General features: G+C 74.5%; 52 protein-coding genes and 1 riboswitch (1 of these 53 running past the window's edge). Of the genes, 39 read left to right on the plus strand and 13 right to left on the minus strand.

The window, feature by feature from the left end:
* Window positions 1-1,570 carry the 3' portion of an NAD-dependent DNA ligase LigA gene (ligA, locus tag AB0N29_RS02890; RefSeq protein WP_364863964.1) on the plus strand. The gene continues 596 nt to the left of window position 1, outside the view, so the window shows 1,570 of its 2,166 coding nt (coding positions 597-2,166); its start codon lies off the left edge, out of view; the stop codon is at window positions 1,568-1,570.
* Between the two features lie 21 nt (window positions 1,571-1,591).
* Here ligA and AB0N29_RS02895 read toward each other — a convergent pair whose 3' ends face one another.
* The 3 genes from AB0N29_RS02895 to wrbA form a co-directional block, all read right to left on the minus strand.
* On the minus strand, window positions 1,592-2,731 hold the full coding sequence (locus AB0N29_RS02895; protein ID WP_364863966.1) for a hypothetical protein: 1,140 nt from the start codon (window positions 2,729-2,731) through the stop codon (window positions 1,592-1,594).
* A complete protein-coding gene (locus AB0N29_RS02900; protein WP_364863968.1) occupies window positions 2,724-3,245 on the minus strand; it encodes a SigE family RNA polymerase sigma factor in 522 nt (173 codons plus the stop codon). Before AB0N29_RS02900 ends, AB0N29_RS02895 begins: the two co-directional genes overlap by 8 nt.
* A gap of 213 nt (window positions 3,246-3,458) precedes the next feature.
* Window positions 3,459-4,052, minus strand: a complete 594-nt coding sequence (gene wrbA, locus AB0N29_RS02905; RefSeq protein WP_302270427.1) for an NAD(P)H:quinone oxidoreductase — start codon at window positions 4,050-4,052, stop codon at window positions 3,459-3,461.
* Window positions 4,053-4,157: 105 nt separating this feature from the next.
* Here wrbA and gatC point away from each other — a divergent pair, with 105 nt between their 5' ends.
* The 10 genes from gatC to AB0N29_RS02955 all read left to right on the plus strand — a co-directional run bounded on the left by gatC (window position 4,158) and on the right by AB0N29_RS02955 (window position 16,541).
* Complete coding sequence (gatC, locus tag AB0N29_RS02910; protein WP_302270429.1) at window positions 4,158-4,457, plus strand: Asp-tRNA(Asn)/Glu-tRNA(Gln) amidotransferase subunit GatC; 300 nt, start codon at window positions 4,158-4,160, stop codon at window positions 4,455-4,457.
* Window positions 4,454-5,983 (plus strand): Asp-tRNA(Asn)/Glu-tRNA(Gln) amidotransferase subunit GatA, encoded by a 1,530-nt coding sequence (gatA, locus tag AB0N29_RS02915; RefSeq protein ID WP_364863971.1) that lies wholly within the window; start codon window positions 4,454-4,456, stop codon window positions 5,981-5,983. The genes gatC and gatA overlap by 4 nt, the downstream gene beginning before the upstream one ends.
* Window positions 5,980-7,488, plus strand: a complete 1,509-nt coding sequence (gatB, locus tag AB0N29_RS02920; RefSeq protein ID WP_364863973.1) for an Asp-tRNA(Asn)/Glu-tRNA(Gln) amidotransferase subunit GatB — start codon at window positions 5,980-5,982, stop codon at window positions 7,486-7,488. The genes gatA and gatB overlap by 4 nt, the downstream gene beginning before the upstream one ends.
* Window positions 7,489-7,721: 233 nt before the next feature.
* A complete protein-coding gene (locus tag AB0N29_RS02925) occupies window positions 7,722-9,107 on the plus strand; it encodes a phospholipase D-like domain-containing protein (RefSeq protein ID WP_364863975.1) in 1,386 nt (461 codons plus the stop codon).
* A 177-nt stretch (window positions 9,108-9,284) separates the two neighbouring features.
* Window positions 9,285-10,628, plus strand: coding sequence for a phospholipase D-like domain-containing protein (locus tag AB0N29_RS02930; protein ID WP_364863977.1), 1,344 nt, complete (start codon window positions 9,285-9,287; stop codon window positions 10,626-10,628).
* 133 nt (window positions 10,629-10,761) lie between these two features.
* Window positions 10,762-10,851: riboswitch (cobalamin riboswitch) on the plus strand.
* Between the two features lie 101 nt (window positions 10,852-10,952).
* Window positions 10,953-12,035 (plus strand): hypothetical protein, encoded by a 1,083-nt coding sequence (locus tag AB0N29_RS02935; protein ID WP_302270435.1) that lies wholly within the window; start codon window positions 10,953-10,955, stop codon window positions 12,033-12,035.
* Complete coding sequence (locus AB0N29_RS02940; protein WP_364863980.1) at window positions 12,035-12,958, plus strand: hypothetical protein; 924 nt, start codon at window positions 12,035-12,037, stop codon at window positions 12,956-12,958. Before AB0N29_RS02935 ends, AB0N29_RS02940 begins: the two co-directional genes overlap by 1 nt.
* Before the next feature lie 30 nt (window positions 12,959-12,988).
* Complete coding sequence (locus tag AB0N29_RS02945) at window positions 12,989-14,110, plus strand: energy-coupling factor transporter transmembrane component T (RefSeq protein WP_302270437.1); 1,122 nt, start codon at window positions 12,989-12,991, stop codon at window positions 14,108-14,110.
* Window positions 14,107-15,696 (plus strand): ABC transporter ATP-binding protein, encoded by a 1,590-nt coding sequence (locus AB0N29_RS02950; RefSeq protein WP_302270438.1) that lies wholly within the window; start codon window positions 14,107-14,109, stop codon window positions 15,694-15,696. Before AB0N29_RS02945 ends, AB0N29_RS02950 begins: the two co-directional genes overlap by 4 nt.
* Window positions 15,693-16,541: an ECF transporter S component gene (locus AB0N29_RS02955; RefSeq protein WP_364863983.1), complete on the plus strand. Its 849-nt coding sequence runs from the start codon at window positions 15,693-15,695 to the stop codon at window positions 16,539-16,541. Before AB0N29_RS02950 ends, AB0N29_RS02955 begins: the two co-directional genes overlap by 4 nt.
* Here the strand turns inward: AB0N29_RS02955 and AB0N29_RS02960 are convergent.
* From AB0N29_RS02960 to AB0N29_RS02975, 4 genes are all read right to left on the minus strand, one after another.
* A complete protein-coding gene (locus tag AB0N29_RS02960) occupies window positions 16,531-17,742 on the minus strand; it encodes a PQQ-dependent sugar dehydrogenase (protein WP_364863985.1) in 1,212 nt (403 codons plus the stop codon). The genes AB0N29_RS02955 and AB0N29_RS02960 overlap by 11 nt on opposite strands.
* A 1-nt stretch (window position 17,743) precedes the next feature.
* The gene (locus AB0N29_RS02965; protein ID WP_364863987.1) at window positions 17,744-18,676 is read right to left on the minus strand and encodes an alpha/beta hydrolase; all 933 of its coding nucleotides are present in this window, start codon (window positions 18,674-18,676) and stop codon (window positions 17,744-17,746) included.
* A gap of 78 nt (window positions 18,677-18,754) precedes the next feature.
* Window positions 18,755-18,973: a hypothetical protein gene (locus AB0N29_RS02970; RefSeq protein ID WP_302270442.1), complete on the minus strand. Its 219-nt coding sequence runs from the start codon at window positions 18,971-18,973 to the stop codon at window positions 18,755-18,757.
* Between the two features lie 93 nt (window positions 18,974-19,066).
* Window positions 19,067-19,966 (minus strand): EamA family transporter, encoded by a 900-nt coding sequence (locus tag AB0N29_RS02975; protein WP_302270443.1) that lies wholly within the window; start codon window positions 19,964-19,966, stop codon window positions 19,067-19,069.
* 42 nt (window positions 19,967-20,008) lie between these two features.
* On the opposite strand from AB0N29_RS02975, the gene AB0N29_RS02980 reads away from it, so the two are divergent.
* The 12 genes from AB0N29_RS02980 (at window position 20,009) to efeB (ending at window position 33,253) form a co-directional block, all read left to right on the plus strand.
* Window positions 20,009-21,097: an exo-alpha-sialidase gene (locus AB0N29_RS02980; RefSeq protein WP_364863990.1), complete on the plus strand. Its 1,089-nt coding sequence runs from the start codon at window positions 20,009-20,011 to the stop codon at window positions 21,095-21,097.
* A 60-nt stretch (window positions 21,098-21,157) separates the two neighbouring features.
* The gene (gene ilvD, locus AB0N29_RS02985) at window positions 21,158-22,852 is read left to right on the plus strand and encodes a dihydroxy-acid dehydratase (RefSeq protein WP_364863992.1); all 1,695 of its coding nucleotides are present in this window, start codon (window positions 21,158-21,160) and stop codon (window positions 22,850-22,852) included.
* 5 nt (window positions 22,853-22,857) lie between these two features.
* Complete coding sequence (locus tag AB0N29_RS02990) at window positions 22,858-23,916, plus strand: FUSC family protein (RefSeq protein ID WP_364863994.1); 1,059 nt, start codon at window positions 22,858-22,860, stop codon at window positions 23,914-23,916.
* A gap of 36 nt (window positions 23,917-23,952) precedes the next feature.
* The gene (locus AB0N29_RS02995; protein ID WP_364863996.1) at window positions 23,953-24,369 is read left to right on the plus strand and encodes a VOC family protein; all 417 of its coding nucleotides are present in this window, start codon (window positions 23,953-23,955) and stop codon (window positions 24,367-24,369) included.
* Between the two features lie 54 nt (window positions 24,370-24,423).
* On the plus strand, window positions 24,424-25,125 hold the full coding sequence (locus AB0N29_RS03000; protein WP_364863998.1) for a VOC family protein: 702 nt from the start codon (window positions 24,424-24,426) through the stop codon (window positions 25,123-25,125).
* Window positions 25,126-25,291: 166 nt separating this feature from the next.
* Window positions 25,292-27,262, plus strand: coding sequence for an acetolactate synthase large subunit (locus AB0N29_RS03005; protein WP_364865428.1), 1,971 nt, complete (start codon window positions 25,292-25,294; stop codon window positions 27,260-27,262).
* 76 nt (window positions 27,263-27,338) lie between these two features.
* A complete protein-coding gene (gene ilvN / locus AB0N29_RS03010) occupies window positions 27,339-27,875 on the plus strand; it encodes an acetolactate synthase small subunit (RefSeq protein WP_364864000.1) in 537 nt (178 codons plus the stop codon).
* 106 nt (window positions 27,876-27,981) lie between these two features.
* On the plus strand, window positions 27,982-29,010 hold the full coding sequence (gene ilvC, locus AB0N29_RS03015) for a ketol-acid reductoisomerase (RefSeq protein ID WP_364864002.1): 1,029 nt from the start codon (window positions 27,982-27,984) through the stop codon (window positions 29,008-29,010).
* A 61-nt stretch (window positions 29,011-29,071) separates the two neighbouring features.
* Window positions 29,072-29,791, plus strand: a complete 720-nt coding sequence (locus AB0N29_RS03020) for a DsbA family oxidoreductase (RefSeq protein WP_364864004.1) — start codon at window positions 29,072-29,074, stop codon at window positions 29,789-29,791.
* A gap of 165 nt (window positions 29,792-29,956) precedes the next feature.
* Window positions 29,957-30,835 carry an iron uptake transporter permease EfeU gene (gene efeU, locus AB0N29_RS03025; protein ID WP_302270464.1) on the plus strand — a complete coding sequence of 293 codons (879 nt, stop codon included), beginning with the start codon at window positions 29,957-29,959 and terminating at the stop codon, window positions 30,833-30,835.
* Entirely contained in the window at window positions 30,828-31,994 is a 1,167-nt protein-coding gene (efeO, locus tag AB0N29_RS03030) for an iron uptake system protein EfeO (protein WP_364864007.1), read from the plus strand. Before efeU ends, efeO begins: the two co-directional genes overlap by 8 nt.
* 2 nt (window positions 31,995-31,996) lie before the next feature.
* The gene (gene efeB, locus AB0N29_RS03035; protein ID WP_364864009.1) at window positions 31,997-33,253 is read left to right on the plus strand and encodes an iron uptake transporter deferrochelatase/peroxidase subunit; all 1,257 of its coding nucleotides are present in this window, start codon (window positions 31,997-31,999) and stop codon (window positions 33,251-33,253) included.
* A gap of 31 nt (window positions 33,254-33,284) precedes the next feature.
* Here the strand turns inward: efeB and AB0N29_RS03040 are convergent, their stop codons facing one another.
* The gene (locus AB0N29_RS03040; protein WP_364864011.1) at window positions 33,285-33,881 is read right to left on the minus strand and encodes a hypothetical protein; all 597 of its coding nucleotides are present in this window, start codon (window positions 33,879-33,881) and stop codon (window positions 33,285-33,287) included.
* 122 nt (window positions 33,882-34,003) lie between these two features.
* Between AB0N29_RS03040 and AB0N29_RS03045 the strand changes: the two genes are divergently transcribed.
* From AB0N29_RS03045 to AB0N29_RS03060, 4 genes are read left to right on the plus strand one after another with little or no spacing between them, the layout of a single operon-like run.
* Entirely contained in the window at window positions 34,004-34,414 is a 411-nt protein-coding gene (locus AB0N29_RS03045; protein ID WP_302270469.1) for a YbaB/EbfC family nucleoid-associated protein, read from the plus strand.
* Complete coding sequence (locus tag AB0N29_RS03050) at window positions 34,411-34,722, plus strand: type VII secretion target (protein WP_302270470.1); 312 nt, start codon at window positions 34,411-34,413, stop codon at window positions 34,720-34,722. Before AB0N29_RS03045 ends, AB0N29_RS03050 begins: the two co-directional genes overlap by 4 nt.
* A 4-nt stretch (window positions 34,723-34,726) precedes the next feature.
* Window positions 34,727-35,635, plus strand: coding sequence for a hypothetical protein (locus AB0N29_RS03055; protein ID WP_302270471.1), 909 nt, complete (start codon window positions 34,727-34,729; stop codon window positions 35,633-35,635).
* 58 nt (window positions 35,636-35,693) lie between these two features.
* The gene (locus tag AB0N29_RS03060) at window positions 35,694-36,164 is read left to right on the plus strand and encodes an MSMEG_6728 family protein (protein ID WP_364864015.1); all 471 of its coding nucleotides are present in this window, start codon (window positions 35,694-35,696) and stop codon (window positions 36,162-36,164) included.
* Here the strand turns inward: AB0N29_RS03060 and AB0N29_RS03065 are convergent.
* Window positions 36,125-37,741, minus strand: a complete 1,617-nt coding sequence (locus AB0N29_RS03065; RefSeq protein ID WP_364864017.1) for an ABC-F family ATP-binding cassette domain-containing protein — start codon at window positions 37,739-37,741, stop codon at window positions 36,125-36,127. The genes AB0N29_RS03060 and AB0N29_RS03065 overlap by 40 nt on opposite strands.
* Window positions 37,742-37,993: 252 nt before the next feature.
* Between AB0N29_RS03065 and serA the strand changes: the two genes are divergently transcribed.
* The gene (serA, locus tag AB0N29_RS03070) at window positions 37,994-39,580 is read left to right on the plus strand and encodes a phosphoglycerate dehydrogenase (RefSeq protein ID WP_364864019.1); all 1,587 of its coding nucleotides are present in this window, start codon (window positions 37,994-37,996) and stop codon (window positions 39,578-39,580) included.
* A 12-nt stretch (window positions 39,581-39,592) separates the two neighbouring features.
* Here the strand turns inward: serA and AB0N29_RS03075 are convergent, their stop codons facing one another.
* Window positions 39,593-41,029 (minus strand): PLP-dependent aminotransferase family protein, encoded by a 1,437-nt coding sequence (locus AB0N29_RS03075; protein WP_364864021.1) that lies wholly within the window; start codon window positions 41,027-41,029, stop codon window positions 39,593-39,595.
* Window positions 41,030-41,091: 62 nt separating this feature from the next.
* Between AB0N29_RS03075 and AB0N29_RS03080 the strand changes: the two genes are divergently transcribed.
* Complete coding sequence (locus AB0N29_RS03080; RefSeq protein WP_302270477.1) at window positions 41,092-41,772, plus strand: hypothetical protein; 681 nt, start codon at window positions 41,092-41,094, stop codon at window positions 41,770-41,772.
* 183 nt (window positions 41,773-41,955) lie between these two features.
* Here AB0N29_RS03080 and AB0N29_RS03085 read toward each other — a convergent pair whose 3' ends face one another.
* On the minus strand, window positions 41,956-42,525 hold the full coding sequence (locus AB0N29_RS03085; RefSeq protein ID WP_302270478.1) for a class I SAM-dependent methyltransferase: 570 nt from the start codon (window positions 42,523-42,525) through the stop codon (window positions 41,956-41,958).
* Between the two features lie 397 nt (window positions 42,526-42,922).
* Here AB0N29_RS03085 and AB0N29_RS03090 point away from each other — a divergent pair, with 397 nt between their 5' ends.
* The 8 genes from AB0N29_RS03090 to AB0N29_RS03125 all read left to right on the plus strand — a co-directional run bounded on the left by AB0N29_RS03090 (window position 42,923) and on the right by AB0N29_RS03125 (window position 51,412).
* Window positions 42,923-43,048 (plus strand): hypothetical protein, encoded by a 126-nt coding sequence (locus tag AB0N29_RS03090; protein ID WP_302270479.1) that lies wholly within the window; start codon window positions 42,923-42,925, stop codon window positions 43,046-43,048.
* Between the two features lie 11 nt (window positions 43,049-43,059).
* On the plus strand, window positions 43,060-44,151 hold the full coding sequence (locus tag AB0N29_RS03095) for a 3-isopropylmalate dehydrogenase (RefSeq protein WP_364864024.1): 1,092 nt from the start codon (window positions 43,060-43,062) through the stop codon (window positions 44,149-44,151).
* 113 nt (window positions 44,152-44,264) lie between these two features.
* A complete protein-coding gene (locus AB0N29_RS03100) occupies window positions 44,265-45,350 on the plus strand; it encodes a branched-chain amino acid aminotransferase (RefSeq protein WP_302270482.1) in 1,086 nt (361 codons plus the stop codon).
* 120 nt (window positions 45,351-45,470) lie between these two features.
* On the plus strand, window positions 45,471-46,559 hold the full coding sequence (locus AB0N29_RS03105) for an iron ABC transporter permease (RefSeq protein WP_364864027.1): 1,089 nt from the start codon (window positions 45,471-45,473) through the stop codon (window positions 46,557-46,559).
* Window positions 46,556-47,641: an iron ABC transporter permease gene (locus AB0N29_RS03110; protein WP_302270485.1), complete on the plus strand. Its 1,086-nt coding sequence runs from the start codon at window positions 46,556-46,558 to the stop codon at window positions 47,639-47,641. Before AB0N29_RS03105 ends, AB0N29_RS03110 begins: the two co-directional genes overlap by 4 nt.
* A gap of 23 nt (window positions 47,642-47,664) precedes the next feature.
* A complete protein-coding gene (locus tag AB0N29_RS03115) occupies window positions 47,665-48,573 on the plus strand; it encodes an ABC transporter ATP-binding protein (RefSeq protein WP_364864029.1) in 909 nt (302 codons plus the stop codon).
* Window positions 48,574-48,645: 72 nt separating this feature from the next.
* Entirely contained in the window at window positions 48,646-49,704 is a 1,059-nt protein-coding gene (locus AB0N29_RS03120; protein ID WP_302270486.1) for an iron-siderophore ABC transporter substrate-binding protein, read from the plus strand.
* Window positions 49,705-49,810: 106 nt separating this feature from the next.
* Window positions 49,811-51,412 (plus strand): serine/threonine-protein kinase, encoded by a 1,602-nt coding sequence (locus AB0N29_RS03125; protein ID WP_302270488.1) that lies wholly within the window; start codon window positions 49,811-49,813, stop codon window positions 51,410-51,412.
* Window positions 51,413-51,423: 11 nt separating this feature from the next.
* Here the strand turns inward: AB0N29_RS03125 and AB0N29_RS03130 are convergent, their stop codons facing one another.
* Complete coding sequence (locus AB0N29_RS03130) at window positions 51,424-53,658, minus strand: GH92 family glycosyl hydrolase (protein ID WP_364864032.1); 2,235 nt, start codon at window positions 53,656-53,658, stop codon at window positions 51,424-51,426.
* A gap of 243 nt (window positions 53,659-53,901) precedes the next feature.
* Between AB0N29_RS03130 and cimA the strand changes: the two genes are divergently transcribed.
* Both cimA and AB0N29_RS03140 read left to right on the plus strand, forming a co-directional pair.
* Window positions 53,902-55,497: a citramalate synthase gene (gene cimA / locus AB0N29_RS03135; RefSeq protein ID WP_364864034.1), complete on the plus strand. Its 1,596-nt coding sequence runs from the start codon at window positions 53,902-53,904 to the stop codon at window positions 55,495-55,497.
* Window positions 55,498-55,540: 43 nt separating this feature from the next.
* A complete protein-coding gene (locus tag AB0N29_RS03140) occupies window positions 55,541-56,197 on the plus strand; it encodes an SDR family oxidoreductase (RefSeq protein WP_364864036.1) in 657 nt (218 codons plus the stop codon).
* Between the two features lie 21 nt (window positions 56,198-56,218).
* On the opposite strand, the gene AB0N29_RS03145 is transcribed toward AB0N29_RS03140, so the two are convergent.
* Window positions 56,219-56,824 (minus strand): TetR/AcrR family transcriptional regulator, encoded by a 606-nt coding sequence (locus AB0N29_RS03145; protein ID WP_364864038.1) that lies wholly within the window; start codon window positions 56,822-56,824, stop codon window positions 56,219-56,221.
* Window positions 56,825-56,849: the final 25 nt, after the last annotated feature.

Genomic DNA, 56,849 nt, shown 5'->3' on the forward strand with positions numbered 1-56,849 from the left:
GGGGAAGCCGGTCTTCGCCAACCCGCGCAACGCCGCCGCCGGCTCGCTGCGGCAGAAGGACCCCCGCGTCACGGCCACGCGCGCGCTCGGCATGGTCTGCCACGGCATCGGCAAGCGCGAGGGCTTCGAGCCGCGCGCCCAGTCCGCGGCGTACGACGCGCTGCGGGCGTGGGGCCTGCCGACCTCCGACCGGGCCCGGGTGGTTGAGTCCCTCGCCGAGGCGCAGGAGTTCATCGAGCACTACGGCGAGCACCGCCACGACGTCGAGCACGAGATCGACGGCGTCGTGCTCAAGGTCGACGACGTCGGCCAGCAGCGGCGGCTCGGGTCGACCAGCCGGGCTCCCCGGTGGGCGATCGCGTTCAAGTACCCGCCGGAGGAGGTCAACACGCTGCTCCACGCCATCGAGGTGCAGGTCGGCCGCACCGGCCGGGTCTCGCCGTTCGGGCGGATGGAGCCGACCCGCGTGGCCGGCTCGACGGTCGAGAAGGCCACCCTGCACAACGCCCACGAGGTGAAGCGCAAGGACGTGCGCCCCGGCGACACCGTCGTCCTGCGCAAGGCTGGTGACGTGATCCCCGAGATCGTCGGGCCGGTCCTGGCACTGCGGCCCGAGGGCCTGCCGGAGTGGGTGATGCCGACCGAGTGCCCCGCCTGCGGGACCCCGCTGTACCAGCAGAAGGAGGGCGACCGGGACCTGCGCTGCCCCAACCACCGGTCCTGCCCCGCGCAGGCCCGCGAGCGGGTCTTCCACGTCGCCGGCCGCGGCGCCTTCGACATCGAGGGGCTCGGCTACGAGGCGGCCACCGCCCTGCTCGACGCCGGGGTGATCGCCAACGAGGGCGACGTCTTCGACATCACCGCCGAGGGGCTGCTGCGGGCGCCGTTGTTCACCCGTGCGCCGAAGAAGGACGAGGGCGACGGGCCGGTGCTCAACGCCAACGGCCAGCGGCTCCTCGCCAACCTCGGCGACCGCAAGCAGGTTCCGCTGTGGCGGGTGCTCGTCGCGCTGTCGATCCGCCACGTGGGGCCGACCGCCGCGCGCGCGCTGGCCCAGGAGTTCGGCTCGATGGAGCGGATCCGGGCGGCCAGCGAGGCCGAGCTGGCCGCCGCCGAGGGCGTCGGCCCGACCATCGCCGAGGCGGTGATCGAGTGGTTCTCGGTCGACTGGCACGCCGACATCGTCGAGAAGTGGACCGCCGCCGGCGTCGCCATGGCCGACGAGCGCGACGAGTCCACGCCACGCACGCTGGAGGGGCTCTCGGTCGTGGTCACCGGCTCCCTCGAGGGCTTCAGCCGCGACGAGGCCAAGGAGGCGATCCTCGCCCGCGGCGGCAAGGCCGCGGGCTCGGTGTCGAAGAAGACCGACTTCGTGGTGGTGGGCGAGAACGCCGGGTCCAAGGCCGACAAGGCCGAGCAGCTCGGCGTGCCGGTCCTCGACGAGGACGGCTTCCGAGCGCTGCTCGAGGGTGGCGCCGACGCCGTGCGCCCGGCGGTCGCCGGGGACGGGGCCGGGGAGGACACCGGGGAGGACGCCGGAAATGGCACCGGGGCGGACGCCGAGGCCTGAGAGCCCCGGCGTCCGCAGTGGTCAGGCCTCGTAGAGGGTGCCGGCCACCCGGATCCCCGCCTCGTCCACCTCCACCGACGTGGGCGTGCAGGCACCGGTCGCGTCGCACACCGCCACCGTCTCCGCGGTGACCACCAGCAGCCGGCCGTCGGTGGTCCAGCCGCTGCCGGAGGCGCCGTCCAGGGCGACGTCGACCCGCCGCCCGGTCTCCAGGTCGACGAGCACGCCGTCCTCGGTGAAGCTGCACCGGTCGTCGTTCTTGCACAGCCGGTAGCCGTGCAGCAGCGCCGTCCGCCCGTCGGGGGACAGGCTGGCCAGCTGCTCGGGGCCGGAGGTCACCAGGAGCTCCTCCCGGCTGCCGACGGCCACGACGGCCTCGGCGTCCTGCGCGCGGGGTCCCTCGAGGACGTCGACGACGTCGCGGCCGCCGCGGACCGCCGGCATGGTGCTGCCCGGCAGCGTGCTGGTGCTGACCTCGCCCGAGCGCCAGTCGACGGCCAGCGTGGCGTCGTCGAGCCCGACGTACACCGTGTCGCCGTCGAGCGCGACCGGCGGCGCCACCCAGCCGGCCCAGGTGTAGGAGCCCCGGACCGGGAAGCTCCGGACCTCCTCGCCGCTGCGCACGTCGCGGAGCACCACCTCCCAGCTGCGGGCGTCGCCGCCGGAGCGGGCGTAGGCCATGAGCGGGAGCGTGGGGTCGGTGCTCGCCACACGGTCGCCGAGGTCGAGGTCGAACGACGTCGGGGCGCCGTCGCCGTCGACCAGCTCGTAGTGGTGGTCGTCCTGGTCGGCCGAGGAGCTCGCGCCGGTGCGGACCAGCACGCCGGCGGAGGTGTAGTAGAGCGAGGTGACCACGCCGTCGACCTCGACCTCGGAGCCGTCGTCGAGGTGCACGGTGGACCCCGACCCGACCGCCCAGTCCACCGCAGGAGCGCTGGCCACCGGCAGGTCGACGCCGCGCCCAGGGGAGTCGTCGCCGCCGGTCGCCGCGAGGGCGCCGCCACCGACGAGGGCGAGGACCGCCAGCGACGTGCCGGCGGCCGCCAGCCTCCCGCGGCGCCGGATCCGCCGACCGCCCGCCAGGACGGTGGCGGGGTCCGGCGGCGGCACCCGCAGCTCGTCGGCCTCGGCGTGGAGGAGGGCGGAGAGACGTTCAGTCACGGTGGGCTCCTGAGGTGTGCGGGACGACGGCGTCGCCGAGCAGCGAGCGCAGCCGGACGAGTGCGTCGGAGGTCTGGCTCTTGACGGTGCCTTCGCTGCAGCCGAGGGCGGCGGCGACCTGGGCGACCGGGAGGTCGGCGTAGTAGCGCAGCACCACCACGGCGCGCTGCCGCGGCGCGAGCTCGGAGAGGGCCGCGACGAGGGTCGGCCGGTCGGCGGGGTCGGTGCCGGGCGCGACGTGCTCGGGCAGCTCGGCGGTCGGGCGCTCGTTGCGCCACCCGCGCTTGCGGAACCAGGAGCCGGCGGTGTTGACCAGGACGGTGCGGGCGTACGCCGGCGCCGCCTCGAGGGTGCGCACCTTCGACCACGACGCGTACGTCTTGGCCAGCGCGGTCTGGACGAGGTCCTCGGCCTCGGCGTGGTCGCCGAGGAGGAGGTACGCCGTGCGGTACAGCGAGGGCCACGTGGCGTGGACCAGCTCGCCGAACTCGGCGTCGGAGGGTGGTCGTGGCACGGGCGGCTCCTGTCGGGTGGTGTCTACCCGTTCAGATGCCGCGACCGCCAGGACCGGTTGGGTCAGGCGGGGTGCCGGCGTACCGGCGTGCCAGCCAGAGGCGCGCGATGGTTACCGGGGAGTCCGGTGCTCACCGGGGCACATCCACCCCGGGAAGCGCAGGAGTCCCCGGTGGACCGGGGACTCCTGCAGGGGCCGTGCGGACGAGCAGCCTCAGCCGGCGAGCCGCTCCGCGACGGTGAGGGCGCGGACGACCAGGTGGTCCAGCGCGGCGTTGTCGTCGTCGTCCAGCTCGGCGGACTGGCCGGTGACCTTGCCGACGCCGTAGGGGTTGCCGTCGTTGAACTTCAGCTGGTCGGTGTAGCCCGGCGGCACGATGATGCCGCCGAAGTGGGCGAAGGTCGTGTGCATCGCCAGCAGCGTCGATTCCTGGCCGCCGTGCCGGGTCTGGGAGGAGGTGAAGGCGGTGTAGACCTTGTCGGCCAGCTTCCCCTGGGCCCACAGCGGGCCGAGGGTGTCGATGAACGACTGCAGCTGGCTGGTCACGTGGCCGTAGCGGGTCGGCGAGCCGAAGACCACGGCGTCGGCCCAGTCCAGGTCGTCGGGCGAGGCGACGGGCTCGCCCTCCACCTCGCGGCGGTGGGCCGCCCAGGCCTCCTGGCCCTCGACGACCTCGGTCGGGGCGGTCTCGGCGACGTGGCGCAGCCGCACCTCGGCACCGTGCTTCTCGGCGGCCTCGGCGACGCGCCGGGCCATCTGGTGGGTGGTGCCGTAGGAGGAGTAGTAGACGATCGCGAGCTTGGTCATGAGGAGCGGTGTCTCCGTCCGGTTGGGGTGTTCGGTTGACCGTTCAACTTCTCCGGTGCCCGACCGGCGACGGGACAAACGGGCCGGGCTCCTAAGATCGACCCCATGCCTGAGATAACGCGTGACGAGGTCGCGCACCTGGCGGACCTCGCCCGGATCGACCTGGACGACGCCGAGCTGGACCACCTCGCCCCGCAGCTGACGGTGATCCTGGAGTCGGTGGCCTCCATCACCGGGGCCGCCGGCGACGACGTGCCGCCGACGTCCCACCCGCTGCCGCTGACCAACGTCTTCCGGGAGGACGTCGTGACCCCGTCCCTGACCCCCGACGAGGCGCTCGCGATGGCGCCCGCCGTCGAGCAGCAGCGCTTCGCCGTGCCGCGGATCCTGGGGGACGAGCAGTGAGCACGCGAGACCACCTCGAGACCCGCACCGCCGCCGAGCTCGGCGACGCCCTGGCCGCCGGCGAGACCACCTCGGTCGCGCTGACCCAGGCCCACCTCGACCGCATCGCCGAGGTCGACGGCGCGGTCCACGCGTTCCTCCACGTCGACGCCGAGGGTGCGCTGGCCCAGGCCGCCGAGTCCGACGCCCGCCGTGCCGCCGGCACCGCGGCCTCGCGCCTGGACGGCGTGCCGATCGCCGTCAAGGACGTGCTGACCACGGTCGGGATGCCCACCACGTGCGGCTCGAAGATCCTGGAGGGCTGGCTGCCGCCGTACGACGCGACCGTCGTGCGCCGCCTCAAGGAGGCCGGCCTGCCGATCCTCGGCAAGACCAACATGGACGAGTTCGCGATGGGCTCCTCGACCGAGCACTCGGCGTACGGACCCACCCGCAACCCCTGGGACCTCGACCGGATCCCGGGCGGCTCGGGCGGCGGCTCGGCCGCGGCCGTGGCGGCCTTCGAGGCGCCGCTGGCCCTCGGCACCGACACCGGCGGCTCGATCCGCCAGCCCGGCGCCGTCACCGGCACCGTCGGCGTCAAGCCGACGTACGGCGGGGTGTCGCGCTACGGCCTCGTGGCGATGGCCAACAGCCTCGACCAGGTCGGGCCGGTGACCCGCACCGTGCTCGACTCCGCGCTGCTGCACGAGCTGGTCGGCGGGCACGACCCGTTCGACTCCACCAGCATCGCCCAGCCGCTCCCGGGCTTGGTCGCCGCCGCGGAGCAGGGCGCCCTCGGCGACCTGACCGGCGTGCGGGTCGGCGTCATCACCGAGCTGCAGGGGGAGGGCTACCAGGCGGGCGTGCAGGCGCGCTTCACCGAGGCCGTCGAGCTGCTGGTCAAGGCCGGCGCGGAGGTCGTCGAGGTCTCCTGCCCGAGCTTCGTCCACGCCCTGGCGACCTACTACCTGGTCATGCCGTGCGAGGCCTCCAGCAACCTGGCGAAGTTCGACGCCATGCGCTACGGCCTGCGCGTGCTCCCCGAGGGGATCGACAACCCGAGCGCCGAGCAGGTCATGCGCGCCACCCGTGACGCCGGCTTCGGCGACGAGGTCAAGCGCCGCATCATCCTGGGCACCTACGCGCTCTCCAGCGGCTACTACGACGCCTACTACGGCCAGGCCCAGAAGGTGCGGACGCTGATCAGCCGCGACTTCGACGCGGCCTTCGAGAAGGCCGACGTCCTGGTCTCCCCGACGGCGCCGACGACCGCGTTCAAGCTCGGCGAGAAGCTCGACGACCCGCTGGCGATGTACCTCAACGACCTCGCCACCATCCCGGCCAACCTCGCCGGCGTCCCCGGCATGTCGCTGCCCAGCGGCCTCGCCGAGGACGGCCTGCCCGCGGGCTTCCAGGTGCTGGCGCCCGCCCTGGCCGACGACCGGCTCTACCGCGTCGGCGCCGCGCTGGAGGCCGCGCTGCACGAGCAGTGGGGCGGCCCGCTGCTGGCGCAGGCACCCGCCCTGGAAGGAGCACCCCGATGACCACCACGAGCACCCGCGAGGCACTCATGCCGTGGGACGACGTGCTCGCGTCGTACGACCCGGCGCTGGGCCTGGAGGTCCACGTCGAGCTCAACACCGCCTCGAAGATGTTCTGCGGCTGCCCCACGGAGTTCGGCGCCGAGCCGAACACCCAGGTCTGCCCGACCTGCCTCGGCCTGCCCGGCGCCATGCCGGTCGTCAACGGCAAGGCGGTGGAGTCGGCCATCCGGATCGGGCTGGCGCTCAACTGCGAGATCGCCGAGTGGTGCCGGTTCGCGCGGAAGAACTACTTCTACCCGGACATGCCGAAGAACTTCCAGACCTCCCAGTACGACGAGCCGATCGCGTTCGAGGGCTACATGGACGTCGACGTCGACGGGGAGACCTTCCGCGTCGAGATCGAGCGCGCGCACATGGAGGAGGACACCGGCAAGTCGCTGCACGTCGGCGGGGCCACCGGCCGCATCCACGGTGCGGAGTACTCCCTCGTCGACTACAACCGCGCCGGCATCCCCCTGATCGAGATCGTCACCAAGCCGATCCGCGGCGCGGGGGAGAAGGCACCGGAGATCGCCAAGGCGTACGTCGCGCAGCTGCGCGAGCTGATCGTCGCCCTCGGCGTCTCCGACGCGCGGATGGACCAGGGCTCGATCCGCGCCGACGTGAACCTCTCGCTGGCGCCGAAGGGCACCGGCGAGCTCGGCACCCGCACGGAGACCAAGAACGTCAACTCGCTGCGCTCGGTGGAGCGGGCGGTCCGCTACGAGATGCAGCGCCACGGCGCGATCCTCTCCGGCGGCAGCCCGATCCTCCAGGAGACCCGCCACTGGCACGAGGACACCGGCATCACCACCAGCGGCCGGGAGAAGTCCGACGCGGAGGACTACCGGTACTTCCCCGAGCCCGACCTCGTCCCGGTGGCGCCCTCGCGCCAGTGGGTCGACGAGCTGCGCGGGACGCTGCCGGAGAACCCGACCGTGAAGCGGGCCCGGCTGCAGGAGGCCTGGGGCTTCTCGGACCTGGAGATGCGCGACACGGTGGGCGCCGGCGCGCTCGGCCTGGTCGAGGAGACGATCGCCGCCGGCGCCAGCCCGCAGGCGGCCCGCAAGTGGTGGCTCTCCGAGCTCGCCCGTCGCGCGAACGAGGCCGGCACCGAGCTCGCCGGCCTCGGCGTCTCGCCGGTCGACGTCGCCCGTGTCCAGGCGCTCGTGGACTCCGGCGCGATCAACGACAAGCTGGCGCGCCAGGTCTTCGACGGCCTGCTCGCAGGCGAGGGCACCCCGGACGAGGTCGTCGAGGGTCGTGGGCTCGCGATCGTCTCCGACGAGGGCGCGCTCTCCGCGGCCGTCGACAACGCCATCGCGGCCAACCCCGACGTCGCCGACAAGATCCGCGACGGCAAGGTCGCCGCGGCCGGTGCGCTCATCGGTGCGGTGATGAAGGAGATGCGCGGCCAGGCCGACGCCAGCCGCGTGCGCGAGCTGATCCTCGAGAAGCTCGGCTGAGCGCGCGCCTCCTGCTCGACCCGGCCAGGGGCCACCCGGCCCGTCCACGTGGACGGTCCCGGGTGGCCCCTGGATCGTCGTGCGCCGGTGTCGAGGGGCGACGAACCGCAACGAGCGCGACCAGCCGTGACGAACGTCGACCGTGCGGCGTGTGACGGCTGTGACTGGTGGGACGGACCCGTACCCTGTGCACGCGGTCTTGGGGGACCGTCTCGTCCGTTGCTAGGAGTGTCGTGTCCGTCGTCCGCCGCACCCTGGGCCTGCTCGTCCTGAGCACGGTCCTCGCCCTCGTCCTCACCCTCGCCGGGTCCGTGCCGCTCGGCGCCGGCCCGGCCACCGCGGCGCCCGCCGCTCCGTCGGCCCGGTCCGTCGCGTCCGTCGGGCCCGCAGCCCTCGCGGCGGCGCCGCCGGCGGCACGCAAGGGGCCGAGGAAGGCGTGGCGCCCCCGCGCCGGCGCGACGTTCAACAACCCGCTCGGCGGGCGGCGCGAGCGGCGCCGGATCGTGCGCCAGGTGATCAAGGCGATCGACCACACCCCCCGCGGCGGCCAGATCCGCGTCGCGAGCTGGAACGTCCGCAACGCCGGCATCACCCGCGCGCTCGCCTCGGCGCACCGCCGGGGCGCGACCGTCCGGATGATCATGTCGCGCGGCAACCTGGGGACCAGCGAGGACCCGAACCCGGGAGTGCGCAGCCTGGTCCACGAGCTGTCCACCAACGGCAACGACGCCCGGCGACCGGCCCGCCGCAGCCACGTGAAGACCTGCGTGAGCTCCTGCCGCGGCACCAGCGGCATCTCGCACTCGAAGTTCTTCCTCTTCAGCCGCACCGGTCGCGCCCGCTGGGTGGTCATGAACGGCTCGTTCAACGCCACCGACCTCGCCTCCAGCAACCAGTGGAACGAGATCTACACCGTGCGCGGCAAGCCGGGGATGTACGACGCGTTCCGCGGCACGTTCGCCCAGATGTGGCGCGACAAGCCGGTGCGCAAGGCCTTCACCCGCGCCAAGGTCGGCCCGGTCACCGCGTTCTTCTACCCCTACGCCGGGCCCCGGGCGCGCCGGCTCGACCCGGCCCTCAGCGAGCTGAAGGCCGTGCGCTGCCGCGGTGCGCGCAACACCGCCAGCGGCCGCACCAAGGTCCGGATCGCGATGACCAGCTGGTTCGGCGAGCGCGGCACCCGCCTGGCGTGGCGGGTGCGCCGGATGCAGAACCACGGCTGCGACGTGAAGATCGTCTACGCCGTCATGGGCAATGAGGTGCTGCGCATCCTGCGCCGCGAGGGCCGACGGCCGGTGCGGATGCGCCAGATCGTCCAGGACTTCGACGGGGACGGGGTCTACGACCGCTACCTGCACATGAAGGTGCTCACCATCCGCGGGCGCTACCGCGGGGACCGCTCGGCCTGGATCACCGTCAACGGCTCGGCCAACTGGTCGCCGGCGGTGCTCAACAGCGACGAGGCGGTGCTGCGGATCAAGCGCCCCTCGGTCCTGCGCGACTACGACCGGTGGATCACCAAGCTCTACCGGCACCCGCCCGAGACCGGTCAGCTCGCGCCGCTGCTCGGCCGCCGGCTCGGCGTGCTGGACCCGTACGCCGAGATCGAGGTCGACTGACCGGCCCTGACGGGCCCTGACGGGCCGTGACCCGCGCTGACCGGGAAGCGGAGGGCCGGCGGCGCCGGACCCGCCGGGCCCTAGGCACCCGGGTCCCGTGTGGCACGGGGGGCTCTTGTTACCGTCGTGGATGCAGTTGTCCCCCCACGACCGAGCCGATTCCGGGGTGCCTCGTCGATGACCAACCGCCCGTCCCTCCCCTCCGCACGGACCTCCCTCCTCACCGCGCTCACGAGCGTCGCCGCCGTCCTCGCCCTCCTGGCCGGCCCCCTCGCGGTGCCGGCCGAGGCCGCCCGCTACACCCCACCGGCGGGGGTGAAGACCAATGACCCGCTCGGTGGGCGCGACGCCCGTCGCGCGGTGATCGGGCACGTCATCAAGTCCATCAACGCCGTGCCGCGCAAGGGCCAGATCCGCATCGCCAGCTGGAACGTCCGCAGCGACGACATCGTCGACGCGCTCATCCGCGCGCACGCCAAGCGCAAGGTCGGCGTCAAGGTCGTCATGGACCGCCTCAACGCCAACCCCGACAACCCCAACCGTGGCGTCAACCGCCTGCAGCGCGCGCTGAAGGAGGGCAACGGCTCGCGCAAGCCCTACCTGCGCAGCGGGCTGCGCAAGTGCGTGAGCGCCTGCCGCGGGCGGGGCGGCATCGCCCACTCGAAGTTCTTCCTCTTCAGCCAGGCCGGCAAGGCCCGCTGGGTGGTCATGAACGGCTCGTTCAACGCCACCGACCTCGCGGCGTACGGCCAGTGGAACGACATGTACACCGTCGTCGGCCGCAAGCCGGTCTACCAGGAGCTGCGCACGGTCTTCGCCCAGATGTGGCAGGACAAGAACGTCAAGCAGGGCTACCGGCACCGGGCATTCGGCAAGAGCCTCACCACGATGGTCTACCCCTGGCGCGGCAAGGGCACCCAGGGCGACCCGGTGCTGCGCGAGCTGTCGAAGATCTCCTGCACCGGCGCCCGCAACACCTCCTCGGGCCGGACGAAGATCCGGATCTCGATGACCTCCTGGCACGGTGAGCGCGGCAAGAAGATCGCCTGGGCGGTGCGCCGCAAGCAGAACTCCGGCTGCAACGTGAAGATCGTGTACGCCGTCGCGGGCAACGAGGTGCTCCGCATCCTTCGCCGCGAGGGCGCGAGGCCGGTGCCGCTGCGGCAGGTCACCCAGGACTTCAACGGCGACGGCGTCTACGACCGCTACCTGCACACCAAGGTGCTGACCGTGCGTGGCCACTACGGCAACGACCGCCGCGCCACCATGACCCTCAACGGCTCGGCCAACTGGTCCCCGGCGGCGCTGCCGAGCGACGAGGTGCTCATCCGGCTGCAGGCTCCGGGCGTGCTGAAGCGCTACAACGGCTTCGTCGAGCGGCTCTACCGCAACCCGCCGCCGCGCTCGCGCCCGGCCGCCGGGCGGACGGCGCGCACCGGCGCCGTGCAGCTGCCCGAGCACCTGCCCCTGGGCACGCTCGTCGACGGCGTCGACCCCTACGCCCTCATCCAGGAGGGCTGACCGGGGAGTCCCGACGCCCCGCCGCGGACGCGGTGGGGGAGGCCCGGCTGAGGCCTTCCTCACCCGTCCGAGGACGGTGGGGGCGAGTGCAGCGTGGAGTACGCTGCCGCAGACATCCACACCGTCCACAGCCAGGGGAAGCCGGTCCGAGTCCGGCGCTGACCCGCAACCGTAGGCCGACGGCCCCAGCACCACCGGGACCGCGCGGCGAGCCGGAGCACCTGCTGCGAGACGCCCGATCACACGCTGTCGAGGAACGCAGCGGGTGGCCACGCCGGGGCTCCCCGGTCGCAGCCGTCCCGCTGGCGCAGCGGGAAGGAACACATGCGCAACCCAGCTCGCCTGCTCGCCGGAGGTCTCACCGCAGCGGTGCTCTCGGCCGGCGTCCTCTCCGCCCCCGCCCACGCGGCCCCCGAGGACCGCGGTGCCCGGTGGCTCACCCAGCAGCTCACCGACGGGCTGGTCCACAACGACCAGTACGACTTCGACGACTACGGCCTGACCGCGGACGTCGCCCTCGCCCTCGACGCCGTGGGCGGCGAGGCCCGGACCGTGCGCACGATCCGCAAGGCGCTGGCCCCTCGCGTCGACAGCTGGACCACGGGTGCCGACTTCGGCTCCAGTGACGTGTACGCCGGCTCGGTCGCCAAGGCCGCCGTGCTGGCCCAGCGCGCGGGCGCCGACGCCCGCGACTTCGGCGGCACCGACCTGGTCAAGCGGCTCAACGGCCGTGTCGTCAAGAAGGGCGCGGCCGCCGGCCGGATCCAGGACCGGGGCGCGACCGACTACGCCAACACCCTCGGGCAGGCCTACGCCGCCGAGGCCCTCTCCGTCGCGCGCTCGCGGCACGCGGCAGCGGCGGTCCGCTTCCTGCTGCGCCAGCAGTGCGACGCCGGCTACTTCCGGGTCACGCTCGACGCCGTGGACGCCGCCAGCCACGGCTGCGACGCCGCGCCGCGCTCGAACGCCAAGCCCAACGTCGACGCGACCGCCGTCGCGGTGATCTCCCTCCGCGCCCTGCCCCAGAAGTCGACGAAGGTCCGCCGCGCGATCAGCTCCGCGCTCGGCTGGCTGGCCAAGCGCCCGCAGCGCGACGGCCTGTACGCCTCCGACGGCCGGCGCACCGGCAGCGACCCGAACGCGAACAGCACCGGGCTCGCCGCCTGGGCGCTGGGCGACGCCGGTCGCTGCTCGGCGGCCCAGAAGGCGGCGCGCGCCGTCGCCGGCCTCCAGCTCACCGGCTCCTACGCCGGGACGCCGCTGGCCGGCGAGAAGGGTGCGATCGCCTTCGACCGCGCCGCCGAGAAGGCCGCGCGCGACGGCATCTCGGTGGAGGAGCGCGACCAGTGGCGCCGCGCGACGGCGCAGGGCGTGCCGGGCCTGGCGTACACGTCGGGCTGCCGCTGATGCTCCGCCGCCTGCTCGCACGCACGGCCGCCGCGACCCTCGTGGTCGCGGCGGCCGGCGTGGTGACCCCCGCGTCCGCCCAGGCCGCGGCCTGCTCGAGCGACACCGGCGTCACCGCGGTCGTCGACCACAACCAGCTCGGCGGCGGCGTGCAGCAGGTGTGCGTCCCGGGCGGCGGCGGTGACACCGCGGCTGCCGTCTTCGGCGCTGCGGGGTTCCCGCTCTCCTACGCCCAGCGCGACCCCGGCTTCGTGTGCCGCGTGGGTGGCGTGCCCGCCAGCGACCCGTGCGTCAACGCCGCGCCGGCCGACGCCTACTGGGCGCTGTACTGGTCCGACGGCACGTCGGGCTCCTGGACCTACGCCTCCCTCGGTGCCGGCAGCCTCACGGTGCCCGACGGCGGCTACGTCGCGTTCTCCTGGCAGGGCTCGAGCACCAAGAGCCCGCCGAGCGCGACCCCCACGCCGCACCGGGCCCCGGCCGCTTCGCCGAGCCCCACCGCGGGCCCGACGAAGCAGCCGTCCACCGGCGGCGGGCGCTCCACCCCCACGGCGGGGCCGACCCGCGGCCCGGCCGCGGCGCCGACGACCAGCGGCTCGGCCGGTGGCGCGGCGTCGCCCTCCGCGGACGCGTCGGCGACGGCCGCCCAGGACGCAGCCGGGGGACGCGAGGACCGCAAGGCCCGCGAGGACGACGAGCGCCGCTCGGGCGACCGGCGCGCCGGTGCGTCCGGCTCGGCCTCGCCCAGCCCGTCGGAGGCCGGCTCGACGACGTACCCGGCGGTCGAGGAGGACACCGCACCCACCGCCGCCGAGCCGGACGACGACGGCCTCCCGGCCTGGGTGCCGCTCGCGTTCGTCGTGCTCCTGCTGGCCGCGGTCGCCGCGGTCGTGGCCCGCCGTCGCACGACCGGGAGGCCGTGAGCACGGCCATGACCAGAGCATGAGCACGGCGTGAGCGGGACCAGGTCGGGCGTGGCCGACGTCCGCGCGCGGGCCCGGGCGGCGCGCCTGCCGCGCGACCTCCACCCGGTCGCGTGGTACGCGTGGGCGATCGGCCTGGCGACGGCCGCCTCGTCGACGACCAACCCGCTCGTCCTGGGCCTCCTGCTCGCCGTGGCGACGCTCGTGGTCGTGAGCCGCCGCTCCGACCAGCCGTGGGCGGCGTCCTTCCGGCTCTACCTCTGGCTGGGGCTCCTCGTGCTGGTGCTGCGGGTGCTGTTCCGGGTCGTCTTCGGCGGCAGCTACCCCGGCACCGTCCTCCTGGACCTGCCGCAGGTGCCGCTCCCGGACTGGGTCCTGGGCGTCACGCTGCTCGGCCCGGTGACGCGGGAGGGCCTGCTGAGCGGGGTGTACGACGGGCTGCGGCTCGCCACGATCATCGTCTGCATCGGCGCGGCCAACGCGCTGGCCAACCCCAAGCGGCTGCTCCGCTCGGTGCCGCCGGCGCTCCACGAGGTCGGCACCGCGCTGGTCGTCGCCGTCACCGTGCTGCCCCAGCTGGCCGACAGCGTCCGGCGGGTCCGCGCCGCCCAGCAGCTGCGCGCGGGGGAGGAGCGCCGCGTCCGGGGGCTGCGGCGCGTGCTCGTGCCGGTGCTGGAGGACGCGCTCGAGCGCTCCCTGGCGCTGGCGGCCGGCATGGACGCCCGCGGGTACGGCCGGGCCCCGGGCCTCGGGAGGACCGAGCGGCGCACCACCGGGGCGTTCCTGCTGCTGGGCCTGTGCGGCATCTGCGTCGGGGTGTACGGCGTCCTCGACCGGACCGCGCCGCGTGCGCTGGCGGCCCCGATGCTGGTCCTCGGCGTGGTCGCGGCGGTGGCCGGCCTGGCCAGCGCCGGGCGGCGGGTGGAGCGCAGCCGCTACCGGCCCGACCGGTGGCGCTGGCCGGAGCTGGTCGTCGTCGCCTCCGGGGTGGCCGTCGGCGCGGTCGGCGTGTGGGCCAGCCGTAGCCAGGTCGCGATCGCCTACCCCGACCTGGCCGGCGCGCCGGAGATCAGCCTGGTCCTGCTCGTCGGCGTGCTCCTCGGAGCGCTCGCGGCGGTCGTGGCGCCGGCGCCGAGGACGGTGGCGGCGTGATCGAGCTGCGGGGCATCACGTTCAGCTACGGCGAGGGGCACCCGCCGGTGCTCGACGGCGTCGACCTGACGATCGAGGAGGGCGAGCTGCTCCTGGTGAGCGGGCCGACCGGCGTCGGGAAGTCGACGCTGCTCGGCGTCGTCACCGGCCTGGTGCCGCGGTTCTCCGGCGGCGTGCTCACCGGCGACGTGCTCCTCGACGGCACCAGCGTGGTCCAGGCGCCGCCGCGCGACCGCGCCCACGTCGTGGGGTACGTCGGCCAGGACCCCGCCGCGGGGTTCGTGACCGACACCGTGGAGGAGGAGCTCGCGTACGGCATGGAGCAGCTCGGCCTGCCGCCCGCGACGATGCGCCGCCGGGTCGAGGAGACCCTCGACCTGCTCGGCATCGCCGCGCTGCGCGACCGGGACCTGCGCACGCTCTCGGGGGGCCAGCAGCAGCGGGTCGCCATCGGGGCGGTGCTGACCATGCACCCCCGACTGCTGGTCCTCGACGAGCCCACCAGCGCCCTCGACCCCACCGCGGCCGAGGAGGTGCTCGCCACGCTGACCCGGCTCGTCCACGACCTCGGCGTGTCCGTGCTCCTGGCCGAGCACCGGCTCGAGCGCGTGGTGCCCTTCGCCGACCGGATGCTGCTGCTCGACGGCAGCGGGTCGGTCCGCGTCGGGGAGACCGCCGAGCTGCTCGAGACCTCGCCCGTCGTCCCGCCGATCGTCGAGCTCGGCCGGCTCGCCGGCTGGCACCCGCTGCCGCTGAGCGTCCGTGACGCGCGCCGACGGGCGCGCTCGCTGGTCCTGACCCCGCCCGGGGCGGAGCCCGGGACCGACCCCGGCCGGGACACCCGGTCCGGCGCCCCCCTCCTCGACGCGCGGTCGCTGACCGTGGTCCACGGCCGCACCACCGCGCTGCGCGAGGTCGACCTGCGCCTGGTCGCCGGGCGGGTGACCGGCCTGATGGGTCGCAACGGCGCCGGGAAGTCCTCGCTGCTGTGGGCGCTGCAGGGCAGCCGCCGCCGGCACGCCGGCACGGTCGACGTCGCGGGGCAGGACCCCGCCCGCCTGGGCCCGGCCGAGCGCCGGGCCGCGGTGGGGCTGCTGCCCCAGGACGCCGCCGACCTGCTGTACCTCGAGACCGTCGCCGAGGAGTGCGCCGCGGGCGGCCCGACCACCCGCGGGATCCTCGACTCCCTCGTGCCCGGTGTCCCCGACGACGCCCATCCCCGTGACCTCTCCGAAGGCCAGCGGCTCGCGCTCGCGCTGTCGCTGGTGCTGGCCGCCCGGCCCCGGGTGCTGCTGCTCGACGAGCCGACGCGCGGGCTGGACTACGCGGCCAAGGAGGTCCTGGCCGCGACGCTGCGCCGCCTCGCCGCCGACGGCCGGGCGGTGCTGGTCGCGACGCACGACGTGGAGTTCGTCGCCCAGGCTGCCGACGACGTGGTGGTGCTGGCCGAGGGAGAGGTGGTCTCGGACGGCCCGGCACGCCGCGTGCTCGCGGAGTCGCCGTCCTTCGCCCCGCAGGTGGCCAAGGTGCTCGGGCCGCCGTGGCTGCGGGTCGACGAGGTCGCCCGGGCCCTGGAGCCGGCGTGAGCGGCGCAGGCTCGACGGCGGCGGTCCGCGTCTCCCGCCGCTCGGCGCTCGTCCTGTCCGTGGCGTCCCTGGCGGGGCTGATGATGCTGTGCTGGCCGCTGCTGCTGCAGTCGCCGGGCGAGGCCCGCGTCGACCCGCCGTTCCTGTTCCTGGCCCTGCTGCCGGTCGTGGTGGTGGTCGTGCTCGCCGAGCTGACCGAGGGCGGGCTCGACGCCCGGGTGCTGGCCGTCCTCGGCGTGCTGAGCGCGGTCCAGGCCGTGCTGCGCGCCGTCTCCGCCGGCACGGCGGGCGTGGAGCTGGTCTTCTTCCTGCTCGTGCTGGCCGGGCGGGTCTTCGGGCCCGGTTTCGGATTCGTGCTCGGGTGCACGTCGCTGTTCACCTCGGCGCTGATGACCGCCGGCGTCGGGCCGTGGCTGCCGTTCCAGATGATGTGCGCGGCCTGGCTGGGGATGGGCGCGGGCCTGCTGCCCCGCCGGGTGCGGGGGCGCTGGGAGATCGCGATGCTGGCGGCGTACGGCGTGCTGGCGGCGTACCTCTTCGGCGCGCTGATGAACCTCTCGTCGTGGCCGTTCCTGCTCGGCGTGCAGGTGCCCGGTCACGAGGGGTCGCTGGCCTTCGTGCCGGGCGCGCCGGTGCTCGACAACCTCGCGACGTTCGCGCGGTACACCCTGCTCACCTCGACCGGCAGCTTCGACACCGGCCGTGCCGTGACCAACGCGGTCGCGATCGTGCTGCTCGGCCCCGCGGTGCTCACCACGCTGCGGCGGGCGGCCCGGCGCGCGACCGTCGTCGGCGAGGTCCGCCGGGTGGACGGGGCGGAGGCCGAGCCGCCGGTCAGGGCCTGAGCGCCAGGATCCGGTCGTCGCCCTCGACGGGCTCGCCGCGGCCGTCGCGGTTGCTCGTGCTCAGCCACAGGACGCCGTCGGGCGAGACCGCGACCGTGCGCATCCGGCCGTGCTCGCCGACGAGGAACGCCTCGGGCTCCCCGGCCTCGCCGCCCTCGACGGGCACCCGCCACAGGCGCTCGCCGCGCAGGGCCGCGAGGTAGAGGTGGCCGTCGAGGAACGCCAGTCCGGAGGGCGAGGCCTCGTCGGTGCGCCACTGCACCTCCGGGTCGACGAACTCTCCGCTCGGCCCGCCCTCGATGTCGCCCTCGGCGCGGCCTTCGACCTCGGGCCAGCCGTAGTTGCGACCCTTCTCGACGAGGTTCAGCTCGTCCCACGTGCTGTCGCCGAACTCCGAGGCCCACAGCCGGCCGTCCGCGTCGAACGCCAGGCCCTGCACGTTGCGGTGGCCCCACGACCAGACGGGGGAGTCGAAGGGGTTGCCGGGCGCCGGGTCGCCCTCGGTCGTGATCCGCAGGATCTTGCCGCCGAGGTCGTCACGGTCCTGGGAGCGCGACTCCTCGCCGCCCTCGCCGGTGGAGACGTAGAGGTGCCCGTCGGGGCCGAACAGCAGCCGCCCGCCGTCGTGGATGAACCCGTTGGGGATGCCGGTGAGGACGTCCTCGGTCGCGCCGAGCCGGTCGCCGCGCAGCTGCGCGCGCACGACGCGGTTGTCCTCCGCGGTGGAGACGTAGAGGTAGACCAGCCGGTCCTCGGCGAAGTCCGGGGAGACCGCGACGCCCAGGAGGCCGGCCTCGCCCTGGGGGGCGGCCGCGTCGATCGTGCCGAGCTCGGTGACGTCGCCGTCCTCGGTCACGCGGAGCACGCGGGTGGTGTCGCGCTCGGTGACGACGGCGTCGCCGTCGGGCAGGAAGTCGATGCCCCACGGGGCCTCGAGGCCGGTCACGACCGTGCCCGTCACCGTCGGTCGCGCGGAGGTCCCGCCCGCGCCGGCGCCGCCGTCGGGGGTCCCGCTCGCGCTCCCACCGGGGCTTCCACCGGGGCTCCCACCGGAGGAGGGTCGCGACGACGGGCTCGCCGGGGCGGTCCCGGTGACGTCGACGTCGACCTCGTTGCCGCCCTGGCCGCACCCGGCGAGCACGAGCGGGGCGAGCAGCGCGCCGGCGGCGTACGCCGCGAGGCGGCGGGTCGGCCGGCGCACGTCAGGCGGCCTTCTCGCTCGAGACCCGGGCCACCAGGTCGACCAGCAGCCGGTGCACCTCGTCGGGGTGCTCCATCTGGATGAAGTGGGAGCCCTCGAGCTCCACGTAGGTCCCGTCCGCCACGCGCTCGGCCGCGCTCGCCATGTGCCGGGCCCCGGCCAGCAGGTCCCACCGGCCCGCGACGAAGACGCACGGCACGCCCACCCGGCTCAGCGGCACGCGCCGGTGCCGGGAGGTGGTCAGCGCCATGTGGAAGTACCAGTCGACGGGGGTGGTGAGGAACTGCCGGACCGCCGCGGCGGTGAGCTGCGGGTCGGCCACCGGGAACATGAACCCGCTGTGGCTGAGCACGTCGACGGTCCGCTCGCCGACCGGCAGCCGCGTCGTGACCGGCGTGACCGCCCGGCCGGCGAGCCGGACGGCGCGGGAGATGCCCGTCGTCACCAGACGGGCGGCGACGCGGGGGAGCCGCAGGGGACCGAGCATGGTGGCGAAGGTGTCGCCGGGGACGCCGGCGACCGCGAGGATCCCGCCGACCCGCTCGGGGTGGTCCACGGCCAGCTGGAAGGCGGTGTTGACGCCGATGGACCAGCCCATCACCACGACCCGGTCCAGGCCGAAGTGGTCCATGACCGACAGCGCGTCCTCGACCAGCTCGTCGACGCCGCAGGCGTCGGCGCGCGCCGGCCGGTCCGAGCCGCCGGTGCCGCGGTGGTTCCACGACACGACCCGCACCCCGCAGCCGGGGGCGAGCAGCGCGGGCCAGGCGAAGGCGCTGGTGCCGAGGCCGTTGCACAGCAGCACCGCGGGTCCGGCGAGCCGGCCCTCGGGGTCGTTCGTCCAGGCCCGCAGCCGGGTGCCGTCGTCGGAGAGCACGTCGGTGAAGGCGACGGTGGCGGGAGGCGCGGGCGCAGTGCGGGCGGCGGGCTGCATGCAGCCAGGGTGCCAGAGCGCCGCGAGGGCGGGGTGGTGGACGAGCCCGCCGGCCCGGCGAGGGCCGGACCGGCGGGCTCAGCCGTGAGCGGCGCGCCGGACCGGAGTCGCCGGCACGACCGTCCCCGCCAGGGCGGCGAGGAAGTCCTCCACGTCGTCGCGCTCGGCACGTCGTCGGGCCAGCGCGGTGGAGGCGACCATGGCGTTGCGCCGGGCCCGCAGCTGGGACTCCTCCGGCCACGTGCGGACCCGGTGGACGAGGGTCGGCAGCAGCGGGAGCAGGGAGCTGGGGGCCATGGCTCGACGCTAGGAGCGGCCCGCGACGCAGAGGTCACTGCCGTGTGACGTTCCGGTGAACTGGTCCAGACACCGCGGGCGGTACGCCGGTGCTCAGTCCGGGACCGGCTCCGCGAGCGTCCGCCCCGACCGGGTCGCGCCGACGCTGGCGACGACGACGCAGGCCATCGCGACCCACTGGACGGGGGCGAGCAGCTCGCCGAGCACCACGATGCCGGCGAGCGCCGCCGCGGCCGGCTCCAGCGACATCAGCACGCTGAACACCGACGGCTTGATCGACCGCAGCGCGACCAGCTCGCAGGTGTACGGCACCACGGAGCTGAGCAGGCCGACCAGCGCCCCGAGGAGCACCACGTGGAGGTCGGCCAGCTGGTCGCCGTACCTCCCCAGCGCCAGCGGCGAGAGCAGCAGGGTCGCGACGACGCTGGCCACCGCCAGCCCGTCGAGGCCGCGCCAGCGGGCGCCGGTCTCCGCGCTGAGCAGGATGTACGCCGCCCACGCGGCGCCGGCGAGGACCGCGAAGGCCACGCCGGCGAGGTCGAGGTCGGAGCGCTCGAAGCCGAGCAGCAGCACGCCGAGGCCGGCCAGCCCCACCCAGGCGAGGTCGCGCAGCCTGCGCGAGCCCAGCACCGCCAGGGTCAGCGGGCCGACGAACTCGATGGTGACCGCGAGCCCGAGCGGGATGCGCTGGAAGGACTGGTAGATCGCCCAGTTCATCAGCCCCAGCGAGGCGCCGTACCCCAGGACGACCAGCCAGTCCTGCCGGCTCTTGCCGCGCAGCACCGGCCGGGCCACGAGCACGAGGACCACGGCGCTGGTCACCAGCCGCAGCCAGACGATGGTGGTGGGGGAGACCTCGTCGAACAGGCTCTTCGCCACCCCCGCTCCCAGCTGGACCGAGGCGATGCCGACCAGGACGAGCCAGACCGGCGAGACCCCCCGCAGGGGCGCGGCGGCGACGCGTGAGCCGGGCGATGAGTTCGGCTGCGTCACCGGGTCAAGGTAGGGGACCGGTCGACGGCGGAAGGAGCGGGGATGGCTCGCGGGACGATCCTGATGGTGGGCACGCGCAAGGGGCTCTGGCTCGGGCGCTCGGACGAGGCGCGGAAGGACTGGGAGTTCACCGGCCCGCACTTCGACATGGAGGAGGTCTACTCCTGCATGGTCGACACCCGCGGCGAGCGGCCCCGGCTCCTCGCCGGGGCGTCGTCGAGCTGGCTGGGGCCGCAGGTGCGCCGGTCCGACGACCTCGGCGCGACGTGGGAGGAGACGCCGGGCGGCGCGGTCCGCTTCCCCGACGACGTCGACGCGAGCGTCGAGCGGATCTGGCAGCTGACCCCCGGCCCCGACCCCGGGTCGGTGTGGGCCGGCACGGAGCCGGGCGCGGTCTTCCGCTCCCACGACGGCGGCGAGACCTTCGCCCTCGAGCGGGCGCTGTGGGACCACCCGCACCGGTCGGAGTGGGGGGAGGGGTTCGGCGGCCAGGCCTTCCACACCGTGCTCCCGCACCCGACCGACCCGGCCTCGGTCACCGTCGCGATCTCGACCGGCGGGGTCTACCAGACCTCGGACGGCGGCGCGTCGTGGCAGCCGCGGAACACCGGCATCCGGGCGGACTTCCTGCCCGAGGGCCAGCAGTACCCCGAGCTCGGCCAGTGCGTCCACAAGGTGGCCCGGCACCCGGCGCGGCCCGAGCGGCTCTACCTGCAGAACCACGGCGGCGTCTACCGCTCGGACGACCACGCCGCGACCTGGGTGTCGATCGCCGACGGGCTGCCCGCCGACTTCGGGTTCCCGGTCGTGGTGCACCCCCAGGAGCCCGACACCGTCTTCCTCTTCCCCCTCAGCGCGGGCTTCGGCCGCTACCCGACCGACGGCCGGGCCCGGGTCTGGCGCTCGCGCGACGCCGGGGAGACCTGGGAGGAGCTCGGCGATGGTCTGCCGGACCGGTTCTTCGTGGGCGTCATGCGCGACGCGATGTGCGCCGACGACCACGAGCGGACCGGGCTCTACCTCGGTGCGCGCAACGGCGCGGTGTGGGGCTCGGCGGACGGCGGTGACACCTGGCGCTGCGTGGTGGCAGACCTGCCCGACGTGATGGTGGTGCGCGCGGCGGTCGTCTGACATCTCACACCGGTTGAGACCCGACGGGCCGCGGCGGCGCCCGCGACTAGGCTGGCCCGCATGACCGAGCAGGACCCGAAGCCCACCACGCCCGACATCAAGCCCCGCTCCCGCGACGTCACCGACGGCCTCGAGCGGGCCGCGGCGCGCGGCATGCTCCGGGCGGTCGGCATGGGCGACGACGACTGGGAGAAGCCCCAGATCGGCGTCGCCTCGAGCTGGAACGAGATCACCCCCTGCAACCTGTCCCTCGACCGCCTCGCGAAGGCCGCCAAGAACGGCGTGCACGCGGCGGGCGGCTTCCCGATGGAGTTCGGGACCATCTCGGTCTCCGACGGCATCTCCATGGGCCACGAGGGCATGCACTACTCGCTGGTCTCCCGCGAGGTCATCGCGGACTCCGTCGAGGTCGTGATGAGTGCGGAGCGGCTCGACGGCTCGGTGCTGCTCGCCGGCTGCGACAAGTCGCTGCCCGGGATGATGATGGCCGCCGCGCGGCTGGACCTCTCCAGCGTCTTCCTCTACGCCGGCTCGATCATGCCGGGCAACGTCGACGGTCGCGACGTCACGATCATCGACGCGTTCGAGGCCGTCGGAGCCTGCCTGGCCGGCAAGATCTCCCGCGAGGAGGTCGACAAGGTCGAGCGCGCCATCTGCCCCGGCGAGGGCGCCTGCGGCGGCATGTACACCGCCAACACGATGGCCGCGGTCGCCGAGGCCATCGGCATGTCGCTGCCCGGGTCCGCCGCGCCGCCGGCCGTGGACCGCCGCCGCGACGGCTACGCCCACAAGTCCGGCGAGGCCGTGGTCAACCTGCTGCGCAAGGGCATCACCGCGCGCCAGATCATGACCAAGGAGGCGTTCGAGAACGCCATCACCGTCGTGATGGCGCTCGGCGGCTCGACCAACGCCGTCCTGCACCTGCTCGCCATGGCCCGCGAGGCCGAGGTCGACCTGACCATCGACGACTTCAACCGGATCGGCGACAAGGTCCCGCACCTGGGCGACCTCAAGCCGTTCGGCAAGTACGTCATGTACGACGTCGACAAGGTCGGCGGCATCCCGGTCGTCATGAAGGCGCTGCTCGACGCGGGCCTCATGCACGGCGACTGCCTGACGGTCACCGGCAAGACGCTGGCCGAGAACCTCGCCGAGCTCGCGCCCCCGGCCCTCGACGACGACGTCATCCGCAGCCTCGACCGCCCGATCCACGCCACCGGCGGCCTGACCATCCTCAAGGGCTCGCTGGCCCCCGAGGGCGCGGTCGTGAAGTCGGCGGGCTTCGACGAGTCGGTCTTCACCGGCACCGCCCGGGTCTTCGACGGCGAGCGCGCGGCGATGGACGCCCTCGCCGAGGGCCGCATCGTCGCCGGCGACGTGGTGGTCATCCGCTACGAGGGCCCCAAGGGCGGCCCCGGCATGCGCGAGATGCTCGCCATCACCGGCGCGATCAAGGGCGCGGGCCTCGGCAAGGACGTCCTGCTCCTGACCGACGGCCGGTTCTCCGGCGGCACGACCGGCCTCTGCGTCGGCCACGTCGCCCCGGAGGCCGTCGACGGCGGTCCGATCGCCTTCGTCCGCGACGGCGACACCATCACCCTCGACGTGCTCAACCGCAGCCTCGAGGTCGAGATCGACGACCTCGAGGCCCGCAAGGTCGGCTGGGAGCCCAATGCGCCCAAGTACACCCGCGGCGTCCTCGGCAAGTACGCCGCGACCGTCCGCTCCGCCGCGCACGGCGCGGTCACCAGCTGACCGGGGTGACCCGGGGGACCGGGGCCGGGCAGCTCGGTCGCGAGCTGCTCGGCTTCGGGCCGCACGCCGGCGCCCACCGCGTCGCGGCGCGGGCCGGCGTCTCGGTGCTCGTGCCGCTCCTCGTGCTGCTGGCGGCCGGGCGGCTGGAGTGGTCGATCTACGCCACCTTCGGGGCGTTCACCGCGCTCTACGGCCGCGAGCGCGTCGGCCCGCTGCGGGTGCGGCTGCAGACCGAGGTCGGCGTCCTGCTGACCGCCGTCGTCGCCGTCGGCACCCTGGTCGGCTCCTCCGAGCACCGGGCCTGGCTCGCCGTCCCCACGGCGGCGCTTCTGACGATCGGCGCGGCCGTCCTCTCCGACCGGCAGCACTGGCACCCGCCCGGCGCGCTGTTCCCGGTCTTCGCGCTCACCGCCTGCGCCTCGATCCCCGGCGAGCCCTCCGACGCCCTCGTGGCGCTCCTCGTCGCCGGCTGCTCCGCGGCGTTCTCGCTGCTGGTGGGGAACCTCGGCGCCTGGCTGCGGCGCCGTCGCGCGACGTACGCCGCCGCCGACCGCCCGTCCGGCGCCCCGGGCGCCCGGGCGGCGAGCCCGACCACCGGGCTGTGGCGGCACGTGCTGCCCAGTGGTGTCGCGGTGCTGCTCGCCGGCAGCGTGGCGACCGGGGTCGGCATCGGCCACCCCTACTGGGCGATGGTCTCCGCGGTCGTCCCGCTCGCGGCCGCCGACCCGCTGCGCCAGCTCGTGCGCGGCCTGCACCGCCTGCTCGGCACCGGCGTCGGCCTCGCGCTCGCGGGGGCGCTCCTGGCGCTCGACCTCGGGCCGCTCGCCACCGTGCTGGCGGTCGTCGCGCTGCAGGTCGCCGCCGAGCTGCTCGTCGGCCGCAACTACGCGCTCGCGCTGGTGGTCATCACGCCCCTGGCCCTGCTGATGGTGCACCTCGTCTCGCCGGTGCCGACCTCCGAGCTGCTCGTCGACCGCGGGACCGAGACGCTCGTCGGCGTGGTCATCGGGCTGGCCGTCGGGTGGCTCGCCCGCCGGGTGGGGTCGGCCCGCGCCGCCGGCTGAGGAGACGGTGTCGGCGCCGGCTGCCAGGATCGCCGCATGGACCAGCGGATCAGCTTCGTGACCCTGGCCGTGGCCGACCTCGCCGCGAGCCGGGCGTTCTACTGCGACGGCCTGGGGTGGACGCCGGCGCTCGAGGTGCCCGACGACGTGGTGATGATCGAGGTGGGGGAGCACCTCGTGCTCTCGCTGTGGGTGCGCTCGGCCTTCGAGGCCGAGGTGGGTCCGCTCGCCACCGGACCGGGCGTCGCGCCGTTCGCGCTGGCCCACAACGTCGCGACCCCCGCGGAGGTCGACGCGGTGCTCGACACCGCCCGCGCGGCGGGCGCCGACCCGGTGAGCGGGGCGACCGAGCGCCCGTGGGGCGGGTACACCGGCTACTTCGCAGACCCGGACGGCCACCGCTGGGAGGTCGCCTGGAACCCCGGCCCGATCGGGCAGCGCGTGCTGCCCTGAGCCCTCGGGTACGAGAGCACGAGACGGATCCCCCTGCAGCGGAAGGTGTCGCCCGTGACCGACCCACGAGACCGTCCCGCGGCGGGCGCGCCCGGTGACCGCACCCGGCTGTCCGGCCGCGACCTCGAGGCCGAGCAGCTCGCCGACTGGCGGGTGATGTTCGAGCAGCTGCACGCCCGGTTCGCCACCGGTGACTTCGCGACCGGGCTCCGGCTCGTCGCGGCCATCGGCGAGGCGGCCGAGGAGATGGACCACCACCCCGACGTCGAGCTGACGTACGGCGCCGTCGTGGTGCGGACGTGGAGCCACGACGTCGGCGCGGTGACCCGGCGCGACGTACGCCTCGCCCGGGCGGTCAGCGACGCGGCCGGCCGCCTCGGCGCGACCGCGGAACCGCACCGGCTCTCGGTCCTCGAGCTGGCGCTGGACACCCACGACCTCGACGAGGTGCGGCCGTTCTGGGCGGCGGTGCTGGGCTACGAGCCCGTCGACGACCCCGACGAGCTCCGCGACCCGCTGGGCCACGGCCCCACCCTGTGGTTCCAGGAGTCCGGCCCCCGCCGGCCCGGCGACGTCGAGCAGCGCTTCCACCTCGACGTGCGCGTCCCGCCCGAGGTCGCCGAGCAGCGGGTACGCGCGGCGGTCGAGGCCGGCGGCACCCTCGTCGACGACGGCCCGGCCCCGCGCTTCTGGGTGCTCGCCGACGCTCAGGGCAACCGCGCCTGCATCACCACCTGGCTGGGCCGCGAGGACTGAGCACGCGTGAGTTTCAGCGGCCCACCGGGAGATCAAGCGGCCGGCCGCTGAAACTCCCGGATGGCCGCTGAAACTTCAGCGGCCCACCGCCAGGTTCGTCGGCCGGCCGCTGAACTTGCGCCCATCGCACCCTCACCCGGCCCAACATGTGGGATTCGTGTCCCGTATGCTGGGACGGCAGTCGGGTCCGGGTGACGGGCGCGGGGGCGGGCGGCTACCGTGGTGGCATGCGCCAGGACCTCCTTGTACGCACGCGACGCGTGGGCTGAGCCGAACCGGCTCCGCCAGCGCGTCACCCCTCGCCGCCTGCGGCCGAGGGGTTTTTTGTTGGCCATGCACCACCAGCACCACCACTGAACGGGGAAGCGAGAAGATGACCGAGCAGATCACAGGCGCCCAGAGCCTGGTCGCGTCGCTGGAGGCAGCCGGCGTCACCGACGTCTTCGGCATCCCGGGCGGCGCGATCCTCCCGGCCTACGACCCGCTGCTGGACTCCAGCATCCGCCACATCCTGGTCCGCCACGAGCAGGGTGCGGGCCACGCGGCGCAGGGGTACGCCGCCGCGACCGGCCGGGTCGGCGTGTGCATGGCGACCTCCGGGCCGGGCGCGACCAACCTGGTCACGCCGATCGCGGACGCCCACATGGACTCCGTGCCGATGGTGGCCGTGACCGGCCAGGTCGGCGCGTCGATGATCGGGACGGACGCCTTCCAGGAGGCCGACATCCGCGGCATCACGATGCCGATCACCAAGCACAACTTCCTCGTCACCGACCCGGCCGAGATCCCGCAGCGCGTGGCCGAGGCGTTCCACATCGCCTCCACCGGCCGCCCCGGCCCGGTCCTCGTCGACGTCGCCAAGTCCGCGCTTGAGGCGATGACGACGTTCCGTTGGCCCACCGAGCTGCACCTGCCCGGCTACCGCCCGGTGACCAAGCCGCACGCCAAGCAGATCCGCGAGGCGGCCAAGCTGATCCTCGAGTCGCGCCGCCCGGTGCTGTACGTCGGCGGCGGCACGGTCCGCGCCGGCGCCTCGGCCGAGCTGCGGGCGCTGGCCGAGCTCACCGGCATGCCGGTGGTGACCACCCTCATGGCACGCGGTGCGTTCCCCGACAGCCACCCCCAGCACCTCGGCATGCCCGGCATGCACGGCTCGGTCTCGGCGGTCGCGGGCCTGCAGAAGTCCGACCTGATCATCAGCCTGGGTGCCCGCTTCGACGACCGGGTCACCGGTCGGCTCGACTCCTTCGCGCCGAACGCCAAGGTCGTCCACGCCGACATCGACCCCGCCGAGATCGGCAAGAACCGCCACGCCGACGTCCCGATCGTGGGCGACTGCCGCGAGGTCATCGCCGACCTGCTCGCCGTCCTGCGGGCCGAGGCCGACGCCGGCCACACCGGGGACTTCGAGGCGTGGGCGGAGTTCCTCTCCGGGATCAAGCGCCGCTACCCGCTGGGCTACGAGGCGCCCGCCGACGGCAGCCTCGCGCCGCAGTACGTCATCGAGCGGCTCGGCCAGATCGCCGGCCCGGACACGATCTACACCTCCGGGGTGGGCCAGCACCAGATGTGGGCTGCGCAGTTCATCGGCTACGAGAAGCCGCGCACCTGGCTGAACTCCGGCGGCCTCGGCACGATGGGCTACTCGGTCCCCGCGGCCATGGGAGCAAAGGTCGGCGCCCCGGACACCACTGTCTGGGCCATCGACGGCGACGGCTGCTTCCAGATGACCAACCAGGAGCTCGCCACCTGCGCGATCAACGACATCCCGATCAAGGTCGCGATCGTCAACAACGAGTCGCTCGGCATGGTCCGGCAGTGGCAGACGCTCTTCTACAACGAGCGCTACTCCAACACCGACCTGCACTCCAAGCGGATCCCCGACTTCGTCAAGCTCGCCGAGGCCTACGGCTGCGTCGGCCTCTCCTGCGAGACCCCGGCCGACGTCGACTCGATCATCGAGAAGGCGATGTCGATCAACGACGTCCCGGTCGTGGTCGACTTCCGCGTCAACCGCGACTCGATGGTGTGGCCGATGGTCGCCGCCGGCAAGAGCAACGACGAGATCAAGTACGCACGTGACCTCGCACCCGACTTCGACCGGGTCGAGGACGACTGGGAGGTCCGACCGGCATGAGCGAGCGGAGCGAGCGAATCATTCAAGACAGCGCAACCGGAGCCTCGTCGGCGCCCGGAGCGAAGCGAGGACGTCGATGAGCAAGCACACCCTGAGCGTCCTGGTGGAGGACAAGCCCGGTGTCCTGGCCCGGATCGCCGGCCTGTTCAGCCGCCGCGGCTTCAACATCGACTCCCTCGCCGTGGGCCCCACCGAGCACGCCGACGTCTCGCGGATGACCATCGTCGTCAACGTCGAGTCGTCCCCGCTGGAGCAGGTGACCAAGCAGCTCAACAAGCTGGTCGAGGTCATCAAGATCGTCGAGCTCGACCCGACCGCATCGGTCGACCGCGAGCTCGTCCTGGTCAAGGTCGCCGCCACCGCGGACACCCGGGGCCAGGTGCTCGACACCGTCCAGCTCTTCCGCGCGAAGGTCATCGACGTGGCCCCCGACGCGGTCACCATCCAGATCACCGGGAACGCCGGGAAGATCGCGGACTTCCTGCGGGTGCTCGAGCCCTTCGGCATCCGCGAGCTCGTCCAGTCCGGGATGGTCGCCATCGGCCGCGGCTCTCGGTCGATCTCCGAGCGGAACCTGCGGCCGGTCACCCCGGCCCGCCCGGCCGCCGGCTGACCGACGTACCTCGGCAGCGCCCCGGCGCCAGCAGCACCCACCAGACCAGCAGCACCGACACCCACTGCCGCCAACCGGCAGGACCCAACCAGAAGGAGAAGCCCCCGTGGCTGAGATGTTCTACGACGACCACGCCGACCTGTCCCTGATCCAGGGCAAGAACGTGGCCGTCATCGGCTACGGCAGCCAGGGCCACGCCCACGCGCTGTCGCTCCGCGACTCCGGTGTCGACGTGCGCGTCGGCCTGCAGCCCGACTCCAAGAGCCGCGCCAAGGCCGAGGCCGAGGGCCTCCGCGTCGTCACGCCGGCCGAGGCCGCGGAGGAGGCCGACGTCATCGTCATCCTCGCCCCCGACCAGCACCAGCGGAAGCTCTACTCCGAGGAGATCGCCCCGAGCCTCACCGAGGGCGACACCCTGGTCTTCGGCCACGGCTTCAACATCCGCTTCGGCTACATCACCCCGCCCGAGGGCGTCGACGTCTTCATGGTCGCCCCCAAGGGCCCGGGCCACCTCGTCCGCCGCGAGTACGTCGACGGGCGCGGCGTGCCGGTGCTCGTCGCCGTCGAGAAGGACGCCTCGGGCACGGCCTGGGACCTCGCGCTCTCCTACGCCAAGGCCATCGGCGGCCTGCGCGCCGGCGGCATCAAGACCACCTTCACCGAGGAGACCGAGACCGACCTGTTCGGCGAGCAGGCCGTCCTGTGCGGCGGCGCCTCGCAGCTGGTGCAGTACGGCTTCGAGGTCCTCACCGAGGCCGGCTACCAGCCGGAGGTCGCCTACTTCGAGTGCCTCCACGAGCTGAAGCTGATCGTCGACCTGATGTACGAGGGCGGCATCGCCAAGCAGCGCTGGTCGGTCTCCGACACCGCCGAGTTCGGTGACTACGTCTCGGGCCCGCGGGTCATCGACGAGCGCGTCAAGGAGAACATGAAGGGCGTGCTCGCCGACATCACCAACGGCGCGTTCGCCGAGCGGTTCATCACCGACCAGGAGAACGGCTCGCCGGAGTTCAAGAAGTTCCGCGAGCAGGGCGAGCAGCACCCGATCGAGCAGACCGGTCGCGAGCTGCGCAAGCTCATGGCGTGGGTCAAGAGCCACGACTCGGACTACACCGAGGGCACCGCCACCCGCTGACGCGGCAGCACCCCCGGCAGCACCAGGAACAAACGCGGGCAGGCGGCGCGTTCCGGGTCTCATGCGCATCGAGATCTGGAGCGACGTCGTCTGCCCGTGGTGCTACGTGGGCAAGCGCCGTCTGGAGAAGGCCCTGGCCGGCTTCGAGCACCGGGACGCCGTCGAGGTCGTCTACCGGTCCTTCGAGCTCGACCCGTCCGCCCCGCAGCACGGGCACGAGTCGACCCTGAGCCAGCTGGCCAAGAAGTACGGCCAGTCCGAGGACCAGATGCGCGCCGGCATGCAGTCGCTCATCGAGACGGCCGCCGGCGAGGGTCTGGACATGAAGCTCTTCGACAACGTCCACACCAACACCGTCGACGCCCACCGGCTGCTGCACCTCGCGCTCGAGACCGGCGGCCCGGCGCTGCAGCGCGAGCTCAAGGAGCAGCTGCTCGCGGCGTACTTCCTGCGCGCCGAGGACGTCGGGGACCACGACGTGCTCCGGGCCGCGGCCCGCACCGCCGGGCTCACCGAGGCGGCGGGCGGCGAGCGCGTGGACGCGGTCCTCGCGGGCCAGGAGTACGCCGACGCGGTCGCCGCCGACGTCGCCCAGGCGCGGGCGTACGGCGCCACGGGCGTGCCGTTCTTCGTCGTCGACCAGCGCTACGGCGTCTCGGGCGCCCAGCCGACCGAGGTGTTCGAGCAGGTCCTCGCCACGGCCTGGGCCGACGCCCACCCGGTCCTGCAGACCGTCGGCGGCGACGCCGGCGCCTGCGGCCCCGACGGCTGCCCGATCTGAGCCGACTCCTCAGGGGATCCCGGTACCTCTCAGGGGATGCAACCCCTGAGGAGTGCCGGAATCCCCGGGGCCCCGGGGATTCCGACAGGCCCCGCCGCGGACCCCGGAGCCCTGTGACCCGGCGCACTTAGGCAGACCTAAGAATCGGGCGTAGGATCGCGGCTCGTGCTCGCCAACTACCTGATCGGCCTCCGCGAGGGCCTCGAGGCCGCGCTCGTGGTGAGCATCCTCGTGGCGTACCTCGTCAAGACCGACCGGCGCCACCTCCTCGGCCGGATCTGGGCCGGCGTCGCGCTCGCGGTGGGCGTGAGCCTGGCCTTCGGGGCGATCCTGACGTTCGGGCCGCGAGGGCTGACCTTCGAGGCCCAGGAGCTGATCGGCGGCACGCTGTCGATCATCGCCGTCGGCTTCGTCACCTGGATGATCTTCTGGATGGCGCGCGCCGCCCGCTCGCTGAGCGGGGAGCTGCGCGGTCAGATCGACCGGGCCGCCGAGGGCAGCCGCTGGTCGCTGGTGGTCGTCGCCGTCCTCGCGGTCGGCCGCGAGGGGCTCGAGACCGCCCTGTTCCTGTGGGCCGCCACCAAGGCCGGCACCCGCGATGCCGGGGGAGCGGTCACCCCCACCTGGGAGCCGCTGCTCGGCGCCGCGCTCGGCATCGCGACCGCGGTGGCGCTCGGCTGGCTGATCTACCGCGGTGCGATCACCATCAACCTCACCCGGTTCTTCACCTGGACCGGTGCCTTCCTGATCCTCGTCGCCGCCGGCGTGCTGTCGTACGGCGTGCACGACCTGCAGGAGGCGCGCTTCCTGCCGGGCCTGCACGACCTGGCCTTCGACGTCTCCGCGACCATCGACCCCGGCAGCTGGTACGCCGCCCTGCTCAAGGGCATCTTCAACTTCTCCCCGGCCACGACCTGGCTCGAGGCCGCCGCCTGGCTGGCGTACGCCGTGCCGGCCATGACGCTCTTCCTGCTCGGCGTCCGCCGACGCACGCGCCCCGTCCGCCCCGGACCCGAACTGCAGAAGGACCCGACCCATGCGTAGGACCCTCGTCGCCGCCGTGCTGCTCACGGCCCCCGTGCTGGCCGCCTGCACGGAGAACACCGACGCCGCCTCCACCGAGGGCGGCGGCGACCCGCGCGCGCTCGCGGTCACCTCCTCCGACGAGGCCTGCGAGGTCTCGGCCACCGAGGCCCCGGCCGGCACGCTCACCTTCGACGTCACCAACGCCGGCTCGCAGGTGACCGAGTTCTACCTGCTGGGGGAGGACGGCCTGCGCATCGTCGGCGAGGTCGAGAACGTCGGCCCGTCGCTGAGCCGCCAGCTCGTCGTCAACGCCCCGGCCGGCACCTACGTCACCGCCTGCAAGCCCGGCATGGCCGGGGAGGGCATCCGCGCCGACTTCACCGTGACCGGGTCCGACGACGACGTCGAGGTCAGCACCGACGACCAGGAGCTGGTCGCCACCGCCCAGCAGAACTACCAGGCCTACGTGCGCGACCAGTCCGACCAGCTGCTGGTGCGGACGCGCGAGTTCGTGGAGCTCTACGAGGCCGGCGAGGACGACCGGGCCCGGGCCCTGTACCCCGTGGCGCGCACCCACTGGGAGCGGATCGAGACGGTCGCGGAGTCCTTCGGCGACCTCGACCCCCAGATGGACGCGCGGGAGGCCGACCTCGAGCCCGGCCAGGAGTGGACCGGCTGGCACCGGATCGAGAAGGACCTGTGGCCGGGCCGGGCCGAGCGCTACACGCCGCTGACGGCCAAGCAGCGCGCGACGTACGCCCAGGACCTGCTCGCCAACACCGAGACGCTGGACCAGCGGATCGGCGAGCTGGAGTTCACCGTCGACCAGATCGCCAACGGCTCGCGCGGCCTGCTCGAGGAGGTCGCCACCGGCAAGGTGACCGGCGAGGAGGAGTACTGGTCGCGCACCGACCTCTACGACTTCCAGGCCAACGTCGACGGCGCCCGCGTCGGGTACGAGGGCGTGAAGCCGCTGCTGGCGGAGAAGGACCCCGAGCTCGCCGAGCAGCTCGACACCCGCTTCGCCGCGCTGCAGGACCTGCTCGACGAGCAGCGCGAGGGCGAGGGCTTCGTGTCCTACGACGACCTCTCCCAGCCCGAGGTCAAGGCGCTGTCCGACGCGGTCAACGCCCTCTCCGAGCCGCTCTCGCGGCTGACCGCAGCGGTGCTGGCCTGATCATGCGGCTCTCACGACGCGGGCTCCTCGGCGGCGGCGCGGCCGCCGCCGGGGCCGTGGGTGCGTACGCCGCCGGCCGGGTGACCGCCGACGAGCCGGCCCACGCGTCGGCGGCGCCCGCGACGTACGACTTCCGCGGCGCGCACCAGGCGGGGATCACCACCCCGGCGCAGGACCGGCTGCACTTCGCGGCCTTCGACGTGGTCACCGACTCCCGCGAGGAGCTGGTGGCGCTGCTGCAGGCCTGGACCGACGCCGCCGACCGGATGACCCGCGGGCTGCCCGCGGGGGAGATCGGCCCGGTCGAGGGCGCGGCCAACCTGCCGCCGGACGACACCGGCGAGGCCATCGGCCTGGCCCCCGGTGGGCTCACGATCACCTTCGGGTTCGGGCCGAGCCTGTTCCGCGACGCCGAGGGGCGCGACCGGTTCGGGATCGCCGACCGGATGCCCGCGGCGCTGGAGCCGCTCCCGCACTTCCCGGGTGACGAGCTCGACCCGGCCCGCTCCGACGGCGACCTGTGCGTGCAGGCGTGCGCCGACGACCCGCAGGTCGCGGTGCACGCCATCCGCAACCTCGCCCGGCTCGGCTTCGGCACCGTCTCGGTGCGGTGGTCCCAGCTCGGCTTCGGCCGGACGTCGACGACGTCGGTCACCCAGGACACCCCGCGCAACCTCTTCGGGTTCAAGGACGGCACCGCCAACGTCAAGGCCGAGGAGACGACCGCACTCGAGGACCACGTCTGGGTCGGTGCCGAGGACGACCCGGACGCGGCCTGGCTGGCGGGCGGCTCCTACCTCGTGGCCCGGCGGATCGGGATGCACATCGAGGTGTGGGACCGCCAGCCCCTCGCCGACCAGGAGGCGTTCGTCGGTCGCACGAAGGGCACCGGCGCGCCGCTCTCGGGCGGCGAGGAGATGACCGAGCCGGACTTCGAGATGCCCGGCAGCAACGACCAGCCGGTCATCCCGGTCGACGCGCACGTCCGGGTGGTGCACCCCGGCGCCCACGACGGCGCACGGATGCTGCGGCGCGGCTACAACTTCGTCGACGGGACCAACCCGCTCGGCGGGCTCGACGCCGGGCTCTTCTTCGTCGCCTACGTGCGCGACCCGCGCACGCACTTCACCCCGGTGCAGCTGGCGATGGCGAAGTCCGACGCGTTGACGGAGTACCTCCAGGTGACCGGCTCCGCGCTCTTCGCAGTCCCGCCGGGCACGGCGTCCGGGGAGCACGTCGGCCACACGCTCTTCGGCTGAAGCCGCACCTGCTCGGCATGGGCCGAGGGGCTCAGGCGGCGCCGTCCACCTGGGGCGGCACCAGCGCCGCGTCCGGGTCCTGCAGCGCGCGACGGGTGTAGTCGTCGGCGGGGAGGTCGGGGTTCCGGCCCAGCGCGGGGCGCAGGATCCGCAGCACGTCGGCGATGTCGCGGACGTAGGGCGTGTTGACGGTCAGCTGGCGGTCGGGGTGGGTGACCACGACCTTCCAGGTGCCGCTGACCGTCGAGCCCATGGCCTGGCGGCGGTAGTCGAGCCGCGCCGTGGTCGGCGACTGCAGCGTCATCGCGACGTCCTTGCCGAAGATCACCTGGTGCAGCTCGTCGCGGTCGTGGTCCACCCAGACCTTCGCGGTCCAGGCCTGGACGACGCCGGCGACCGAGGCCACGCCGAAGAGCACCACGAGGGGGACCGCCACGATGTTGGTGGTCGTCCACTCCAGCTCGCCGGTGGCGATCTTCACGACGGCCCACAGCAGCGCCGCGCCGAAGAACGCCCCGACCAGGGTGAAGGCGACGCGCACGGGGAGGGCGGGGGTCAGCACCTCGCTGCGGCCGGTCGGTCCGGCGGGCCCGGACGGCCCGGTCGGGGGCAGGGGGTCGGTCGTCATGACGCTCCTCGGTGGTCGGTCGGCGGGCCGGGGCCCGGACCAGTCATACCCGTCCGGACCGGGTTTGCACCTCGTCGGGGCGGGCAGCATCGGCGGCAGGCACCCGCACAGGAAGGACCCCCGTGTACTCCAGCCCCGAAGAAGCGCTCGCCTCGGTCGACCGCGCCGCCGCGAAGATGCAGGAGCAGGTCGTCAAGGCCCAGGCGTACGCCGTCGAGGTCGAGACGCTCCGCATCGTCGGCCAGTCCCGCGACGGCGGCGCCGAGGTGACCGTCGGCCACAACGGCGCGATCCACGACCTCTACCTCGGCCGCACGCTGAACGACGCGACCCTCGAGCGCATCCGCTCCGCGGTCCTCGAGGCCAACGCCGACGCCCAGCGCCAGGTCGTCGAGCGCGTGAGCGCGCTCAGCGCGGAGACGTTCGGTGCCGACTCGGCGACCGCACGCGAGATCACGCGGCAGTACGCCGACATGTTCCCGGCGCCGCCCGACGACGGCGGCAGCCCGACGCGGGCGGGGGTGCTGGGATGACCTCCGGGGAGATCAAGGTCGTCACCGAGGCGATGCGCAGCCACGCCGGCCAGGTCGAGCAGCTCGCGGTCTCGGCGTACGACGGTGTCCAGGCCGGGCGCGACATGGCGCTCGACGGTTCCGCCTTCGGGGTGCTCTGCAGCTTCATCGGCGGCGCGCTGGCGCCGGCACAGGCCACCGGCATCGCCGCGACCGGAGCGGCGGTCGGCAGCCTGGGCGCCACCGCCCTCCAGGTGCGGGCGGTCGCCAAGGTCTTCGAGGAGGTCGACGACGTCGTCGGCTCCGCCATGGACAGGTTCAGGGGGTAGGGGCATGGGTGCGGACAGCCTGGTGGTCGCTCCGACGGAGTCGACCACCGCCGTCACCGGGCTGGGCCCGATCGAGTCGCTGGTCGGGTGCGGCAACGCGCTGGCCGGCGGCGACTGGGTGGAGGCCGGCCTGATGGGCGTCGCCACCGGCCTGGAGACGCTCGGCGCCATCGCCGACCCGCTGGGGGCGCTGCTCTCCGCGGGTGTCGGCTGGGTCATCGAGCACTTCGGCCCGCTGCCGGGCTGGCTCGACGACCTGGCCGGCGACCCCGACCAGATCGCGGCCTTCGCCGCCACCTGGCGCAACATCGCCGACCTGGTCCGCGACACCTCCGACCAGTTCCTCGACGCCGTCGCGTCCGCCACCTCCCAGTGGGACGGTGTCGCGATCGACGCCTACCGGGGTGCGGCGAAGGCCCAGGCCGCGCTCATGGACGCCTTCGGCGTGGCCGTCGACGGCGTCTCGGCAGCGGTCGACGTCGGCGGCGCCATCGTCGCCGGCGTGCGCGAGCTGGTCCGCGACGCGATCTCCCAGCTGGTCGGCTACGCGATCTCCAAGGCCGCGCAGCTGCTCACGGTCGTGCTCGCCCCGAAGGCGATCAGCGAGATCGTCGCCAAGGTCGGGGAGTGGGTCGCAAAGCTCACCGGCTTCATCAAGGGCCTGATCAGCTCGATGACCGCGATGTCCAAGCACCTCGACACGCTGGTGACGGCTGCCGGGGACGGCGCCGCGGCGCTGAAGAAGACCGCGGACGCCTGGGGCCAGACGAACGTCGCCAACGGCAAGTTCGACTTCGACGCGCTGCTCAACGGCACGGCGACGCCGGGCAACGGGCTGCCGACGGTCGCGAGCGTGAGCTACCAGGTGGGCAGCGGGGGAGCCAAGCACACCGCTGGTCTCGACGACAGGTGATGTGGTCCGCCGGTGGTCCCGGGCGTCTCGCGCGTCCGGGACCGGGCACCGGTGACGGGTGCAGACGTTCCTCCCGTACGCCGACTTCGACCGCTCCGCCCGTGTCCTGGACCAGAAGCGGCTCGGCAAGCAGCGGGTCGAGTGCATCCAGGTGCTCCGCGGCCTCACGGTGCCGACGTACGGCTGGCGCAACCACCCCGCGGTGAAGATGTGGCGCGGCCACCTCGAGGCGCTGGGCCGCTACTCCTTCGCGTGCTGCGAGGCGTGGGTCGAGCTCGGGTACGGCGACACCTGCGCCGCGACCATCGGGGTCGACCTGGCCGCCGCCGGCGTGCGTGAGGTGCGGACGCAGGCCGAGCTGGCCGAGGCCGGTGCGCTGCCGCCCTGGCTGGGCGAGGAGGCGCTGCACCGCAGCCACCAGTCGAACCTCGTGCGCAAGGACCCCGACTTCTACGGCCCGCTGTTCCCCGGTGTCCCCGGCGACCTGCCCTACGTCTGGCCGCCGGACCCCACCGCGTCCGCCGCCTGACCGAGGTCGAGCACCCGGTCGACGCCGACGTCGGCCAGGAACCGGCGGTCGTGGCTGACCACCACCAGCGCGCCGCGGTAGGACGCCAGCGCCGACACGAGCGCGTCGTACGACGCCAGGTCGAGGTTGTTGGTCGGCTCGTCGAGCAGCAACAGCTGCGGTGCGGGATCCGCGAGGAGCAGCGCGGCGAGCGTCGCGCGGAACCGCTCGCCGCCCGACAGCGTCGCCACCGCGCGGTCGGCGGCACGCCCCCGGAAGAGGAACCTCGCCAGCCGGGCCCGGACCGTTCCCGCGTCGTGCCCGGGAGCCCGGGCGGCGACGTTCTCGGCGACCGTGCGGTCCTCGTCGAGGACGTCGAGCCGCTGGGGCAGCAGCGCCACCGGGACGTGGACCCGGGCGGTGCCGGCCGCGGGCGCGACCGTGCCGACGAGGGTGTGGAGCAGCGTGGTCTTGCCGGCACCGTTCGGGCCGACGACCGCCACCCGGTCGGGGCCGTGGAGGTCCAGCGTGACCGGGGCACCGGTCCGCAGCACCAGCGCCTCGGTGGTGAGCACGACCCGGCCGCGGGGGACCTCCGTGCCGGGAAGGTCGACCCGGATCTCGCGGTCCTCACGCAGCCGCGACTCGGCGTCCGCGAGCCGCTCCTGGGCGGCGTCGAGGCGCTCCTCGTGGACCTTGCGGTACGTCGAGGCCGACCGCTCGGCCGCGTTGCGCTGGCGGCCCGCGGCGATCCGCGGGATGCCGCCGGCCAGCTGCGCCTGCCGGCCCTGCCGCCGCCGCTGGGCGAGGACCCGCTCGGCCTCGGCCCGGTCGGCCCGCTGGCGACGCAGGTCCGAGCGCGCCGCGGTGGCCGCGCGCTCGGCGGCCGACTGCTCGGCCTCGACCTGCGCGGCGTAGGACGACCAGCCGCCGCCGTACCACCGCACTGAGCCGGCGCGCAGCTCGCCGATCCGGTCGACGCGCTCGAGCAGCTCCCGGTCGTGGCTGACCACGACCAGCGTGCGCGTCCAGCCCGCGACCACGTCGTGCAGGTGGGCCCGGGCGTCGGCGTCGAGGTTGTTGGTGGGCTCGTCGAGGAGCAGGACGTCCGGCCGCTCCAGGAGCACGCGCGCCAGGCCGAGGCGGGTCACCTCGCCGCCCGACAGGTCGCCGAGCCGCCGGTCGAGCACGTCCGGCGGCAGGCCGAGGCGACCCAGCTCGGCCACCGCACGGTCCTCGGCGTCCCAGTCGTCGCCGATCGTGTCGTAGTGACGCTGGTCCACCGACCCGGCCTCGACCGCGCGCAGCGCCCGGCGCACGCCGGCCAGCCCGAGCAGCTCGGCGACGGGCCGGTCGGCGTCCAGGGTGAGGTCCTGGGGGAGGTGGCCGACCCGGCCCTCGACGGTGACGTGGCCGCGGTCGGGCCGCAGCTGGCCGGCGACGACCCGCAGCAGGGTGGACTTGCCGGAGCCGTTGGCGCCGACGATGGCCGAGTGGCCCGGCGGGACGAGCAGGTCGAGGTCGCGCAGGGCGGGGGTGCCGTCGGGCCAGGCGAGGCTGACGGCGGAGAGGGTGACGACGGAGGACGGACCGGGCACGCGGTGCTCCACGGGTGAGGGGTGGTGCGTCGTACGGCGCGGACGGCTCGCACGGCGCGGGTGTCACCTCACAGGAGCAACGGTTCGTCCTTCGGTCGGGGCTGGGACACGAGCACGGTACGTCGCCCGCACGGCGACGGTCGAGCGGTTTTCGCGCGGGTAGGCTGGGTGACCGGCACAGCGTCGTGCACCCCCCACCCACGCCCGTCGTCCGGGCGACACCTGCGAGGGAACCGCTGTGAGCGTGCCGCTGTGAACAAGCCGATCGTCCTCATCGCCGAGGCGCTCAGCCCGGCCACCGTCGAGGCGCTCGGCGCCGACGTCGAGGTGCGGCACTGCGACGGGGAGGACCGCGCGGCGCTCCTGGCCGCGGTCGCGGAGGCCGACGCGCTGCTGGTGCGCTCGGGGACCCACGTCGACGCCGCACTGCTCCGGGCGGCGCCGCGGCTGCGCGTGGTGGCCCGGGCCGGCGTCGGGCTGGAGAACGTCGACGTCCGCGCCGCCACCCAGGCCGGCGTCATGGTCGTCACCGCGCCCACCTCCAACATCGTCTCGGCCGCCGAGCTCGCGGTCGCGCTGATGCTCGCCGCCGCCCGCCACCTGTCCCCGGCGCACCGGGCCCTCCGCGAGGGGCGCTGGGAGCGGTCCCGGTTCACCGGCACCGAGCTCTACGAGAAGACCGTCGGCATCGTGGGCCTGGGCCGGATCGGCGTGCTCGTCGCCCAGCGGCTCGCGGCGTTCGGCATGAAGGTCATCGCCTACGACCCCTACGTCCAGCCCGGCCGCGCCGCCCAGATGGGCGTGCGGCTCGTCGACCTCGACACCCTGCTGCGCGAGTCGGACTTCATGTCGGTGCACCTCCCGCGCACCCCCGAGACCGTCGGTCTGATCGGCCACGACGAGCTGCGCCGGGTGCGCCGGCACCTGGTGCTGGTCAACGCCGCCCGCGGCGGCATCGTCGACGAGCAGGCGCTGCACGCGGCGCTGCAGGAGGGGCGCGTGGCCGCCGCGGGGCTCGACGTCTTCGCCGAGGAGCCGTGCGCGGACAGCCCGCTGCTGGCGCTCGACAACGTCGTGGCCACCCCGCACCTCGGGGCGTCCACCGCGGAGGCGCAGGAGAAGGCCGGCCTGGCGGTCGCCCGCTCGGTCCGGTTGGCGCTCTCCGGCGAGCTGGTCCCGGACGCCGTCAACGTCCAGGGCGGGCTGATCGCCGAGGACGTGCGGCCCGGCATCCCGCTGACCGAGAAGCTCGGCCGGGTGTTCACCGGGCTGGCCGGCGAGGTGGCCCAGCAGCTCGACGTCGAGGTCCGCGGCGAGATCACCGACCACGACGTCAAGGTGCTCGAGCTCGCCGCGCTCAAGGGCGTCTTCGCCGACGTCGTGCCCGAGCAGGTCTCCTACGTCAACGTCCCGCTCCTCGCGGCCGAGCGGGGCACCGCCGTACGGCTCGTGACCGACCCCGAGAGCCCCGACCACCGCAACCTGATCACCCTGCGCGGGACGCTCGCGGACGGCTCCCAGGTCTCGGTGAGCGGCACGCTGGTCGGGCTGGCCCAGCGCGAGCGGCTCGTCGAGGTCGACGGGTTCGCCGTCGACCTGGAGCCGACCGACCACCTGGCGTTCCTGCGGTACGCCGACCGGCCCGGCATGGTGGGCACGGTCGGCGGCATCCTCGGTGACGCGGGCGTCAACATCGCCGGCATGCAGGTCGCCCGCCAGGCGAAGGGCGGCGAGGCGCTCGTCGCGCTGTCGGTCGACTCCGCGATCCCGGCGGAGTGCCTCGCCGAGATCGCCGCCGCCATCGACGCGGTCTCGGTGCGCGCGGTCGACCTCGGTTGACCTCGGGCCGCCCTAGGCGACCATGACCCGACCGGTGCGCCGCCCGGCGACCCCCGCGGGCCGGTCGCGGACGACGGCCCAGGCGGCGGCGAGCCGGCGGACGGCCTCCTCGAGCTCGGGCGCGGGGCGGGTCCAGGGGATCCGCACGAACCGGTCCAGCCCGCCGGAGACCGCGAAGACGGGTCCGGGCGCGACGATCACCCCGAGCCGGTCGGCCTCGGTGACGACCGCCGTCCCGAGCGGGCGGGGCAACTCGCACCACACCGCGAGCCCGCCGGTCGGCAGCCGGAAGCGCCACTCGGGCAGGTGCTCGGCCAGCGCCGCGGCCAGGCCGTCGCGCTGGGCCCGCAACCGGGTGACGTTGTCGGGCATCACCGGGCCGTCGGCGAGCAGCCGGGCGAGCACCAGCTGCTCGAGCACCGGTGCGCCGAGGTCCATCGCGACCCGCGCCTCGGTCAGCTCCTCCATCCGCTCGTGCGGCGCGCGGATCCACCCCAGCCGCAGGCCGCCCCAGAAGCTCTTGCTGGCGCTGCCGATGGTGATCGTGCCCGGCGCGTGCGCCGCGAACGGCAGGGGCATCGGCTGCCCGTCCAGCGCCAGCGCCTGGTGGGCCTCGTCGACGACCGCGACCGTCCCGGCGCGCCGCAGGTGCCCGGCGTACACCTCGCGCTGGGCGTCGTCCATGAGGTGCCCGGTGGGGTTCTGGAAGTCAGGGACGAGGTAGGCCAGGCCCGGCCGCGCCTGCTGCAGCACGGCGCCCACCGCGTCGAGGTCCCAGCCGCCCGGGTCGACCGGCGCCTCGACGAGCCGCGCGCCCGCCCGGCGCAGCGCCTGCGTGGCGTTGGGGTAGACCGGCGACTCGACGAGCACGCGCTCGCCCCTGCCCGCGTACGCCGCTGCCACGATCCCGGCCGCGCTCAGCGCGCCCGGGGTGACCATCACCTGGGCCGGGTCGGTGGGCAGTCCGCGCGCGTCGTACGCCGCCGCGATCGCCGCCTGCAGGCGGGGGAGGCCGGCCGGGAAGTACCCGTGGCCGCCCAGGTAGGCCGGCAGCTCCGCGACCGCCTCGGCGTACGCCGCGGCGAGCCCGGCCGGCGCGGTCGCCGCGGCGCAGTTGAGGTCGATGGCGGCCTCGTCCTCGGGCCGGGGGAGGAGGGCCCGGTCGTGCGAGCGCGCCCGCCCGCCGGGGACGCGAGTGAAGGTGCCGGCGCCCTGGCGGGCCTCGGCGTACCCGCCCTCGCGCAGCGCGGCGTAGGCGCGGGTCACGGTGGTCCGCGAGACGCCGAGCGCCTCGGTCAGCTCACGCTCGCTGGGCAGCCGGGTGCCCAGCGGGATCCGCCCGTCGCCGATGAGCAGGGTGAGAGCGTCGGCGAGGCCGGCGTACGCCGGGTTGCGGGGGAAGCCGGCGACCAGGCCGGCCACCCGCGGCGCGCTGATGGACTGCTGCATGCAGGCCACTGTCCCACGATTGGCTATTGGCGAGAAGGCCAATCCGGCGGATCGTTGTCCTCGTGACCGTCCTCGCCTCCCGTGCCGCTCGCCCTGTGCGTGCGGCCGCCCCCCTCGCCGACCTGGGCCCGATCGCGCAGCTGCGTGCGGGCCGGCTGCCGCGGCGTCTCGCCCAGCTCTACGTCGGGCTCGTCCTCTACGGCGTCTCGCTGGGCATGATGGTCCGCTCCGACCTGGGGCTGGCGCCCTGGGACGTGCTGCACTCCGGCATGGTGCGGTACCTCCCGCTGACCCTGGGCCAGGCCGTCGTCGTGATGAGCTTCGTGGTGCTGCTGCTGTGGATCCCGCTGCGCGAGGTCCCGGGCCTGGGCACCGTCAGCAACGCGCTGGTGGTCGGCTTCTCCGCCGACGCGACCCTCTGGCTGCTCGACCGCCCGGACGCGCTCGTGCTGCGGGTCGGCCTGGTGGTCGGCGGGGTGGTGCTGTGCGGGTACGCCGGCGCGATGTACATCGGCTCGCAGCTGGGGCGCGGCCCCCGCGACGGGTTGATGACCGGCCTGGCGCGACGTACCGGCCGCTCGCTGCGCCTGGTCCGCACCGGCATCGAGGTGACCGTCGTGCTGGCCGGCCTGGCGCTCGGCGGCGTGCTCGGCCTCGGCACCGTCCTCTACGCCCTCGCGATCGGCCCGCTCACCCAGCGCTGGCTCCCGGGCTGGACGGTCGAGCTGCCCGACCGCTCCTGAGCCCCGCGGCGCCAGCCCGACGTCGTCCGCGGAAGGATCGGCAGGGAAGCGTCAACATCCCAGGTTTACTTGGGATGTTGACGCTTCGCGGGTGTTGCAACGGCAGGGAAGCATCAAGATCCCAGGTTCACTTGGGATGTTGACGCTCCGCGGCCGATTCAACCGCCGGGCCCAGCGCCCCGGCTAGCGCTTGGTGGCGATGAGGGTCGAGGCGTCGGAGGCGACCATGACCTCGACGGCGGTGAACCGCTCGTCGGTGAGCCACTGCTCGCGCAGCGTGTCCACGCGTCCGCCGGTGATCGGCGGCCACAGCTCGCACGGGGTGAAGTCGTCGAGCACGACGATGCCGCCGGCCTCGACCAGGTCGGCGACGGCGTCGACGCCGACCTCGGTGGGCTCGCCGGAGTCGAGGAACAGCAGCGAGAACGGGCCCTTGTCGAGCAGGGTCGACCAGTCGGCGGAGAGCACCTCGACCTGGGGGTCGTCGACGAAGATCTCGGCCGCGGCGCCGGCCAGCCTCGCGTCGAGCTCCGCGGTCACGATGCGGGTGTCGGCGTCGCGCACGCCGGAGCGCAGCCAGGCGGTGCCGACGCCGCAGCCGGTGCCGAACTCCGCCATCGTGCCGCCGCGGGTCGCGGCCAGGGTGGCGAGCAGCCGGCCGGTCTCGTTGCGGCAGAACGACACGTAGCCGGAGCGTCGCGAGACCGCGAACGCACGGGACACCACGTCGGGCAGGTCGGGTGGCGCGCTCATGGCGGGAGTCTCCCATCCCGGTACGACCGTCTCGGATGGCGGACGGTTCGCCGAGACCTGTGGCGGGCCGCGGGGAGGCGGCGTACGGTCGGCGCATCATGCGGAGCGTCTTCGTACTCATCGAGCGCCGCGGCGAGGCCCAGCAGTAACGACTGCACCGTGAGGCCCCTCTCGCCGCGGTGATCGGCGTTTGCTCCCGGGCCTCACCCCCTCGCACCACCCGAAGACGCCACCGCGGCGGACCGCCCAGCAGCACGTGCGCGATCCGCATCCCTGTCGGTCCTCGGCCGCACGCGATCCGTGCGGTCCTCCTGCTCCTCCGCGGGGCGTCCTCCGGGCAACACCTCCATCCCGTGACCGTCCCCGAGACCGTCCCCGCCGAGCAAGGAGAAGACCGATGTACGACATGTATCCCGAGTGGGGCCCCGCCCGCCACGACCCGGAGAACCCGATGGGCCGCGAGGCCGTCCAGCGCTCTCTCGACCTGCGGGACAACGGCGGCCAGCGCCCCGACGACAACTAACGTCCGGCCCCATGACCACCCACACCACCAGCCCCACCAGCGGCACGGTCCGTCTCGCCGTCATCCCCGGCGACGGCATCGGCCCGGAGGTGACCGCCGAGGCCCTCAAGGTCCTCGAGGTCGCCTCGCCCGACGGCGTGAAGTTCGAGCAGACCCGCTACGACCTCGGCGCCGAGCGCTACCTCGCGACCGGCGAGGTGCTGCCGGACTCGGTGCTGGCGGAGGTCCGTGACCACGACGCGATCCTCCTGGGCGCCGTGGGTGGCAAGCCCAACGACCCGAACCTGCCCCCGGGCATCCTCGAGCGCGGGCTGCTGCTGCGGCTGCGCTTCGAGCTCGACCACTACGTCAACCTGCGGCCCTCGCGGATCTTCCCCGGCAGCGTCTCCCCGCTGTCGGAGGCCGTCACCGGTCGCGGCGAGGTGGACTTCGTCGTGGTCCGGGAGGGCACCGAGGGTCCCTACACCGGCAACGGCGGCGCACTGCGCGTGGGCACCCCGCACGAGGTCGCCACCGAGGTCTCGGTCAACACGGCGTACGGCGTCGAGCGGGTCGTCCGCGACGCGTTCGCCCGTGCCGAGCGCCGGCCCCGCAAGAAGCTCACCCTGGTCCACAAGACCAACGTGCTGGTCAACGCCGGCTCGGTGTGGTGGCGCCTGTTCCAGCAGGTGGCCGCCGAGCACCCCGACGTGACGACCGACTACATGCACATCGACGCGGCGATGATCCACCTGACCACCGACCCGCAGCGCTTCGACGTGGTGGTGACCGACAACCTCTTCGGCGACATCATCACCGACCTCGCCGCCGCCATCACCGGCGGCATCGGCCTCGCGGCCTCCGGCAACGTCAACCCCGACCGGACCGCGCCCAGCATGTTCGAGCCCGTCCACGGCTCGGCGCCCGACATCGCCGGGCAGCAGAAGGCCGACCCCACCGCCGCGATCCTCTCGGCGTCGCTCCTGCTCGACCACCTCGGCCACACCGAGGCCGCCGCGGCCATCGAGTCCGCGGTCGTCGCCGACCTCGCCGCCCGCGAGCCGGGCACCACCCGGACCACCTCGGAGGTCGGCGACGCGGTCGCGGCCCGAGTAGGCGGCTGACCGTCGGTCCCGGGTGTCCTGAGCCCGGGCCGGCGGCGCGACCTGTGTCCCCCGCCCCATCCGGCCGACCCGGCCCCGCCGGCCCGAGCTCACCGAGGACTACCGTGACCCCCATGCAGATCCGCACGACCCGCAACGAGAACCCCGTCGCCGAGGACCGTCTCGCCCAGGTCCTGGCCGACCCCGGCTTCGGCAACCACTTCACCGACCACATGTTCCGCGTGGAGTGGACGCCGGACGCCGGCTGGCACGACGCGCGGATCGAGCCGTACGGCCCGCTCAGCCTCGACCCCGCCACGGCGGTCCTGCACTACGCGCAGGAGACCTTCGAGGGCATGAAGGCCTACCGGCACGCGGACGGCTCGGTGTGGTCGTTCCGCCCGGAGGAGAACGCCAAGCGGATGGTCCGGTCCAGCCACCGGCTCGCGCTGCCGGTGCTCGAGGTCGAGGACTTCATCGAGGCCGTCGACGAGCTGGTCCGCGTCGACGAGCGCTGGGTGCCGACGACCACCGAGCCGGGGACGGGGGAGAAGAGCCTCTACCTGCGCCCGTTCATGTTCGCCTCGGAGAAGTTCCTCGGCGTGCGCCCCTCCCAGCACGTCACGTTCATGGTGATCGCGAGCCCGGCGGGCTCCTACTTCAAGGGCGGGGTCAAGCCGGTCACGCTCTGGCTGACCGAGGAGTACACCCGCGCCGGCCGCGGCGGGATGGGCGCGGCCAAGACCGGCGGCAACTACGCCAGCTCCCTGGTCGCGCAGCAGGAGGCCACGAGCCACGGCTGCGACCAGGTCGTCTTCCTCGACAGCCAGGAGGGGCGGTACGTCGAGGAGCTCGGCGGGATGAACATGTACTTCGTCTACGACGACGGCCGCATCGTCACCCCCGAGACCGGGACGATCCTCGAGGGCATCACCCGGGCCAGCATCATCGAGCTGGCCGGCAAGCTCGGGCACCAGGTCGAGGAGCGCCGGTTCTCGATCGACGAGTGGCGCGAGGGCGTGACCAGCGGGGCGATCCGCGAGATCTTCGCCTGCGGCACGGCCGCGGTCGTCACCCCCGTGGGCGGGCTGAAGTGGGACGGCGGGGAGGTCCCGGCCCCGGCGGAGACCTCGCTGACCATGCGGATCCGCCAGGCCCTCGTGGACGTCCAGTTCGGTCGCGCCGAGGACACCTTCGGCTGGATGCACCGGATCCTCTGAGATTCTCGGTGACGCACCGGTGAGGATCTCCGGAGGCGGCTGCCGCCGCCGGTCGGGAGAGGTTACCCTTACCTAAGTACGTCGCGCACCGGGCGCGACCCGGGTGAGGGAGGCAGCGCGATGAGCGCCGTGCTCGGCCCCCCGACGTCCGCACCGCACCCGCCCGGGGCCGCGCGCCCGGGCGGTGCCGACGGGCCGCGCCGCACGCGCTCGGCCCTCCGGGGCCTGGTCGCCGTCGCCGTGCTCGTGGTCGGGCTGCTGCTCGTGTCCCTCGCGAGCCTGATGTGGGGCGCCCGCGACATCGCCGCCGGCGCGGTCTGGGACGCGCTGGTCTCCCCGGTCGCCGGCGACAACGACCACCTCGTCGTCCGGGACCTGCGGGTGCCCCGCACGCTGATCGGCCTGGTCGGGGGCGCCGCCCTGGGCGCGGCCGGCGCGCTGATGCAGGGCGTGACCCGCAACCCGATCGCCGATCCCGGCCTCCTCGGGATCAACGCGGGGGCCTCGCTCGCGGTGATCGTGGCGATCGCCGGGCTCGGTGTGTCCACGACCGCCGGCTACCTCTGGTTCGCCTTCGCCGGCGCCGCGATCGCCGCGCTGGTGGTGTACGGCGCGGCCTCGCTCGGATGGGAGGGCGTCACGCCGGTGAAGCTCGCCCTGGTCGGCGCCGCGCTCACCGCGACCTGCACGTCGGTCATCACCGTCGTGCTGCTCACCGACACACGGACCCTGGGGGAGTACCGCTTCTGGCAGGTGGGGTCGCTGGCCAACCGCCCGCTCGACGTGCTGACCACCGTGGCGCCGTTCGTCGCGGTCGGGCTGGCGCTCGCCCTCGCCTCGGGCCGCGTGCTCAACGCGCTGGCGCTCGGCGACGACGTCGCCCGCGGGCTGGGCCAGGACGTCACCCGCGGGCGCCTCCTGGTGGTGGCCGCCGTCGTGCTGCTGTGCGGCTCCGCGGTCTCGCTGGTCGGGCCGATCGCGTTCGTCGGCCTGGTCGTCCCGCACATCGCCCGCGCGGTCGTCGGGCCGGACTACCGCTGGATCGTCGCGCTCTCCGCCTTGGTCGGGCCGGTGCTGCTGCTGGTCGCCGACATCGCCGGTCGCCTCGTCGCCCGCCCCTCCGAGCTCGAGGCGGGCCTCGTCGTCGCCGTCGTCGGGGCGCCGGTGCTCATCACCCTGGTGCGCCGGTCGCGGGCGGTGGCGGCGTGAGCGCGCCGGCCGTGCTGGAGCACGGCTCCGACCCGGTGGTGGACCGGCGCGAGGTCGCGGGCCGCGGCCTGCGCACGGACCGCCGGCGCCGCCTCCGGCGCCGCCTGCTGGTCACGCTCGCCCTCACGGTCCTCGCCGCGGTCCTCTCGGTGACCGCGCTGATGCTGGGCGACTACCGTCTCTCGGCAGCCGAGGTGGTCCGCACCCTGGCGGGCTCCGACGAGGGCGCGGCCCGCTTCATCGTGATGGACCTGCGGCTCCCGCGGCTCGTGCTCGGGATCCTGGTCGGCGTGGCGTTCGGCCTCGCCGGCGCGCTCTTCCAGTCGGTCCTGCGCAACCCGCTGGCCAGCCCCGACGTCATCGGCATCTCCCAGGGCGCCAGCGCCGGGGCTGTCACCGCCCTGCTGGTCGTCGGGAGCGCGAGCGGCGTCGTCGTGCCCCTCTCCGCGCTGGCGGGCGGAGCGCTCGTCGGCCTCCTGCTGTACGCCGTCGCGTGGCGTGGCGGGATGACCGGACACCGCTTCGTGCTGGCCGGCATCGGCGTCGCGTACGTCTGCACGAGCCTCATCGGCTACCTGCTGACGCGCAGCGACGTCAAGGAGGCCCAGGTCGCGCTGCTGTGGATGACCGGCAGCCTGGGCCAGGCGGACTGGCCGCTGGTGCGGACGCTCGCGGTCGCCGTCGTCGTGCTGGTCCCGCTGGTGGCCTGCGTCGCGCGGGGCCTCTCGCTGCTGCTCCTCGGCGACGAGCAGGCCGGCAGCCTGGGCCTGCGGCCGGAGGTGACCCGGGCCTGCGTGGTCGGCCTCGGCGTGGCGCTGGCCTGCGTGGCGACCGCCGCCGCCGGGCCGGTCGCCTTCGTGGCGTTCATCGCGGCCCCGGTGGCCCGGCGGCTGCTGGGCGACGGCACGCTCGCGCTCCTCCAGTCGGCGCTCGTCGGCGTGGTGCTGGTGGTCGGGGCCGACGTGGTGGCCCAGCACCTGCTGCCCGCCGACCTCTCCGTCCCGGTCGGTGTCGTGACCGGCGCGGTGGGCGGCCCGTACCTCATCTGGCTGATGGCCAGCGGACGCACCCGGAGGGCCTGATGGCCCGGATCGAAGGAGACGGCGTGAGCCTCGTCGCGGAACGCCCGGCAGCGGGCGGCCCCCAGCACCTCCCGGACGACGCCCTGGAGCACCACGACCCGGTCAGCCTGGTCGCGCGCGGTCTCCACCTCGCCTACGACCAGCGCACGGTCGTGCAGGGCGTCGACCTCGAGATCCCGGCCGGCAAGGTCACGGTCATCGTCGGTGCCAACGGCTGCGGGAAGTCGACGCTGCTGCGCGGCCTCGGTCGCATCCTCAAGCCGACCGGTGGCTCGGTGCACCTGGGCGGCCAGGACATCCAGCGGATGCGTCCCCGCGACGTCGCGGCGGTGCTCGGGCTGCTCCCGCAGCAGCCGGTCGCGCCGGAGGGGATCACCGTCGCCGACCTCGTCGGCCGGGGCCGGCATCCGCACCAGGGCGCGTTCCGGCGCTGGAACGCCGGTGACGCCGACGCCGTCGCGACGGCGCTGGCGCTCACCGACACCCACGAGCTGGCCGGGCGCCGGGTCGAGGAGCTCTCGGGCGGCCAGCGCCAGCGCGTCTGGGTCGCCCTGATGCTGGCCCAGGACCCGAGCATCATGCTGCTCGACGAGCCCACGACGTACCTCGACATCGCCCACCAGGTCGACGTCCTCGACCTGCTCGCCGAGCTCAACGAGGCGCGGGGGACCACGGTGGTGATGGTGCTGCACGAGCTCAACCTCGCCGCCCGGTACGCCGACCACCTCGTCGTGATGTGCGAGGGCCGGCTGCTCCGGGAGGGTGCGCCCGCCGACGTGCTCGACGCCGACTGCGTGCAGGAGGCGTTCGGGCTGACCGCCCGGGTCGTCCCGGACCCCGTCACCGGGTCGCCGCTCGTGGTGCCGGTGGGCCGCCGCGGCTCCGGGGCGGGGCGTGCGGCTGTGCCGGACGCCACCACCCCGGGCCGGTGAACCTGCTGTAAGGTGAGCCTCACCTAACCACCTGGACCGGGCTCGGCCGGTCCCGCACCTCGAGGAGTGGACGTGACGTCCCTTCGTCCCCTGAACCGGCGCCGCCGGCTGTCCCGCCTGGCGCTGCCCGTCGGCGCCCTCCTGCTCGCCCTGCCGCTCGCCGCGTGCGGCTCGGAGTCGGACTCCGAGGAGACGGCCGGTGACGCCCCCGCCGAGGAGACCTTCGAGCCGGTGACCATCGACCACGCCTTCGGCTCCACCGAGATCGACGAGGAGCCCGAGCGCGTCGCCACCTGGGGCTGGGGCAGCGGCGACGCCGCGCTGGCCCTCGGGGTCGTGCCGGTCGCCATGCCGGAGTACTCCTACGGCGCCGACGAGGCCGGCCGGATGCCGTGGCAGACCGAGGCGCTCGAGGAGCTCGGCGGCGAGGAGCCGGCGCTGCTCAGCGAGACCGCCGAGCCGCCGTTCGAGGAGATCGCCGAGGCCGCGCCCGACCTGATCCTCGCCAACTACTCCGGCATCACCGAGGCCGACTACGAGAAGCTCTCGAAGATCGCCCCGACCGTGGCCTACCCCGACCAGCCGTGGGCGACCCCGTGGCGCGAGGTGATCACCACCGTCGGTGAGGCGCTCGGCAAGGCCGACGAGGCCGAGCAGGTGCTCGCCGACATCGACGCCGAGGTCGCCGCCGCCGCCGAGGAGCACCCCGAGTTCGAGGGCAAGACCATCGCCGCGGTCGCCGTCGACCCGTCGGCCTTCTACGTCTACCGCGGTGCGGACCCGCGCGTGGAGTTCCTCGAGGACCTCGGCTTCACCCTCGCCCCGAGCGTCGACGAGCTCGACACCGAGGAGACGACCTTCTACTACACGGTCTCCACCGAAGAGGTCGACAAGCTCGGCTCCGACGTCCTGGTCTCGTACTCGCCGACCGAGGAGGCCGCCGCGGAGGTCGACAAGAGCGCGGCCGCCAAGGCCATGCAGCAGTTCCAGGACGGCACCGTGGCCCGGGTCGTGGGCGAGTCCCTCGTCTCCTCGGTCTCCCCGCCGACCGCGCTGTCGTTGACCTGGGGGCTCGACGACTTCGTCGAGGCCCTCGTGCCGGCCGTCGAGAAGGCCGACGCCGCGGGCTGAGCCCCATCGTGCAGCACCCCGCTCGACCAGCCACACCGCGACCGCGTCCGGGACTCCCGGGCGCGGTCGCGGCGTTCCGCGCGTCCGCGCCGGATAGATTGCGCGGGTGACGACGCAGCAGGCGGTGGTGGGGGACTACACCCTGCTCACCAAGATCGGCGAGGGCGGCATGGGCGTCGTCCACCTGGCCCGGAGCCCCGAGGGGGACCGGGTCGCGCTCAAGGTGCTGCGGCCGCACATCGTCGGCGACGACGAGGCGCGGCAGCGGCTCGCCCGCGAGGTCAGCTCGCTGTCCCGCGTCCGCTCCCGCTGGGTCGCCGAGATCGTCGACGCCGACCCGTGGGCGGTCGTGCCGTTCGTCGCGACGCGCTACGTCCCCGGTCTCTCCCTGCACGACCACGTCGTGGAGGAGGGGCCGATCACCGGCGCCGACCTCACCTGGTTCGCCGCCTCGCTCGCCGAGGGGCTCGCCTCGGTCCACGCCGCCGGGGTGCTGCACCGCGACGTGAAGCCCTCGAACGTCCTGATGGAGGGCCGCACGCCGATCCTCATCGACTTCGGCCTGGCCCGCGTCGCCGACGACCCGAAGCTGACCCACACCGGCTGGCTGCTCGGCACGCCCGGCTACCTCGCGCCCGAGATCCTGTACGGCGACGACGCGACGACCGCCTCCGACGTCCACTCCTGGGCGGCGACCGTCGCCTACGCCGGCACCGGTCGCCCGCCCTTCGGCCGCGGCCCGTCGATGGCGGTCATGGACCGCGTGCGGCGCGGGGAGCACGACGTCTCCGGACTGCCCGGCGACCTCGCCGCCGTCGTCGAGGCCGCCCTCGACCCCGAGCCGGAGCGGCGGCCCACCCTCGACCAGCTGCTCGCCTGGCTGCGGCCGCAGGTCGGGCGCGGGCGACGCGTCCCCCCGCCCGTCCTCGAGCCCGAGCCCGAGCCGGTGCTCGAGCCGGCGATCGAGACCCTGCCGGTGATGCTGGACCGGCCCGACGCCGACGGCACCCACACCCGCCCGTTCGAGACCCTGGTGGACCACGACGCCCGCGAGGCGGGCCAGGAGCCGACGGTCCACGACTGGGACGTCGCGGAGTACGTCGTCCCGCGGACCTCGGTCGGCGAGCGGTTCCGCCGCGGGACGCTCCTGCTCGGCGGCGCCCTGGCCACCGGCGCCGGCTTCGCGGCGTACCCCTGGGTCGCGACGGCGCTCACCCTCGTCCTGGTCTGGCTGCTGCGCAGCGGCTCCCTGGCCGCGAGCAAGGCCGGCGACCGCCGGCGCCTGCGCGGCCGCAAGTGGTACGACGGCGTGCTGCTGCTCCTGGGGGCGCCGTGGGACCTGGTGCGCTCGATCCCCGGCACCGTCGTGCTCCTGCTGTGGAGCCTCGGGCTCGCCCTCGCCGGCGGCCTGCTCTGCTACGCCGTGGCGGCGTCGGTGCCGGTGACCCTGTTCGTCTGCGGGACGCTGCTGGCCGGTGCGCTCTGGCTCGGCCCCGGTGGCTCCCGCATCCGCTCGCCGCTGTCGCGCGTCGTCGACCCCACTGCGCGCGGCGTGCGCGGCTGGCTCGCCGGGCTGGTCGCGGTGGCCGTGCTCGGTTGCGGCCTGGGTGCGCTCGTCGAGGCCTCCGGCACCTCCTGGGCGCCGGACGACGGCCGCCCGTTCGCCGACCTCTCGGTGCCGGACGGTGGGCTGCTCGGCGGGTCCTGACCCACCCGCCGTCAGCCGCCGTACGAGGGCGGGACGTCCTCGGGGCGGGTGCCCCAGGCAGGCCGGTCGGCGTCGGTGGTGTCGACGACGACCGTGCGGGGGCGACCCGGCCCCAGGCCGAGCCACGTCGAGGTGTGGGCCCGGCCGTCGACGGTGACGGCAGCGACGTGGCGGCCGTCGCCGCGCCGCACGAGCCGGGTGGCGGTGCCCCCGAGCGGTCGCACGACGACCTCGTCGAAGAGCGGCCGGCCCAGCGCGGTGACGTCGGTCCCCGGGACGAGCGGCTGCAGGCCGAGCGCCGCCCAGACGTACCACGCCGACAGCCCACCGAGGTCGTCGTTCCCGGGCAGCCCCGTCGGTCCGGGACGCCACAGCTGCTCCAGCGCCCGGGCCACGACGTCCTGGGTGCGCGCCGGCTCGCCCAGCCACAGGTGGGCCCACGGCGTCAGCAGGCTCGGCTGGTTGCCCAGCCAGGCGTGCCGGCCGGCGCCCGCGTCCAGCTCGGCGTGGAGGTCGTCGAGGCGGGCGAGGACCTCGGAGCGGGTCCCGAGAGCCGCGAGCAGGCCGGCCATGTCGTGCGGGACGAACCACGTGTACTGCGTGGCCGTGCCCTCCTGGAACCCTGTGCAGCAGGACGAGGGGTCCCAGCCGGGGCCCGGGAACGAGCCGTCGGCGGCGCGCGGCGCCAGCACCCGGCGCGCCGGGTCGAGCAGGTGGCGCCACCAGCCGCTGCGGGCCAGCAGGCCGGCGGCGTCGCGGCCGCGGCCCGCCGCCGTGGCCAGCCGGGCGACGGCGAAGTCGTCCACCGCGTGCTCGAGCGTCGTCGAGGCGTCCCCGGGCACCCAGCCGCGCTCGAGCTGCGCGGCGAGGCCGGGGCGTGCGGGCGTCGGGACGGTCGCCTGGCGGACCAGGGCGTCCACGACGCCGGGGAGGTCGAACTCTCGGGCGCCGTAGGCATGTGCCGCGGCGGCCAGCGGCGCGGCGGAGTCGCCCGACATCACGAGGGTGTCCTGGGCGACCAGCGGCCACCGGGGCATCCAGCCGCCCTCCCGCGCCGCCGCGAGCAGGCTGGTCACCAGGTCCGAGGCGACGTCCGGCCGCAGCCAGGCCAGCAGCGGGGTGTGGGTGCGGTAGGCGTCCCAGGCGGTCGCCGCCGTGTAGCGCCGGTGGCCCGCCGCCACCCGGTGCACCCGGCCGTCGAAGCCGGGGTAGCGGCCGTCGGCGTCGCTGACCGTCGTGGGGTGCAGCAGCACGTGGTACAGCGCGGTGCGCAGCGTCGTGCGCCGGGCGGTCGTCCCGCCGGTCGCGGCGACCCGGCCGAGCTCGGCGTCCCACGCGCGGGCGGCCTCGGCGCGCAGCCGCTCGACCGACCAGCCCGGTGCGTCGGCCACGAGGTTGCCGCGGGCGCCGGCGGCGTCGACGAAGGACACCGCGACCTGGGTGCGCACCGTGCGGTCCCGGCGGCCCCGGCCGTCCGTGGGGCGGTCGAGGCGCAGGACGACCCCGCCGGGCCAGCGCCGGACGGACGCGACCGGGCGGTCGAGGCGCAGCCGCACGTGCACGTCGTACGCCGTGGGGGTGCCGCAGAACCCACCGCTGGTCGCCCGCAGCACCACCTCGCGGCGGCCCACCAGCCGCACCCGGGCCGCGCTCGTGCCGGCCAGGCTGCCGTCGGCCTTGACCACCAGCCGCGGTGCGGCGCCGCGGGGGAACCGGTAGGCGGCCAGTCCCGAGCGGTCGTCGGCGGCGAGGGAGGCGGTGACGCCGTTGGCCAGCCGGACGCGGTACCACCCGGGTGCCGAGCGCTCGCTCGCCCGGTCCAGCGCGACGGTCGCCGCGGAGGGGTCGGCGGGCGCGCGGCCGGCCCACGGCAGCACCGGGACGTCCCCGAACGCAGGGCAGCCCGCCCCGGAGAGGTGGGTGGGGGAGAAGCCGCGGACGTGGGTGTCGGTGGCGGCGTACCCCGAGGCCGTCGCCGACGGCGTCCCGCCCGTCGCGTCGGCGGTCGTGTCCGGCCCCAGCTGGACCATGCCGAACGGACGGGCCGCCGCGGGCGTCGTGGCACCGCTGGACCACGGCGGGGCCCCTCCGGTGCCGGTCGTGAGGTCCGGCTGCGGGAGGTCCGGCTGCGTGAGGTCCGGTTGCGGCTGGCCGACGGCGCCCGCGCCCGGGGCGGGTGGGACGAGGGAGAGCGCCGGGAGGGCCACGAGCAGCGCCGCCGTGCCCGCCGTGCGCCGCCACCTCACCAGGGGAGCGTACGGGCGGGAGCCGGCTCGCGTGCTGAGATCACCGTCCCGGCCAGCGGACGGCCGTGGCACGATGGCGCCGTGCAGCGCACCCCGATCATCATTCCCTAGCGCGTCGAGCCCCTCGACGCGCCGACCTCTCGCACCCCGAGAGGTTTTTTTGTGCCCGCACACCAGCACCAGCCCCCCCGCACCAGCCCAGACCAGCCCAGACCAGCCCAGCCCGGAAGCAGAGACAGACCGATGGACCTCCACGGCTCGTTCCACGTCTACGACACGACGCTGCGCGACGGCGCCCAGCAGGAGGGGCTCAACCTCTCCGTCGCCGACAAGCTCACGATCGCCCAGCAGCTCGACGGACTGGGCGTCGGCTACATCGAGGGCGGCTGGCCCGGGGCGAACCCCAAGGACACCGAGTTCTTCCGCCGCGCCGCCGCCGAGCTGGACCTGCGGCACGCCCGGCTGGCGGCGTTCGGCGCCACCCGCCGGGCCGGGGCGCGGGCGGCCGACGACCCGATGGTCGCGGCGCTGCGCGACAGCGGCGCGGGCGTGGTCACCCTGGTGGCCAAGTCCTACGACCGGCACGTCGAGCTGGCGCTGCGGACCACGCTGGAGGAGAACCTCGCGATGGTCCGCGACACCGTCAGCCACCTGCGCGCCGAGGGGCAGCAGGTGTTCCTCGACGCGGAGCACTTCTTCGACGGCTACCGGGCGAACCGGGCCTACGCGCTGGAGGTGCTGCGGACGGCGTACGACGCCGGGGCCGAGGTGGTCGCCCTGTGCGACACCAACGGGGGAATGCTGCCCACCTGGGTCTCCGACGTGGTCCACGACGTCGTCGAGACGACCGGCGTGCGGGTCGGCATCCACTGCCACAACGACACCGGCTGCGCCGTCGCGAACACCCTGGCCGCGGTCGAGGCGGGCGCGACGCACGTCCAGGGCTGCATCAACGGGTACGGCGAGCGCACCGGCAATGCCGACCTGGTGACCGTCGTGGCCAACCTCGAGCTCAAGCTGGACCGCGCGGTGCTGCCGGCGGGCCTGCTGCGCGACGCGACGCGGATCGCCCACGCCGTCGCCGAGGTCACCAACGTCCCGCCCGCCTCGCGCCAGCCCTACGTCGGCACGTCGGCGTTCGCGCACAAGGCCGGCCTGCACGCCAGCGCGATCAAGGTCGACCCGAACCTCTACCAGCACATGGACCCGGTGGGCGTCGGCAACGACATGCGCCTGCTGGTCTCCGACATGGCGGGTCGGGCCTCGATCGAGCTGAAGGGCCGCGAGCTCGGGTTCGACCTGGACGCCGGCACGCCCGCCGGCAAGGACCTGGTCACGCGGATCACCGAGCGGGTCAAGCTGCTGGAGTCGCGCGGCTACACCTTCGAGGCGGCCGACGCGTCGTTCGAGCTGCTCCTGCTCGAGGAGGTCGAGGGCGCCCGACCGGCGTACTTCGAGGTCGAGTCCTGGCGGGTGATCACCGACTCCAAGCCCGCCGAGGAGGCGCTCTCGGAGGCCACGGTCAAGCTGCGGGCCGCCGGGGTGCGCTACGTCGTGACCGGTGAGGGCAACGGTCCGGTCAACGCGCTCGACCAGGCGCTGCGGTCGGCGATCGGGCAGGCGTTCCCCGAGGTCGCGAAGTTCGAGCTGATCGACTACAAGGTGCGCATCCTCGACCAGGGCCACGGCACCGACGCGATCACCCGGGTCCTCATCGAGACCACCGACGGCCGGTCGTCGTGGGTGACGGTCGGCGTGGGCGCCAACGTCATCGAGGCGTCGTGGGGCGCGCTCGTCGACGGCCTCACCTTCGGCCTGCGCCGCCACCACGCCGACTGAGCCGCGGGTGGCCGGAGGCCGGCCGTCCTGCGAGGGTGGGGCCATGAGCCGTCCCGTCATCGTCGTCGTCGGAGCCGGACCGGGGGTCAGCGGGTCGGTGGCCCGGCGCTTCGCCCGCGAGGGGTACGACGTCGGCCTGCTGGGCGTCGACGAGGACCAGCTGGTGGCGCTCGCCGGCCAGCTGGAGGACCTCGGTGCGGCGGTCGGCCGGGCGGTCGTGGACGTGACCGACGTCGAGGCGGCGACGGCTGCGGTGCAGCGGTTCGGCGGGTTCGGCGGCCGGGTCGACGTGCTGCACTTCAACCCGAGCGCCTTCCGGGAGAAGGACCCGCTCGAGCTCACGGTGGCCGAGCTGCTCGAGGACGTCGCGCTCGGGGTCGGGGCGCTGCTCACCTGCGTGCAGGCCGCGCGTCCCTTCATGTCCGCCGGCGGGCGGGTGACGGTCACCGGGCCCGCGGCCGCCGACCGGCCCTGGCACCGGGCGGCCTCGCTCGGGGTGCAGAAGGCCGGCGTGCGCAACCTCGTGCACAGCCTCGACGCGGCGCTCGCGCCGGACGGCATCCGGGCGGTGTCGGTCACCGTGCACGGGACCCTGGCGCGCGAGGGGGCCTTCACCCCCGACCGGGTCGCCGACGCCATCTGGGCAGCGGCCCACCAGGACCTCGACGCGTGGGCGACGGAGGTGCCGTACGCCGGGTGAGCCCGGCTGCCGCGGACGGACTCAGTCGCCCGGCGGCCGCAGGACCCGCTCGACCAGGTCGACCCACCCGTGCACGACGCGCTCGAGCGGGAACCCCTCGACCGAGAGCTGCTGCTCGAGGATGGGGAGCTCGAGTGGCGCCAGCAGCGCGGTCGCGAGCAGCGGGAGGTCGCCCTGCACGCCGAGCTCGTCGAGCAGGTAGCGCACGTGCATCGCGGTGAACGACCACACGGCGTACGACCGCGAGCCGGCACGGCCCGCCGCGCGGATGAGCTCCTGGTGGCGCAGGGTCGACTCCAGGCGGGACCGGCCGAAGGCGAGCAGCCGCTCCAGCGGGTCCGCCCCCGGTCCCAGCGGCGGGGGACCGGAGATGACCGCCGCCTGCCAGGCCGTCTCGGAGAAGTCGAGCAGCGCGGCCATCAGGCCCTCGCGGGACTCGAACCGGCGGAACACCGTGCCCTTGCCGACCCCGGCCCGGGCCGCGACCGCCTCCATCGTCACGTGGTCGACCCCGCACGCGTCCACCAGCTCCTGGGCCGCGGTGAGGAGCGCCTCGCGGTTGCGCGCGGCGTCGCGCCGCTCGGGCGGCGGGTCGCCGAGCAGCGGCAGCAGGTGGGGTCCGGACATGACGTCGCCACTGTAGGGACCACGC

This window comes from Nocardioides sp. NPDC092400, assembly GCF_040684155.1.
Taxonomy (GTDB): domain Bacteria; phylum Actinomycetota; class Actinomycetes; order Propionibacteriales; family Nocardioidaceae; genus Nocardioides.

Excerpts from the sequence above, each read along its gene's own strand:
- wrbA (WP_302270427.1), bottom strand. The coding sequence starts at position 4,052 with ATGACCAAGCTCGCGATCGTCTACTACTCCTCCTACGGCACCACCCAC.
- gatC (WP_302270429.1), top strand. The coding sequence starts at position 4,158 with ATGCCTGAGATAACGCGTGACGAGGTCGCGCACCTGGCGGACCTCGCC.
- gatB (WP_364863973.1), top strand. The coding sequence starts at position 5,980 with ATGACCACCACGAGCACCCGCGAGGCACTCATGCCGTGGGACGACGTG.
- AB0N29_RS02930 (WP_364863977.1), top strand. The coding sequence starts at position 9,285 with ATGACCAACCGCCCGTCCCTCCCCTCCGCACGGACCTCCCTCCTCACC.
- AB0N29_RS02935 (WP_302270435.1), top strand. The coding sequence starts at position 10,953 with ATGCGCAACCCAGCTCGCCTGCTCGCCGGAGGTCTCACCGCAGCGGTG.
- AB0N29_RS02940 (WP_364863980.1), top strand. The coding sequence starts at position 12,035 with ATGCTCCGCCGCCTGCTCGCACGCACGGCCGCCGCGACCCTCGTGGTC.
- AB0N29_RS02965 (WP_364863987.1), bottom strand. The coding sequence starts at position 18,676 with ATGCAGCCCGCCGCCCGCACTGCGCCCGCGCCTCCCGCCACCGTCGCC.
- AB0N29_RS02970 (WP_302270442.1), bottom strand. The coding sequence starts at position 18,973 with ATGGCCCCCAGCTCCCTGCTCCCGCTGCTGCCGACCCTCGTCCACCGG.
- AB0N29_RS02980 (WP_364863990.1), top strand. The coding sequence starts at position 20,009 with ATGGCTCGCGGGACGATCCTGATGGTGGGCACGCGCAAGGGGCTCTGG.
- ilvD (WP_364863992.1), top strand. The coding sequence starts at position 21,158 with ATGACCGAGCAGGACCCGAAGCCCACCACGCCCGACATCAAGCCCCGC.
- AB0N29_RS02995 (WP_364863996.1), top strand. The coding sequence starts at position 23,953 with ATGGACCAGCGGATCAGCTTCGTGACCCTGGCCGTGGCCGACCTCGCC.
- AB0N29_RS03005 (WP_364865428.1), top strand. The coding sequence starts at position 25,292 with ATGCTGGGACGGCAGTCGGGTCCGGGTGACGGGCGCGGGGGCGGGCGG.
- ilvN (WP_364864000.1), top strand. The coding sequence starts at position 27,339 with ATGAGCAAGCACACCCTGAGCGTCCTGGTGGAGGACAAGCCCGGTGTC.
- AB0N29_RS03020 (WP_364864004.1), top strand. The coding sequence starts at position 29,072 with ATGCGCATCGAGATCTGGAGCGACGTCGTCTGCCCGTGGTGCTACGTG.
- efeO (WP_364864007.1), top strand. The coding sequence starts at position 30,828 with ATGCGTAGGACCCTCGTCGCCGCCGTGCTGCTCACGGCCCCCGTGCTG.
- efeB (WP_364864009.1), top strand. The coding sequence starts at position 31,997 with ATGCGGCTCTCACGACGCGGGCTCCTCGGCGGCGGCGCGGCCGCCGCC.
- AB0N29_RS03040 (WP_364864011.1), bottom strand. The coding sequence starts at position 33,881 with ATGACGACCGACCCCCTGCCCCCGACCGGGCCGTCCGGGCCCGCCGGA.
- AB0N29_RS03050 (WP_302270470.1), top strand. The coding sequence starts at position 34,411 with ATGACCTCCGGGGAGATCAAGGTCGTCACCGAGGCGATGCGCAGCCAC.
- AB0N29_RS03055 (WP_302270471.1), top strand. The coding sequence starts at position 34,727 with ATGGGTGCGGACAGCCTGGTGGTCGCTCCGACGGAGTCGACCACCGCC.
- AB0N29_RS03075 (WP_364864021.1), bottom strand. The coding sequence starts at position 41,029 with ATGCAGCAGTCCATCAGCGCGCCGCGGGTGGCCGGCCTGGTCGCCGGC.
- AB0N29_RS03085 (WP_302270478.1), bottom strand. The coding sequence starts at position 42,525 with ATGAGCGCGCCACCCGACCTGCCCGACGTGGTGTCCCGTGCGTTCGCG.
- AB0N29_RS03090 (WP_302270479.1), top strand. The coding sequence starts at position 42,923 with ATGTACGACATGTATCCCGAGTGGGGCCCCGCCCGCCACGACCCGGAG.
- AB0N29_RS03095 (WP_364864024.1), top strand. The coding sequence starts at position 43,060 with ATGACCACCCACACCACCAGCCCCACCAGCGGCACGGTCCGTCTCGCC.
- AB0N29_RS03100 (WP_302270482.1), top strand. The coding sequence starts at position 44,265 with ATGCAGATCCGCACGACCCGCAACGAGAACCCCGTCGCCGAGGACCGT.
- AB0N29_RS03105 (WP_364864027.1), top strand. The coding sequence starts at position 45,471 with ATGAGCGCCGTGCTCGGCCCCCCGACGTCCGCACCGCACCCGCCCGGG.
- cimA (WP_364864034.1), top strand. The coding sequence starts at position 53,902 with ATGGACCTCCACGGCTCGTTCCACGTCTACGACACGACGCTGCGCGAC.
- AB0N29_RS03140 (WP_364864036.1), top strand. The coding sequence starts at position 55,541 with ATGAGCCGTCCCGTCATCGTCGTCGTCGGAGCCGGACCGGGGGTCAGC.
- AB0N29_RS03145 (WP_364864038.1), bottom strand. The coding sequence starts at position 56,824 with ATGTCCGGACCCCACCTGCTGCCGCTGCTCGGCGACCCGCCGCCCGAG.